We start from the raw sequence: 43,844 nt of genomic DNA, 5'->3' as shown, positions 1-43,844 counted from the left end.
CAACCAAGCCCTCATCGCTCTCGCACGACGACGCTGCGACACCCTCTTCGCCATGCTCCGCGACGGCACCCTCTACCAAGCAAAACACCCACAGCAGCTTGACGAAAAACATAGGGACACTCTCACTCCCCGTCGCTTATTTGGGAACCCTCCCGTACTCCCTGCACGACGTGCGGCCGTCGGTTCGTGAGAAACTGGCCAGTATGCCCAGCACAGCCAGCATGCCAGTTTCGAGGTAGTCCCATCTCCATTGATCTGATCTTCAGCAAACTCTCCCGACTCCGGTCCCGGGTGGTCCCGGCACGGTGGGAAAGGGCATTGAATTCGCGCGCTGGCCTGCTCTGGGGCTACCTGGTCATCCACCTGGCCTTCCTCGCTTTTTCCCTGGCCTTCTCGTTGCGGGGGGCAGCACTCGGCGATACTGCCATTTACCGCGACTGGATGATTTCCGGATTCAGCAGCGAGAATCCCACCGGCGGACCCAGCGCATCGGTGTATCCCATCCTGGCCGTAGTGCCCATGGCGTTGGCCGGGGTCGTCGGATCCCAGTTCTACTTCACCGGGTGGGTCCTGATGGTCACCCTGCTCAACGGACTGGCCCTGGCCAAGCTGACCAGGTGGGGACGCGAGCAGCAAGCGATCCGGGCAGCGTGGTGGTGGCTGCTGTTCGCCTCGGTGCTGGGCTTCGTGGGGTTCTCACGGGTTGACGGCGTAACGGCCCCGATCGTCCTCATTGCCCTCGCGTTTGGTGTGTCGGCACCGTTCGTCGCCGCTGTGCTCCTCAGCGTGGGCACCTGGATCAAGGTCTGGCCGGCCGCGGTACTGCTGTCGTTGTTTGCGGTGAGCAGGCACCGGGTGCGGCTGGTCGCGGCCGGGATCGCGGTCACCGCACTGGCGGTGGGACTCGCCGTCGTGATGGACTGGCTCCCCAAGCTGCTGAATTTCCTGACGCTGCAGGGCGACCGCGGCATGCAGCTTGAAGCCACCTTCAGCACGCCGTGGGTGTGGCTTTCAGTGCTGGGCGTCGAAGGTTCGCGGACCTATCTGAACGTGGGGATCGGCTCCATGCAGGTGGACGGCCCGGGGACCGAAGTCATGTCCGTCCTGATGCAACCGTTGCTTCTCCTGGCAGCTTTCACAGTGGCCGGCCTGATTTTCTGGGCCCTGCACAACGGCAAGCAAAGGGGCGGCGCTGACCGGACGGAGCTGCTGCTCGTGGGTTCGCTGACCCTGGCCACTGCCTTCGTCGTGTTCAACAAGGTGGGCTCACCGCAGTTCGTGCTGTGGCTGGGTCCCGCCGTCGCCGTGGGGCTGGCCTACAGCTGGAAAGAATGGCGCGTTCCGGCCGCCATGGTGATGGTCATCGCCGTCGCCACCTTTTTCGTCTTCCCGGTGCTCTTCAACCCGCTCAGCAACAACCATCCCCTTGCGGTCCTGGTGCTGACCTTCCGCAATCTCCTGCTGGTGGTGCTGCTGTGCTGGTCAGTGCGGCGGCTTTATGCCTTGGGGAAAGGCGTTCCCGCCCACCCGGCGCTCCCCTCCGAGGGGAACCCCGGGAGGGAGCAGCGTGAAGTGATAGAGCGTCCGGGAAAAACCCGCAGGAAGTAACGAGCGTCCCCTGGGGGCGGGGGGACTTACTTCTCCACGAGGGTGAGGACGTCGTAGGTTGCCACGATGTCGTCGTTCTGGTTGGTCAGGACGGCGTCCCAGGCCACCTCGCCGTACTCGTCGGTCTCGCGCGGGGTGATCTTCTTCGCCGTCAGGGTCACCCGGATGGAGTCCCCGGCGGCCACGGGTGTGATGAAGCGCAGGTTTTCCAGGCCGTAGTTGGCCAGGACGGGGCCCGGAGCGGGCTCCACGAACAGGCCTGCACCCCAGGCCAGCAGCAGGTAGCCGTGCGCCACGATGCCGGGGAAGAACGGGTTGGCCGCCGCGGCTTCCTGGTTGGTGTGCGCGTAGAAGGTGTCTCCGGTGGAGTTGGCGAACGCGGTGATGTCCTCCAGGGTGACCTGTCGCAGGTCGGACCGGACGGCGTCACCGATCCGCAACGAAGCCAGCGCCTTCCGGAACGGGTGCGCCCCCTCTGAATCCACAGTGAAGTTCCGGTCGGCGCCCGTGTGCCAGACGCCCGTGACGGCGGTGAGCATGTTCGGCGAGCCCTGGATGGCGGTGCGCTGCATGTGGTGCATCACCGAGCGGATGCCGCCCAGTTCCTCGCCCCCGCCCGCCCGGCCGGGGCCGCCGTGGACCAGGTGCGGCACCGGCGACCCGTGCCCGGTGGACGAACGCGCATCCTCGCGGTTGAGCATCAGGACGCGGCCGTGGTGGGCCGCGATGCCCATGACGAGTTCCTGCGCCACCGCGGGATCGTTGGTGCAGACCGAGGCCACCAGCGAGCCGCCGCCGCGGGCGGCGAGGCGGACCGCGTCGGCCAGGTCCGTGTACCCGATCACCGAGGTGACAGGACCGAAGGCCTCCAGCGAGTGGATCGCCTCCGTTTCCGGGTTGTCCCAGCTCAGCAGGACCGGCGACATAAATGCGCCGCCCTCCACCACGCCGGTGGTTCCGTCGGCGGAGGTGACCGACGGCGAATCGAGCGTTCCGTACGCCAGCTCGCCGCCGGCGTCGAGCATGGACTGCACTGCGGCCCGGACGTCAGCGAGCTGCTCCAGGGACGCCAGGGCGCCCATGGTGACGCCTTCGGCGCGCGGGTCGCCCAGGACCACACGCTCCTCGATGCGCTTGCCGATCGCGGCCGAAACTGCCGGCACCAGCTCCTGCGGGACGATGGTCCGGCGGATCGAGGTGCACTTCTGCCCGGCCTTGACGGTCATTTCGGTGACCACGGACTTGATGAAGGCGTCGAACTCCGGCGTGCCTTCGACGGCGTCGGGGCCGAGGATGGCGGCGTTGAGGGAGTCCGTCTCGGAGGTGAACCGGACGCCGCCCTTCACCACGTTGGGGTGCGATTTCAGCGACAGCGCCGTCGCTGCGGACCCGGTGAAGGCCACGAGGTCGCGGTAGTCCAGCACGTCCATGAGGCCCCGGACGGAGCCGGAGATCAGCTGCAGCGAGCCCTTGGGCAGGATGTTGGATTCGATGATCGCCTTCACCACGGCCGCGGCCACGTACCCGGTGGGGGTGGCGGGCTTGACGATGGTGGGGACCCCGGCGATGAAGGCCGGCGCGAGTTTCTCCAGCATGCCCCAGACGGGGAAGTTGAACGCGTTGATCTGCACGGCCACGCCCGGGATGCGGGTGTAGATGTGCTCGCCAACGAACGAGCCGTCCTTCGACAGCACCTCCATGGGACCGTCCACCACCACCTGCGAATTGGGCAGTTCGCGCCGGCCCTTGGAGCCGAAGGTGAACAGGACGCCGATGCCGCCGTCGATGTCGATCATCGAGTCGATCTTGGTGGCGCCGGTCTGGGCCGAGAACGTGTAGAAGTGTTCGCGGCGCGCGTTCAGGTACTGCGCGAGTTCCTTGAGCTTGAGTGCGCGCTGGTGGAAGGTCAGCTTGCCCAGTTCCACCTGGCCGGTGGTGCGGCCGTAATCCACGACGGCGGCGAGGTCCAGTCCGTCGGTGCTCACCTTGGCCAGGACTTCGCCGGTGCTCGCATCCCGGACGGGGACGGCGGTTGCTGCCGAACCGGCGTCGGGAGTCCACCAGGAGTCCTGCACAAAACTGGGGACGGTCTCGACGGTGTCGACTGTGGGTTCAGCTGTTGCAGTGGTGGTCATCGTTGACGGGTCCTTCCAACACGGGGACAAACATTATCGGCCATGACATTACTGACCGTACGTTCGGTAATATACCTACAGTACATGAATGTTCCGTGCTGCACACTAGAACTTCCAGCATTGCCACGAAGGAGAGCCATGACCGCCCCATCGCAGGACAGCCCCGAGTCAGCCCCGGACGTCACTGACGCCGCACTCTGGAAGATCACCCTCGGTGAACTCGACGAGAAGATGGGCGTCAGGATCGTGGAGGAATCCGTGCAGCGCGTGGTGGCCACGATGCCGGTGGAGGGCAACAGGCAGTCGTTCGGCCTGCTGCACGGCGGCGCGTCCCTGGCGGTCGGCGAGGCTGTGGGGTCATGGGCCGCGGTCATCCATGCGAGCACCATGGGCAAGACCGCCGTGGGCGTGGACGTCTCCGCCACGCACCACCGCTCCGCGCGCGGCGGCCAGATCACCATCACCGCCACGCCCATCCACCTCGGCGGCACGCTGACCACGCACGAAGTCCTGATCACCAACGACGCCGGCCAACGGCTCTGCACCATGCGCATCACCAACCTGCTGCTGGACCGGAAAAGCAGCCGCGCACCCCGCTCAGCCGATCTGCCGTCGCTTGCCCCCGAAAACGTGCGGGGGCGCCGCCAGATCCATGGCGACAAGTAACGAGCGTCGCCCGAATCCTTGAGGTAACGAGCGTCCTAGGGGCGGGGGGTGCGCTTCTTCCGGCGCCGGACCAGCACCATCAGGACACCGCCGACGGCGATGGCCGCCAACGCTGCGCCGGCTGCGGTCAGCAGCCCGTCGGCTCCGGTGTTCGCCAGCCTGGTGCCCGCAGGGTTGATGCTCCCTGGGTTGGCAGCCGGAGGTTCGACGACGGTCGCGGCACCTGCCGGGGCGACCGTGCTGGGTGTCAGGGGTGCTGCAGCCGCTGGAGGGATGGGATCAGGCACGGCTACCGGAGGTTGCGGCGCCGGTTCGGCGACGGGCGGCTGCGGGTCCGGGGTGCCCGCTCCGGCCGGCGCGAACTCGAAGGCGCTGGCCCCTGAGGCGCTGAATCCGTTGACCGTTTCGGCGGTGAAGCTGAGCGCGCCGGAGGCAGCACCGGGGGCGGCTTCAGGCGCGGTGAACTGCCAGTTCCCCGCACTGTCCATGGGCACCGCGAAAGGTGCCTGACCGGTCAAGGTGATCCGGACCGTTGACCCGGCAGCGACGGCGGAGGCGGGGGCAGCGGGCACGGTCCCGCCGATGGTTTGCCCGGGTTCGAAGGTCCCGCCGGGTGTGGGAGACGTCACCGTGGGCTTGTTGAGGAAGAGTTCCAGCTGGTACCCGGGCAGGACCGCCAGGGCATCGTCCAGTGTGGCGGCCACCGCAAAGTTCACCGGGGCGCCGGCGCCCTCCCCCGCGGCGTGGATGCCCACCGCGTAGTTGCCGCTAAGCCAGGGGCCGCCGGAGTCGCCGCCGCTGGACTGGACCGCGAACGACAGGAACCCGCTGAAGGCCCTCAGGTCCGCGGGATTGCCGGAGCGGCCCTGGACCACGTAGATGCCCACTTCGTCGATGGTGCCGCAGGACCATGCGGAGGTCCGTCCGGAGCGGCATACCGGCTGTCCCTCCACAGGGGCAGCGGTGCCGATGATCTTAACGTCCGGGCCAGTCTGGGATGGATCGTTCCAGGTGCTGGCGACGGGCTGCGGTTCGAGTCCTGCCGCTATGGAGCCGATCACGGCCACGTCTGTCCCCACGTTGGCGGGGTTGTCCTCGTCCCCCACGATGCTGGTGTTGCCGGGGCCGCCGAACTGGCTGAACCCGAAGGTGCCCAACGGCCCGGCAGCTGTCCAGGCCGGAAATTCCAGGCTGGCCTGCTCCGCGGCGCCGTCGTCCGAGCAGTGTCCTGCGGTGAGGACCGACGGCAAGCCGGCAGGGTCGAACGCAGAGAACCCGGTGGAGCAGATTTCCCCGGTGTCGGCGAAGTAGCCCTGGCCGCCCACCAGGTCAGCTTCCGGCGCAAGGTCCGTGCCGGCGTCGAGCTTGACGTTGGCAAACCGGGCCACAAAGTCCTCGGCGGACACCTTCTCTGCCGCCGCCGGGGAACCCTTGCCGGGGACCATCCTGCCGGTGGTCGATTCGGCGGCGTTCGTGCCGCCGGCGCGGATGACAAATTTCCCGTCGGAGTAGGCCACGGCCTGCAGGCCCTGGGGTCCCACTTCCCGGACGTAGGCCTGGAAAAGCTGCTGCTCGCTGACGGCCAGCTCGGTCCCGGGCGTCCCGTCAGCGGCCTCCGGAGCTGGCGGCTCAAGGGTCAATGAGGGAGTCGAGGCGGCGAGCTCCGCCACCCGTGCCTCCAGCTCCGGCCCCGAGCCGCTGACCAGGATGCGGCCATCCTGCAGGCGCGTGCCGGTGTAGCCGGGGACGCCGCTGAGCGCCTCGGCGGCCGCCGCAGCCTGCCGGCCAAGCTCACCCGCGGCATTGAACTCCTCGGGCGTCAGGCCAAGGTCGCGGGACACTGCTTCCGCCAGGCCGGCGTCGCTGACGCCCGACGTAGCGGGCGCGTCGGCATCGAGTCCGTCGCCCGCCGTCGGGGCAACCGCCGTTTCCGCCGACGCCGGGCCAGCCGCCAGCGCCGAACCCAGCATCAGGCCTGCCGCCGCACCAATTGTCAGAATCCGCTTCAAACCAGCCCCCAGATATGGTCCAGATTTCATTGAGCCACCGTGACGCCGAGAACGGACCGGACAGCGTGGAGCTCAGTATCGGTGAGGCCGTGCCCCAACAGGAAACCCTCTGTGTCCAGGTCCCGGACGAAGATCACCACGGCCCGGCCACGTTCCTCGAGCAGCGGTGCCAGTTCGGCTTGCCCGACGTAGCGTTCGCGGTCGTGCGGCGGCCCGTGGGTGCGGTAGCGCTCGTTGATGCCGCGGGCGGCCTGCACGTACCCGTTGGCGATCTGCGCGTCCGAATCGCCAGCCAGGTCCTGCAGCATGGCGGCCACCATGCCGCTGCGGTCCCGGCCCGCTGCGCAGTGGACCACCACACCGCCGGCGGGCGCGGCCTCGGCGATGGCGCGGAAAACGCCGACGATGTGATCCGGAAACAGCCTGACGTTGTGGACATAGTGGGCGGGGTCGTTCAGGTACGGCCCGCACAGGGCAGTGAACCGCGGGTTGTCGGGCTCTTCGGTGGGTGCGGACACGATCGCTACGCCGGACCACGCTGCATCCGGCACGGCAGGATCGGTGTCCCGGCGCCGGGCTTCACGGGAGTTGCGGAGGTCCACCACGGTGCGGATGCCGTCGTCGAACGCGTTCCGCCAGCCCGCCGCCGTGAGCCATTCGCGCCGGCCCATCCGGTAGACGCTGCCGGCTACGTGCCAGCCATTTACGGCCCCGTCCCAGTCCAAGGGTCCGCCAGGTTTCTCCATCCGGACAGCTAACCACACGCCGGTGAACGCTGCACGCGCACGAATAGGTAGTGTCGCCCGAAAAATTAGGGTAGTTCCAGGCCGTGACCGCCGCTCGGGGCAGGCGTACCGTGGCACTTACCTCACCCGCGCTCTGATCAACTTAGGGGAACACAATGACACTTCCAACAGGACGACGGCGGCGCCCGGCTTTTGCAGCCGGCCTTGCCACCCTGGCCATGGCACTCGGCTTCACGGCCATGCCGGCGGGCGCAGCGCCGCCGCCGCGCGATGTCGATTACGTCGCGGTGGGGGATTCGTACTCGGCGGGGACTGGGGCGGACACCATTGGCACGACGGCGACTGGCCCCTTCGTGCCAACGCTGCCCTGCACTCAGACTGCCAATGGTTATGTCGACAAAGTGGACTTGGCCGCCCCTGTTGTTCTGGTGAAAAACGCGGCATGTCACGGGGCGCTTCTTGCAGACCCGACATTGGACGGGGTCACCAGCGTCGAGGATCAAATAGCCCAACTGACCTTGGGGGGCAAGCTCTCGAAGGACACCGAACTGGTCAGCATGACGGCGGGCGCCAATGATGCCGGCGTGAGCAATGTTCTGTTCAAATGCATCGCGGGCAGCCCCGATGATTGCAGCGGAGCCGTTGTGGCGTCTCAGCTGGCTCTGCCACAGGTTCGCGCAAACCTTATTGAGGCCTTCGCTGCCATTCACAGGGAAGCTCCCCGTGCCAGGATAGTGGTTCTTGGCTACGCAAAGCTGTTCAATACCGCCGGATTTGCAGTAATTCCGGTGGACAGGCAGGAGCTTATTAACGCGGGAACCGTGGGACTGAATACCACCATTGCATCGGCCGCTGCAGAGGCAAATACCTTGTACGGGGCGCAGGTCCAGTTTGTCGACGTCACGGCAAGGTTTGCAGGCCATGAAGTCAACACACTCAGCCCGTGGCTTTTCCTTTCCCAGGTGGATCCATTCGAACCCCGAAACTTCCACCCGAACCAAGCCGGCCATGCTCAATACGCCGAGGCCCTACTCGCATCAGTGAATCTTAAGCAGTTGGCCCGGCCTTAACAGAGCACCGCGGCAACTTACGATACCCACCTGGCCAAGCGCCGGTCTTACCGGCGCTTGGCCAGCCTGTACTCCAGACCGTTCCGGACCATGGGCCACTCGTGCTCCAGGATGGAGAACACCACGGTATCGCGCAGCACCCCGTCCGCAGTCCGCGAGTGGTTGCGGAGCACGCCGTCCTGTTTCGCACCCAGGCGGGCAATGGCTTCGCGTGACTGGTGGTTGAGCCAGTGCGTCCGGAACTCGACCGCCGGGCAGCCCAGGGTCTCGAACGCGTGCCGCAACAGCAGCAGCTTGGAATCCGCGTTGGTGCCGGTGCCCTGCACTGACGCCGCGTTCCAGGTGGAGCCGATCTCCACGCGGGGTGTGCCGGCGTCGATATTCATGTACGTGGTCATCCCGATAATCCTGCCCGGGCCTCCGGTGGCAGGATCGATCAGCCGCGTGGTGAACGGCTGCATGGCCCCCTGCTCCTGCAGGGCCAGCCGGCGGTCGATCTCCGCCGCCATCCCCTCCGGCGCAGGCACCGACGTGTACCAGAGGTTCCACAGCTCACCGTCCCTGGCGGCCTCCACCAAGCCGTCATGGTGAGACTGACTCAGGGGCTCCAGGATGACGTGCCGGCCAGTCAGGGTGATGGGTTCAAAGAGGGTCACCCGGAAATCCTACTCAGCCCAGTCGAAAAATCCCTTGCCGGTCTTCCGTCCCAGCTCGCCGCGGGCCACCTTGTCCTTGAGGATCTGCGGCGGCGCGAACCGCTCCCCCAGCGTCGAATGCAGGTACTCGGCGATGCCCAGCCGCACGTCCAGGCCCACAATGTCGGTGGTCTTCAGCGGGCCGGTGGGGTGTTTGTAACCCAGCACCATGGCGGCGTCGATGTCCTCCGCGGACGCCACACCCTCCTCCACCATGCGCATGGCCTCCAGCGCGATGGCTACGCCCAGCCGTGATGAGGCAAAGCCTGGCGCGTCATTTACGACGACGGCGGTCTTGCCGAGTGCCTCGACCCACCTTTTCGCGGCGGCAGCCAGGTCCGTGGACGTCTTTTCGCCGAGGACGACCTCGATGAGCGTGGACGCGGGGACGGGGTTGAAGAAATGCAGGCCGAGGAAGTTCTGCGGCCGCTTCAGTTCGCGGGCCAGCCCGTTGACGGACAGGGAGGAGGTGTTGGACGCCAGGAAAGCATCCTCAGCGAGCCGTTCCTCGATGCCGCGGAGTGAGGTGACTTTCAGGTCCCAGTCCTCGGGCACGGCCTCGACCACCAGTTGGCGGTCCTTGAAGTCGTCGTAGTCCACCGTGACCGTGAGCCGCGACGCCATCTCATCGAGGTTGCCGTCGACGGCTCCGCGTTCGATGCTCTTGGCGGCCGCGGATTCCACCCGTTCCCGGGCAGCTTCGGCGGACGCTTCATCGCGTTCCACCACCAGGACGTTGGCGCCGTTGATCAGGAAGGCGTGGGCGATTCCTGCGCCCATGCGGCCGCCGCCGAGGACGCCGACGGTGGAAGGAAGGTTCGAAGTGGCCATGTCTATTTCTTCTCTGTCTTCTTGTCGCCGGTTTTCTTATCGAGGAAAGCCTGCATGCGGTCGAATTTTGCCTGGGATTCAAAGAGGATCCCCTGCGCCAGCTGGTCGATCAGCGGGTGCGCCTCGGCCGGGGCATGGAACACGGACTTGGTGATCCGCACCGCCAGCGGGTCCTGGCGGCCGATCCTGTCCGCCAGGTTGTGGGCGGCGTCCATCAGTTCCGGAGCTTCGTGGATTTCCGTGATGAGGCTGGCGGCAAGGGCGTCTTCGGCCCGGAGCACCAGGCCGGAGAGCAGGATCTGCTTGGCGAGCGGCTCGCCCACGAGTTCCTTCAGGCGCCAGCTGGCCCCGGCAGCGGCGAGGATGCCGAGGCCGGTTTCGGGGTTGCCGATCCGGACGCTGGGTGTTCCGATCCGGAAGTCGGCGGCGTAGGCGAGCTCGGCGCCGCCGCCCAGGCAGTAGCCGTCCAGCGCGGCAATGACCGGCATGGGCAGCTTGGCGATCCGGACGAAGATCGTGGAGTTGATGCCCTGCAGGGCGTCGTCCCGGCGCCGCTCGCGCAGCTGGGCGATGTCCGCCCCGGACGCGAAGACCCCGTCCACGCCGGCGATGATCAGGACTTTGGGATTCTGTTCCAGAGCGGCGCAGACGATGTGCAGTTCGTCCACCATCTGCTGGTCGATGGCGTTGCGGACCTCCGGGCGGTTTAGGAGCACCACCACGCGGTCGTCCCGCTCCTCGACCAGGAGGGTGCTGAAGTGTTCGTTCGCGAGGTCCAGGGCGGCCATTAGACGCGCTCCAGCAGCATCGCGGTGCCCTGGCCCACGCCGATGCACATGGTGGCGAGGCCGATCCTGGCGTCCTCGCGCTCCATCCGTCCCAGCAGCGTGATGGCAATCCGCGACCCGCTGGAACCCAGCGGGTGCCCGAGACTGATGGCGCCGCCGTCGTTATTCACGATCTCCGGGTCCAGCCCTAGCCGGCGCATGCTGGCCAGTGACTGCGTGGCAAAGGCTTCATTAAGCTCGACGGCGGCCAGGTCACCGACGCTGAGGCCGCTCCTCTTGAGGATCTTCTGCGTGGCGGGGACGGGACCGATGCCCATGATTTCGGGTTCGCAGCCGGCGGAGGCGCCGTCAATGATGCGGGCGCGGGGTATCAGGCCCAGCCGTTCGATGGCGGCTTCGGACGCGACAATGATGGCCGAGGCGCCGTCGTTGAGGGTGGAGGAGTTGCCTGCTGTGACCACTGAACCGCCGGCCACTACCGGGCGGAGTCCGGCGAGCACGTCGAGGGTGGTGCCGGCGCGGGGGCCTTCATCGGTGTCCACCACGGTTTCGGACTTGCGGGATTTGACCGTCACGGGGACGATTTCGTCCGTGAAACGGCCTGCGGCGATGGCGGCGAGGGAGCGTTCGTGGGAGCGGACGGCGAAGGCGTCGGCGTCCTCACGGGTGATGCCGTCAACGCGCGCCACTTCTTCGGCGGTCTCCGGCATCGAGTAGGTCATCTTCCCGTCCCGGGCGAGGCCGCCTTTCTGGAAGAGCGGGTTGACGAAGCGCCAGCCGATGGAGGTGTCGAAGATCTGGCCGGGCTTCGCATACGCGGCGGATGGCTTCTCCTGGACCCAGGGCGCGCGGCTCATGGACTCCACGCCGCCGGCGATCACGATGTCCGCGGCGCCGGATTTGATCATCTGGCTGGCCTGGATAATGGCGCTCAGGCCTGATGCGCAGAGCCTGTTCACGGTGATCCCGGGGATGTGGAGGGGAAGTCCGGCCAGCAGGGTGGCCATCCGGGCCACGTTCCGGTTTTCCTCGCCGGCGCCGTTGGCGTTGCCCAGGATGACCTCATCGATGCTGTCCGGATCAAGCCCGGTCCGGGCCACCAACTCCCGGATCACCAGCGCGGCCAGGTCATCGGGGCGGACGGCGGACAGCGCCCCGCCGTAGCGCCCCACCGGGGTGCGGACACCGCCAACAAGGAAAGCCTGCGGTCCTGCGGTAGCTGACGCCATGGAAACACCCTTCACGCGATAAACGGCACTGTCATCGTCGGCGGCCAAGGGAACCAATCCACTTACCGACCGTTCGTTCTGTAAAGACTACACTGCACGCGCAAGGGGCACCAAGACCCACCCTTGGCGCGAACGTACAGTTGAGGCCCCTCGCGAGGGCGCCTCAACTGTAGGTTCGCGCTCCTCTCGAGTGACGCTAGAGAACCACGACGCCGAGATGGGCAGCCAGGAGCGGGGCGAGGAGGCTGAGCTGGTAGTCGTCGATGACCACACCGGCGAGGCTGCCCAGGCCGCTGATGGTCCGGAAATCGGTGCCGCGGAGGTCGAAGTCCTTCAGCCTGGCGCCGGTGAGGTCCAGGGTGCCGATAGTGCAGTTCTTCAGCGTCACCCTTGTAGCGGCCGCGGAGCCGAGGTCCAGCTCGTTGATGATGCAGTCACTGATGAGCACATCGGTCAGCTTGGCGCCGCGGAGGTTGAGGAAGTCCAGTTTTCCGCCGTCGATCCGCACGGACTGCCAGCCGCTTTCATACAGTTCGGCGGAACCGAGCCGGGGATTCTCGAGCTGGACGTCGCGCCAGGTGGAGCGGGCCGCGGTGAACACGGGGGCGTAGAGCTCGGCCAGGATGCAGTCGCGGAACGTAGCGCCACGCAGCTGGGCGTCGTTGAAGGAGACGCCCTGGAACTCGCACTCGGCGAAGTCGGCGCCGCTGAGCTCGAGACCGTCGGCGGCCGCACGGCTGTACCGGACGCCGTCGTACCGTTCTCCCCGCTGGAAATCCGGCGCAGGATCGTCCGTGAGATCCTCCAGTCGGACGGGCGAGAGCCGGGGTCCGGTGACCTTGAGTGCCTTTGCCGCCACTAGAGCGATTCCGCTTTGGCCGCGATTTCCGCCAGGTCCTTGGCCAGCGCCTTGCGCGTCATGCTCATGCCGATCTTTCCGAACAGGGCCATGGTGATCTTGCTGAGTGCCGTGGGCTTGATGACGTCGGCGCCGAAGGTCAGCGTCAGGTCCGTGCCGCCGTCGCGCTCGGCCAGGCTAAAGCGGGAGGTGTAGTCGGCCCCGCCCTGGAGGGCCTTGACCGTGGTGCTGCGCGGCGGGTCAGTCTGGGCCACCCACATTTCGACTGTTTCCGACCTGCCCATCATGGTGCGGGTTTCCTTCCAGCGGGTACCTTCGCCGTACGGGCCCTCGCTGAGCATCTGGATGGAATCAATGCCGGACAGGGTGGCTGCCGAACCTGGAATGTCCGAGATGACGGACCAGACCTTTTCCGGCGAGGCGTGGATGTGCTGGGTGAGGCTGGTGCTGTGATCCATGGTTCGAGCCTAGTCCGGGGCAACGACAATCAACAGATAATGGGGTATCCCGGGGACTTGAAATAGTAAGCATGCTTCGTGTTATGGTGAAAAGGCATTGTTTGATCCACCGGAACGAAAGGCGGCACCATCATGGGCCTCGGAGACAAGATCAGTAACGAAGCAGAAGATTTGGGCGGCAAGGCCAAGGAAGCGGCCGGAAACGCCACGGACAACGACCGCCTCCGGGCTGAAGGCCAGAAGGACCAGGTCAAGGCCAACGCCAAGAAGGTCGGAGAAGACATCAAGGACGAGTTCAAACGCGACTAGTCCCCGCGCTGCTCCCCGGAGCAGCCACAGACGGGCGACGGCGGAATCCCATGGGGGATCCGCCGCCGCTCTTTTTTTGCCCCGCGGCTACCCTTAGCCCATGACGCACGTTGATCTGAGCCCCGAGAGCACGGCGGCCGGCGGCTCCCTTTCCCTGGGCGGCTACCTCGCCACGCCGTCCGGCACCGGCCCGTTCCCCGCCGTCGTGATGATCCACGAGGCGTTCGGGCTGAACGACATGACCCGGCGGCACGCGGACCGGCTGGCCCGCGCCGGCTACCTGACACTGGCGCTGGACCTTTTCAGCGACGGCGCCACCCGCCGCTGCCTGGTCAGCACCATGCGGAGCATGCTCAGGGGAAGCGGGCGCCCCTTCACGGACCTGTCCACGGCCAGGAAATGGCTGGCCAATTCGCCGCTGTCCAACGGCAAAACCGGCGTGATCGGGTTCTGCATGGGCGGCGGATTCGCGCTGCTGGTGGCCCGCGACGGCTTCGACGCGGCCTCCGTGAACTACGGCCGGCTGCCTTCCAACCTTGAGGAATCGCTCCGCGGCGCCTGCCCCATCGTGGCCAATTTCGGCGGCAGGGACACAACGCTCAAGGGTGCGGCAGGCAAGCTCGAGACGGCCCTGACCAACCTGGGTATCCCGCACAGCGTCAAGGAATTCCCCGCCGCCGGCCACGCGTTCCTCAACGACGCCGACCTCGGCCCCGCGGTGCTCCGGCCGCTGATGCGGGTCATGGGCATCGGCCCGGACCCGGAGTCCACGCCAGAGGCGTGGCAGCGGATCGAGGACCACTTCGCCCAGTACCTGAAGGACTAGGCACCTCAAGGACTCGGCGCGAACGTACACTTGAGGCCCTGCGCGGAGAGGCCCAACTGTACGTTCGCGCCTCCCCAAGGGCCGCAACTGTACGTTCGCGCTCCTCCCGGGGAGAACGACGACGGCGGGCCGCCCTTGAGAGGGTGACCCGCCGACGTCGTACTGCTTGAGTTGAAAAGCCTTAGCTGAAGAGCTCGTTCTTGGGCTCGTTGTTCCGGACCTTCTGCCAGCCCAGCCACAGGACCAGCGCGAAGAACGGGATGGTGGCCAGGGTCCAGAGGCCGAGGTGGAAGACCTCGCCGGACTTGCTGGTCATGGTGTCGAAGCCGATCAGCACCGTGATGGCCAGCAACGCAACCAGGCCGGCCCAGCTGCTCCAGGTGCCGCCGGGCGCGGGCAGGGAGGAGACCTTGCCCTTCTTCTTGCGCAGCGCGATCTGGCTGGCGAAGATGGCGCCCCAGGTGAAGATCACGCCGATCGACGCGGAGTTGAGCGCGAGGTCGAAGGCGTGCGAGCCGCCGAGCCAGATGTTCAGCAGGATGCCGACGAGGTAGACGGCACCGATGGCCAGGATGGCGGCGTACGGCACGTGGCTCTTGGACATCCGGGTCAGCCACTCGGGAGCGTGTCCGTTGTTGGCCATGGTCCGGAAGATCCGGCCGATCGAGTAAAGGCCCGAGTTGCAGGACGACAGCGCGGCGGTAATGACGATCATGTTCATGACGTCGCCCATCCAGCCGAGGCCCATCTGGCCGAACACGGTGACGAACGGCGAGGTGCCGGCCACGTACTGGTCCGAGGGCAGCAGCATGGCCAGAAGGGTCACGGAACCGACGTAGAACACCACGATGCGGAAGACGACGGCGCGGATCGCCTTGGGAACTTCCTTGGCGGGATCCTGCATTTCGCCGGCCGTGATGCCCACGAGCTCAATGCCGTTGTAGGCGAAGATCACGGCGTTCAGGACCAGGATCATCACCAGCGCGCCCTTGGGGAACATGCCGCCTTCGGCTGCGAAGAGGTTGTTCACCGAGGCGTGGCCCTCGCCCACCTGGGCGTTGGTGACCACCATGAAGGTGCCCACGGCCAGGAAGATCATGATGGCGCCGACCTTGAGGCAGGAGGCCCAGAACTCGAATTCGCCGAACGCCTTGACGCTCAGGAGGTTGACGCCCACGAGCAGCAACAGCGCTGCGATGGCCGAAAGTTCAACGGGCACGTTGGGGAAGAAGAACTGGAAGTACAGCCCGATCGCGATGAGCTCGGCAATGCCGGTCATGGCCCAGTTGATGAAGTACATCCAGCCGGACAGGTACGCGCCCTTTTTGCCGAACATCTCGCCCGCGTAGCTCACGAAGGAACCCGACGTCTGGCGGTACATGATCAGCTCGCCCAGGGCCCGCATCAGCAGGTAGGCGATGACGCCGGCAATGGCGTAGGAGAAAATCAGGGCCGGGCCCGTGGAGGCCAGCCGCCCGCCGGCACCCATAAAGAGGCCGACTCCGATGGCTCCACCCATGGCAATCATGGTCACCTGGCGGCCGCTCAGAGATTTTTTGTAGCCCTCGGCGCTGAGGGTGGAGTCGACGACGGCGGATTGCGCCGTGGGACTCACGAGTTCTGTGGGGGTACTTTGAGGCACAACAATTCCTTGTGGGTAGGGGATTGGCCGGCACCCTTGGCAGCGGACTTTCATCCCGAAAATTCGGCTTCGTGATGTTTGAAGGAATTTTCTGTATGGAAAGTCTCAGTACGTCGAAGGTTCGCGCGGCCTACCCATCCTACAAGATTCGAACCACAGCAAGTGACGCGGGCTACACCCAGCGCGGGTTAAGCCAAACTATTGGCTCACATTCCGGGACTTTGCAGAACAATGTTCTGTTCGGCATCCTCCTGGACGCGGTATGTGCGCAAAGGTTCGGCCCCGGTGCTGGAGCAGCCGGTTTCCAGGCTGAACGCGTGCTGGTGCAGCGGGCACATCACTACTTCCCGGTCGATGGTTCCGTCCGCGATGGGGCCGCCCTTGTGCGGGCAGACCGCGGACAAGGCGCGGAGGGTCCCGTCCCGCAGCCGGAAGACCGCCACCTGCTCGCCGTCCACCCCGAAGGCCCGCCCCTCACCGAACGGGATCTGTGCCACCGGTCCCAGGATGTGGCTGGTGATCGAATGCGCGTTCATCGGATCGGCGCTCATCGGACCGGCACCTGGGGCAGGACGGTGAGCGGCAGGGACGTCCGGAACTGGCCCGGCGTGAGTGGGTCGTCGCGTTCACTCCACGGGTCCACGTAGCTGTCCACGGACGCCTGCATGGCCGCGTCCAGCGTTGCCGCGAGCCCTTCGGAATCCTCAACGATGACCGCGCGGAGGTGCTCGATCCCCACCCGCGGCACAAAGGAGTAGGTCCGTTCCAGCCAGTTGGCGTTCTCACGGTAGTACTGCATAAAGCGGCCGGTCAGGGCCTTCACCTCCTCGGGGTCGTCCACGGTGGCCAGCAGGTCGCCCTTGCGGATGTGGGCGCCTGCCGCTCCCCCGACGTAGAGTTCCCAGCGGCCGCCCTCCACGGCCACTACGCCCACGTCCTTGACCAGCGATTCGGCGCAGTTCCGCGGGCACCCGGACACGGCCAGCTTCAGCTTGGCCGGCGACTCAATCCCCTGGAACCGGGACTCGATCTCGATGCCCAGCTTGGTGGAGTCACCCGTGCCATAGCGGCAGAAGTCCTTGCCCACGCAGGTCTTCACGGTGCGGAAGCTCTTGCCGTAGGCGTACCCGGAGGGCATGTCCAGGTCGGCCCAGACCTGCGGGAGGTCCTCCTTGGGGATCCCCAGGAGGTCGATCCGCTGCCCGCCGGTCAGCTTAATCAGCGGCACGTTGTGCTTCTCGGCGACGTCGGCGATGCGGCGCAGCTGCTGCACGCTGGTGACGCCGCCCTTCATCTGCGGGACCACGGAGAAAGTGCCGTCGCGCTGGATGTTGGCATGGACGCGGTCATTGATGAAGCGGGCGTCGCGTTCATCGATGTACCGGTCCGCGAGCATCATCTTCAGCAGTGATGCCAGGCCCATCTTGGATTTGGCGTCCTCGGCGGAGCCCGGAGCCAGGGCAGCAAACACCTGGGACACGGAACGCAGGCCCTGTTTCCGGATGGCAGCCATCAGCGCCGGCTTGTCCAGCGGGATCCCGGGCACATAGTAGCTGGCGGCCGGGTCCTCCTCCACCGCGCCGTCGGCAGCCCATTCCACCACCTGTTTGACCAGGAGCTTGCAGGAACCGCAGCCCTTGCCGGCCCGGGTGGCGTCCATGGCTCCGGAAACAGTGGTGCAGCCGCCCTTCACGGCGGCCACGAGCGCCCCCTTCGAAACGCCGTTGCAGTTGCAGACCTGGGCGCCGTCGTCGAGCTCGGCCACGCCCACGTCCTCACCCGGCCCGCCGACGTCGAACATCAGCGCGATCCGCTCCTCCGGCAGCGGCAGCCCGCGGTCGTAGGCCTGGGTCAGGTAGGCCACTTTCCGGCTGTCGCCCAGGAGCGTGGCACCCACCATTTTGTTGTCGCGGACCACGATGGATTTGAAGACGCCGCGGCTGGGTTCGGAGAAGACGATGTGCTCGTCGGTATCGAGTTCGGGGCCGTGCAGCCCCATGGACGCCACCTCGACGCCGGCGACCTTCAGCTTGGTGGCCGTCCGGGAGCCAAGGTAGGCGGACGACGTATCGGCGCCGGTCACGTGGTTGGCCAGCACCACGGCCTGTTCCCACAGCGGCGCCACCAGGCCGTAGACCTCGCCCCGGTGCTGGACGCACTCCCCCACGGCATAGATGTCGTCCTCGTCCTGGACGCGCAGCCGGTCATCCACCACAATGGCGCGTTCCACCGGGAGTCCGCTCACTACGGCCAGGTCCACGTTGGGCCGGATCCCGGCGGCCACCACCACCATGTCGCAGGCGATGTCGTCCCGGTCGCGGAGGCTCACGCCGCTGACCCTGTCCGTGCCGAGGACAGCGGTGGTGCGGCTGGAGGTATGCACGCGGATGCCCAGGGCCTCCACGCTCCTGCGCAGCACCGCGCCGCCGTCGGGCCCCATCTGCGCATTCATGAGGTGCCCGCCCGAGTGGACCACCTCCACCTCGATGCCGTGGCTTTTCAGTCCGTACGCCGCCTCGAGGCCCAGCAGGCCGCCGCCGATCACCACAGCACGCCGGTGGTGTTCCTGCTGGGCGTGCTGGACCATTTTGCGCGTGTCATCGATGGTGCGGAACCCGAACACGCCATGTTTCACGGACCCGCCCGGCGTGTAGAGGCCGTCCATCGGCGGCATGTGGGAGCGGCTTCCCGTGGCGATGATGAGGGTGTCGTACGGCGTCACCCTGCCGTCGTTGGAGAAGACGTGCTTGGTGGCCTTGTCGATCCGGTCGACACGGACGCCGGCGTGCAGCGTGATGCTGTTTTCGCGGTACCAGGACAGGGCGTTCAGGAAGATGTCGGCGTCGCTTTCCTCGCCGGAGAGGACGTGGCTGAGCATGATCCGGTTGTAGTTGCCGTAGGGCTCGTCGCCGAACATGGTGATGGTGAACTGGTCCGCGCCGCCCCGGGCGAGGATCTCCTCCACCGCCCGGGCGCCCGCCATCCCGTTGCCGATCACCACCAGCCGGCGGCGCGGAGCGGCGCCCGCGTGCCTGCCCTGAGGCCGGTCCAGCACGCTGGTCATCAGTGCTCCACCATGCCCAGGTCCACCACCACGGATCCCCCAATACCGTCCGGGGCGGCGAGATAGAGTTCCACCACCGAGCCGCCTTCGATGTCCTCCACCACCCGCAGCGGCACGTGGACATCGCTCTTGGCGCCGATCGGGAAATAGCGCATGGGCACGCCGTTCCGCATCAGGACCACCGTGATCAGTTCAGTGCTGGAGTTGCCGCCGCGGAAATACAGGGCCTGGTTGATCACTCCGTCCGGGACGTAGTGCGAGAGTTCGCTGTGGATCGGGACGGGTTTCTCCAGCCCGGTGCCCTCAAACGGGAAGATGCCCTGCAGGAAAAGGTTCTTGGCGATCACGGACAGATCCTTTCGGCCGGCGGGAAGACTGTATGGGCCTATCTTCCGCCGCCGATGTTTCCGCCTGCCGGTCGCTGCGTAACTTTCCTTTAACGCAAACCTCACCGTTTCCCTGGGGCCGGGCCTCCCCGGACCGGCGGCGCCGTTTCGACGGTTCCCTGCGGATACGACGGCGGCCGACGTCGAGCGGGCAGGGAACCGTCGAAACGGGCATGGCGACCTCAGGCCGGGGCGAGCACGCCCTTGTCCATGGAGTACCGGAACCAGTGCCCGACGGCGGCCTGCCCGGGCTGGGTGCCCTGGTGGGCACCGGGTGCCTCGCGGCTTCGTCGCGCGCACCCGGCGAACCAGTCCCGGAGGGCGCGGTCGTGGCTGACCATCACCAGGGTCCCGGTGAATTCCGCGAGCGCCGCCTCCAGCTGTTCCACCAGGACCGGCGCCAGGTGGTTGGTCGGTTCATCCACGATCAGGGTGCCGTAGCCGCCCAGCAGCAGCCGGGCCAGCGCGAGCCGGCGCTGCTGGCCGGCGGACAGGCTGCCCACCGGGACGTGGAATTCGCTGGTGCGGAACAGCCCCAGGCGAAGGAGCGCCTCGGCATGCTCGTCAATGTTTCCGCCAAGGCCTGCTGCGAAAGCGGGCAGCAGCCGGAGTGCGGGCCGCTGCGGCAGTTCCAGTTCCTGCTGCAGGTAGCCGATCCGTTCGGGCCGTTTAACGGAGCCGCCGGCGGCTTCCAGGGTTCCGGCCAGGACGGACAGCAGCGTGGACTTGCCCGCCCCGTTGGGCCCGGTGATGAGGATCTTCTCGCCGGCGCCGGCCTGGAAGTCGGTGTTTCCCAGCCGGCCGGGCACGCTCACGCCACGCGCGGACAGCACCGGCGCGGCATCCTGCGCCGCGCCAGCCGGGTCCCCGGATGCAGCCCCGGCAGGACCCGAGGCGTCCACCGCCAGGTCCGCGTTCAGCCGCAGCGGCACGGGCGGCCGGTCCACCGGGCTGGCTTCGAGCCGGCGCAGGCGTTCCTGGGCGTTGCGTACTTTGCTGCTCGCGGCCTTCTGCCAGGTGCCTGCTTTAAAGCCGAAGCGCATCTTGTCGCCGTCGCGCTTGCGGCCGTAGCCCATGGTCCCGGCCACGGTGTCTGCCTGGAGTTTTTCGGCCTCCATCGCGTCAATCCAGGAGTGGTACTGCTGGACCCAGCGCTGGCGTTCGGCAGCCTTCTCGCGGAGGTAGCCGTCGTAGCCGTTGCCATAGCGGGTTACGGCACGGCGCTCGGCGTCCACCTCGATCACGGTGGTGGCCACCTTGCGGAGCAGCACGCGGTCGTGGGACACCACCACCACGGTGCCACGGTGGGCTGCCAGCCGGTCCTCCAGCCAGGCGGTGCCGCGGGCGTCCAGGTGGTTGGTGGGTTCGTCCAGGAGCAGGATATCCGCGGGATCGGCCAGGACGCAGGCCAGCGCCACGCGTTCCTGTTCGCCGCCGGAGAGCGACCCCAGAATCCGGTTCCGGTCCAGGCCGCCCAGGCCCAGCCGGTCCAGGGCGGCCTCCACCCGGGACTCGGCGGCGTAGCCTTCGCGCAGCTGGTATTCGGTCTGCAGCCGGCCGTAGGTTTCCAGGTCGTCGTCCTCGGCATCGGCCAGCCCGGCCTCCAGCCGGTCAAGCTCCGCCTCAAGGGCCCGCAGCGATTCCAGGGACGCGTCGATGGCCGCGCCGACGGTGAAGGATTCCGGCAGGCCGTGGGTCTGGGCTAGGTAGCCCACCCGGCCATGGCTGGCGGCAGCACCTTCGTCGGGCGCTTCGAGGCCGGCCAGGATCCGGAGCAGCGTGGATTTGCCGGCTCCGTTTTCGCCCACGATCGCCACGTGCTCGCCGGTATTGATGACCAGGCTGATGCGGTCCAGGAGCTGGCGGTCGCCGTAGCTGTGGGAGACGTCGGAAAGGTTCAGGTGTTCAGTCAAGGGAAGTCCTCGCAGTGTTCCGTGGTGTGGCCGCCGGGGCTGAACCGGACGGTTCATCCAGCGCTCGACGGCGGCCCTGGTTTTTCGGAAACAGTCCGGCGTGGCCGGGCTGCTGGTTAGGACTTCATCGCACCAGCCTGCCCCGCCCGACGCCGCGGCGTCAAGCTGCACGGCCGGTGACGGCGGCACCACGCCGGGTGCCGCCGTCGTACGCCATTTCGACGGTTCCCTGCACGCTCGATGGCGACGAACGTCGAGTGTGCAGGGAACCATCGAAACGGCCCCCGGAACCAGGCGAACCAGGGCCCTCTTATAGGGCCAGGGCCACAGCTTTCCTGCGCCGCGCCTTCGCCAGCCGCGTGCCGATCAGTCCCTGCCGCGGGCTGAAGAGGTAGACGGCAGCGAACACCACGCCCTGGGTCAGCACCACCATGGCACCCGAGGCCGTGTCCAGGTAGTAGCTCAGGTAGATGCCGGCGATGGAGCACACGGCCGAGACCACCGGGGCGATGACCAGCATGCGGTTGAAGCGGTCGGTCAGCAGGTAGGCGGTGGCGCCGGGGATGATAAGCATGGCCACCACCAGCACCACCCCCACGGTCTGCAGCGCCACCACCGACGTCAGCGCCAGCAGCCCCAGGAGCAGCGCGCCAAGCCGTTTCGGGGAGAGCCCGATGGCGTGGGCGTGCGTGGGGTCAAAGGCGTAGAGGGTCAGGTCGCGGCGCTTGAGGATCAGGATGGCGAACGCCACGACGCCCAGCACCAGCACCTGGATGAGGTCCGGGATGCTGACGCCCAGGAGGTTGCCGAAGATGATGTGGTTCAGGTCCGTCTGGCTGGGCGTGACGGAGATGAGCACCAGGCCCAGCGCGAACAGCGAGGTGAACACGATGCCGATCGCGGCGTCCTCCTTCACCCGGCTGGTGTTGCGGACCACCCCGATCAGGGTGACCGCGATCAGCGCGAACACCAGGGCACCGAGGGCGAACGGCGCCCCCACGATGTAGGCCAGCACAACGCCCGGGAGCACGGCGTGGGAGACGGCGTCGCCCATTAGGGACCAGCCGATCAGCACCAGCCAGCAGCTGAGGACAGCACAGACGACGGCGGCGAGCGCGGTGGTGACGATGGCGCGGACCATAAAGTCGTAGCTGAGGGGTTCAAGCAGGAGTTCCAGAAGGTCCACGGGTCAGCCCCTGTTCTCGGCGCGGGCGGCATTGGATTCGGGTTCCGAGCCGGGCTCCGCATCGGGCTCCGCGTCCGGTTCCGGGAGGTCGCGGTTCAGCACATCCAGGCCGAACGCCATGGCCAGGTTCTCCGGCTGCAGCACCAGCTCCGGAGCGCCGTGCATGAGGACCCGGCGCATCAGCAGCACGGCTTCGTCGCACAGCGCCGGCATGGCGTGGAGGTCGTGGGTGGAGATCAGGATGGTGCAGCCGTCGGAGGCGAGTTCGCGCAGCAGCCGGCTGATGGTGGCCTCGGAGCGTTTGTCCACCCCGGCGAAGGGTTCGTCCAGGAGCATCATGGTGGCACCCTGGGCGATGCCGCGCGCCACAAACGCCCGCTTCTTCTGCCCGCCGGACAGCTGGCCGATCTGGCGGCCGGCGAACTCGCCCAGCTCCACCCGGTCCAAGGCTTCGTCGACGGCGGCGCGGTCCGCTTTGGAGGGGCGCCGGGTGAATCCCTGGTGACCGTAGCGGCCCATCATCACCACGTCGCGGACGGACAGCGGGAACTGCCAGTCGACGTCCTCGCTCTGCGGCACGTAGCCGATCCCGCCTTCCTTGCGCGCCTTCGACGGTGACTGTCCGCCGATCAGGACAGTGCCGGCGTCGGGCTTGACCATTCCCATGATCACCTTGAACAGCGTGGATTTCCCGGAGCCATTCATGCCGATCAGGCCGCAGATCCTGGCGGCATCGAGGCTGAGCGACGCGGAATCGAGGGCAAGGACTTCGCCGTAGTGGACGGTGACGTTTTCCACCAGGATGGCGGGGGTGCTCATGGCTTGGCCCCGGCCAGCGCCTTGGTGATGAGGTCGGCGTCGTGCCTGATCAGGTCCAGGTAGGTGGGCACCGGGCCGTCTGCTTCGGACAGTGAGTCCACGTACAGGACGCCGCCGAACTTGGCTCCCGTGGCGCCGACCACCTGCTGCATGGGGGCATCCGATACCGTGGATTCACAGAACACGGCAGGGACCTGGTTGGCTTTGACGTACTCGATGGCCCGGGTGATCTGCTGCGGGGTGGCCTGCTGCTCGGCGTTGACCGCCCAGATGTAGACCTCCTTGAGCCCGGCGTCGCGGGCCAGGTAGGAGAAGGCGCCTTCGCAGGTCACCAGCGCGCGCTGGTTCTCCGGGAGGCCGGCGAGGCTGGTCTTCAACTCGTCCTGCACAGCCTGCAGTTCGGCTTTGTAGGCGTCGCCGTTGGCCTTGAAGGCCGCGGCGTTGTCCGGGTCAAGCTCGCTGAAGGCCTTCACCATGTTGTCCACGTAGATCTGCACGTTCACGGGCGACATCCAGGCGTGCGGGTTCGGCTTGCCCTGGTAGGAGTCCTCGCTGATGGACATCACCTCCACGCCGTCGCTCACCACCGCGTGGGGCACGTCCAGGCCCTCCACGAACTGGGCGAACCAGGCTTCGAGGTTCAGGCCGTTATCCAGGATGAGGTCGGCTTTGGAGGCCTTCCGGATGTCGCCAGGCGTGGGTTCGTAGCCGTGGATCTCGGCGCCTGCCTTGGTGATGGACTCGACGGTGAGCTTGTCCCCGGCAACGTTCCGGGCGACGTCGGCCAGCACGGTGAAGGTGGTCAGGACCACGGGCTTGTCGCCGCCGCCGGCGGCACCACCGCCCGAGCCGCTGCCGCAGGCAGCAAGAGTCAGGGATAGGAGGACGACGGCGGAAGCGCCGGCAGCGCGGAACGCCGCCGATGTCCGGGCGAATGTTCGGGCGGCTACTTTGGCGCGCCGAAACGGAAAGTTAGGCATGCCGAACATTCTACGGGACGCCGAACCGGCCCCGCAATGTGACGCCCGGCGCACGTTTCCGACCCCTCCCCCTCGTTGCGTGACTGTTAGCCGTTGGGCTCGAGCGAGCCTCCACTCCGGTCAGTCCAGCCATGGTCCGGTCGCAAAAGGCCGAAAGGCCCGGCATTGGCCGGGCCTTTCAGGTCCAAAGAAGTCTCACACTACTCAAGCGATCTCGACGGCTTCCCCGCGCACGAGAATCCCGCCGAACGGAGGAACCTCAACAGTGAGTCTGCTCGGGCGGCCAACATGGCTCCCCTGGAGCACCACCACCCGGCTGGGTGGTTCCACAAGCGAAAGCAGGCGGAGGTATCCGCCAAAAGCGGCGGCAGCCGAACCGGTCGCCGGATCTTCAGTGATGGCGCCTACCGGGAAGAGATTGCGCGAGTCAAACTCGCCCGCTCCGATCTCGCAGAGCGTCGTGACGGTACCGGCCCAGCCCTGGGCGTCCATTAGCGTGCGCATGGGATCCGGGTCGAACACGAATGAGTCAAAGGTCCTTCGATCAGCGAAGACCAGTATTGGATGCCAATTTCCGGCAAAGGCGAGCAGCGGTGGATAGGCGGGGTGCAATTCGTCCCGACCCACGCCTAGCAACCCGAGCAGAGTGTCGAGAACGCCTGCTGGAAACTCGGCGACGCGAGGCTCCACACTTGTGAAGGATGCCGTGAGGTCAGCTCCCCGGCCTGCAGATTCGATCGAGACTGGCCCCACCGCCGTATCGAACATGAACGTTCCAGTACCGTGAAGCCTCGACAGGGCGACAGCCAACGCGATTGTGGCATGGCCGCAAAACGGCACCTCGGCAATCGGGGAGAAGTACCGCACACGGTTTCGTCGTGAGTCTCCGTCAACGGCTGCCTCGGTGATAAATACCGTTTCCGCGTATCCGACATCGGCCGCGATGACCTGCATCTGTGCGTCGTCGAGGCGGGTTGCGTCCAACACGACACCCGCCGGATTTCCTCCTTCAGGGGTCGTGGTAAAGGCGGCATAACGCAGGACAACAGAAGTCTGATTCATTGCTGCATCCTCCAGGGGTTGTAGAAGAATGGGGGCGGTGGCGGCCAACAGGGCGAAGGAAAATGCGACTGTAGCACTAGTCCCGTACGGCCCGGCCGGCGATGGCGAGGGAGATGTGTCGCGGGAGGCGCTGGGCCATTCCGGCAAGCACGCGGTTTCCCCAGCCGGAGACGACGCTTACGGGTGTGGTACGGCGGTCGAGAGCGCGCAGGGCGGTGTCGATGACCTCGGTGGCGCTCTGCAGCCGGCCCACCGCGGCGGCCTGGCTCCCCAGTACCTCGAAGAACTCGGTCCGGGTAGCCCCGGGGCAGAGCGCGAGCACACGAAGGCCGGATTCCTTCGTTTCATGTGCCACCGCCTCGGTGAAACTCAGGACGAAGGCCTTGGTCGCTCCGTAGACCGCCATCCCTGGCACCGGCTGAAAGGCCGCAGTGCTGGCCACGTTGACAAGTGCGCCCTTCCCGGCGGCGAGCATCTCGGGGAGGAATGCCCGCGTGGTGTCAACAAGAGAGGCCACGTTAAGGGAGATCTCCGAGGCGATGACCGCCGGGTCTTCCTCGGCCAGGGGTCCGCTCGTGGCGAAGCCCGCGTTGTTGATCAATGTGTCGATGCGGATGCCCCGGCCGGCGAGCTCGTCGCGGACTTCCGCACCGGCTCCCGGACGGCTCAAGTCCTTCGAGAGCGTAGTCACTGAAATGCCGTGGGCGACGCGCAGCTTCCGGGCGAGATCCTCAAGCCTGTCTGTCCGCCGTGCGACCAGCACTAGGTTTGCGCCGCGCGCTGCAAATCGTGTTGCAAACTCGGCGCCGAGCCCGGAGCTCGCTCCAGTGATGAGTGCCGTGGTTCCGGTGTAGGTCATGGTTGTGGTCATTTTCGAATCCGATCCGTGTTGCGGCTACTTTATGTAGCCAATGCCAACATAGTAGGCATTGGCTACATTGTTGTCAATGACTACATTCTGGTTATACTGATGGCATGACCGATCAGTCCTACCATCACGGCAAGCTCCGCGAGGCGCTGCTCGCCCGTGCAACGGAATCCATCGAAGAAGCAGGAGTCGAAGGGCTTTCCCTACGGCAGCTCGCGCGTGACCTGGGCGTCAGCCACGCTGCGCCCGGAAAGCATTTCCGTGACAAGCAGGCCCTTCTGGACGCCCTCGCCCTTGACGGCTTCCGCGCCATGAACGCACGCATCATCGGAGCGTCTGAAGCTGCCGGAGATCAGCGGTCACGCTTTGTCCGGATCGCCGGCGCCTATGTGGACTTTGCCGTCTCCCACCCGGTCCTGTTGGCCGTGATGCACTCCACCAAGCACCACCCCGATGCCAGCGATGAACTGCGCAGCATCGGCGAAGACGGCATGCGCGTTGCCAGGGCACTCATCGCTGAAGCACAGGACGCCGGGGAGTTGGCCTCAGGCGACTGCGAGATGCTCGCGCTCGTCTGCTTCGTGAGCCTTCACGGAGCCGCTGTACTGGCCGCGGGCAACCTCCTGGAAGGAACAGCCATCGACGTCCTGACCATCGCGACAACCGACCTTTTGTGGGCGGGAATGATCGCAGGCATACCGGCATCCCAGGAAGCCCCGGGAGTCGGTGCATGAGCCGCTCCGCGAGTTGAACCCGGCGTCATGAGTCGTGAGACCGGGCCGGCGTCCAGGCAACCAAGAACGTTAGATCAACAGGTGGGAAGTAGGGAGCTAGGCTGAACGTATGACCACGACACACCGGCGACCACCAGCACCGCAGCCTGGGCTGTACCGGTTCACCGGCCTCGATTTTGGCACCGTGGGCCTTTATGTGGCGGTGGCGGCGTTCTTCGCCCTGGCCGGGGAGCTGCTCCTGCCGTTCCTGCGGCAACTGGCCCCCAGCCCTGCCGTGGCGTCGTACGGGATCAACCTGGTTTTCTACGGGAGCGTGGGCACCTTGGCCCTGTTCGCGGCGAGGCGGGTGGTGGCCCGTGACCTCCGCGTCCTGGCCACCCGTCCGTGGTTCACGCTGATGATGGTGCCCGCGGCGGTGGTGGCCATGATGATCCTCACCGCCCTCGTGGTGGCGGCCGGCGGCGACGTCCGGACCTCGGCGAACCAGGCGGGACTGCAGGCGCTGATGCAGCAGGTCCCGGCCTGGCTGATGATTCCGGTGCTTGTGGTGATCGGCCCGTTTGTGGAGGAGTACATCTTCCGGCACCTGCTGATCGGCAAGCTCAGCCGCCGCCTCAACATCTGGGTGTGCTGCGCGTTGTCCGTGATCCTGTTCGCCAGCATCCACATAGCGGGCCAGGAGGCCATTACGCTCACGGCCCTGCTCCCCTATCTGGCCATGGGCGCCACGCTGGTGTTTGTGTACGTGTGGACCGGGAAGAACCTGATGTTCTCCTACTTTGTGCACGCCGCCAAGAACCTCCTGGCGGTGGTGTTTATCTACGCCATCCCGCCGGAGCTGTTCGAGCAGCTCCAGCAGGTCCAGGCCTGAACAACCAACGCGGGGTCAGATAACGCCCATAAATGGGGTGTTTAGGGGCCAAAAGTGACCCCGCGTTGCTTTGGCTAGGACGGCAGGCTCCGCCCGCGCAACGTGAAACGGTGGGTGCCGCGGGTCCGGCCCGTGATGTAGACCCTGACGCCGTCCGTCGCGTTGGTCCCGGCAAGGTAGCGGTAGGCCTCGCCCGGGTTGTACACCGGCGGGTTGTCCGGGTCCGCGGCGATGCCCGGACCGAACTCGATGACGTCGTCCCCCACCCGGTAGCTTCCCGTCCCGGCCGTCAGCTGGAACGCCCCTCCACCGGCAGCACCGGAAGGTACGACGGCGGGACCCGCCACCCCGGTCAGCCCGCCACCGGGACGGAAGGTCAGCTCGAGCGCGAACGAGGTGTCGGCGCCGTCGAAGTCCAGCTCCAGCTCCACGGCATCGCCCCCGGCGCCGGCGGCCGGGTGCACGGTGATGGCCGTGGCCAGCCGGTGCTCCACCGTGGGCCGGTGGCCGAAGTCCATGCTGGCGCTGAAGCGGCCCTCATGGCCCAAAGTGTAGACGCCGTCCTCCCGGTGCTTATCCGCCGGCAGGGGCAGGTAAAAGTTCGCCTGCTGTTCCTCGCTCAGGCGGACGGTACCGGCACCGGCACCGGGATCGGAACCGACGCTGACCGATTGGCTCCGGAACGGGCCCAGGTCAAAGAAGCTGCGCGAGAGCCGAACGTCGGTCAGGACCGCACCGCCGTGGGCAAGGCGAAGGAAGGTGGGGTTGCTCGAAAGCCCTGACACCACGCCCGGCACCAGTTCGTCGCAGCCGCCGTACACGGTCACCACGTTTCCGGCCGAGCGGAACCGGTGGATCCCGGAGCTGGCAAGGGCGGCGCGGGCCGGTGCCATGACGGGCGGCAGGCCGCCGTCGGGCGCAGCAGGCAGCTCGAGCCCCAGCCACGGATCAAGGCGTGTCCTGGCCAGCGCCTTGGCCGGTTCCAGCAGCGGGAACTGCTGCAGCCAGGCAGCCGCGGCGGCAAAATCCGCACGGCCGTCCTGGTTGGCCAGCCGGCGGTACAGCAGCTGGAAGGCCTCGCCGTTGAACGTGAACCACTGGTCCTGGCGGCGCGAGAACAGTGACTCGGTGCTGCCGTCCGCGTTGAACCACGGCAGGAACGCGGCCAGGTTTCCCCGGACATGTTCCAGCAGCTCCGGCCGGCCGGCGTAGTCGGCGATGGCCAGCAGTGACGGGTTGGTGACCGCTGTGGCGTACAGCGGGCTCCGCTCGGAATACATGCCGTCCGGCAGCTGGTCGATCCCCTCGGCCAGCCACTGCCCGATGCGCTCCGAAATCTCCGGCCGGGGCCTGCCCTCGCGCTCCTGGAGCGCACGGATCCGTGCGAGTGCGGCGCACAGCTCCCAGCGGTGGTTGGGGGTGTGCACTCCCCCGGTGACCAGCGCGTCAGTGATGCGTCCGACGACGGCGCGCAGCCGCCGTCGTACGTCTGCCAGGCCGCCGTCCGCCCCGCCGTCGTCAACCCCGCCGTCCCCGGCCGCGCCGATGATCTCCAGCGCCATGCAGGCGTCGTTGATGGTGAAGGCCGAGTCCGGCGGAGAGCTCAGGTTGGTGCCGTCGAACAGGCCGGTGGGCCCCTGCAGGTGCTCCAGCCGCGCCACGCAGGCGGCCATGGCCGCGGGAAGCTCCGGGGCGCCGCGGTGCGCGGACGCCGGTTCCGTGTACACCGTGGCCAGGGCCAGCAGCCTGCTCATGGCGGCGCGGTGCGGAAGGGCCGCCACGCCGCCGTCATCCGCCGTCAGCAGCGCGTCCACGTAGGCGTCCGCGGCCTGCACCAGCCCGCCAAGGAAACCGGCGTCGGTGGCCACTGCCTGCGGCTGGTTCACAATCCCGTCCTTCACAACGATCACTCTTTAGTCCTTCAGGCCGGCCGAAACGTCGGCGTTGAGCACGTACTTCTGGAACACGGCGAACACCAGCACCAGCGGCAGGATGGAGATCACCGAGGCGCCCAGCAGCACCGGCCAGTCGATGTTCTCCGCACCCACGATGCTGCGCAGTGCCACCTGGAGGGTGTACCACTTGGGGTCGTTGAGCACGATCAGCGGCCAGATGTAGTCGTTCCAGCGCCACTGGAAGGAGAAGATGGCCAGCGTGAACAGGATCGGTTTGGACAGCGGCAGCATGATCCGGAAGAAGATGGCCAGCTCGCTGGCACCGTCGATCCGGGCCGAATGCAGCAGGTCATCCGGAACTGTCAGGAAGAACTGGCGGAACATAAACACACCCGTTGCCGTCAGCACCGAGGGCACGATGATGCCAGCAAGCGAGTTGTACAGGCCGAGGTCGCGGATCACCGAGAACGTCGGGTTCAGGATCACCTCGGTGGGCAGCATGGTGGTGGCCAGGATGCAGACAAAGAACAGCCGGGTGCCCTTGTTGTTGTACTTGGCCAGCGCGTAGCCGGTGCAGGCACTGAAGAACACGGTGAGCACGGTGGTCACGAGCGCCACCGTGGCGGTGTTCAGGAAGTACCGGGCAAAGTCCACCCGCTCCCACGCGTCCACGAAGCCCTGGAAAGTCCATTCCCGTGGAATCATGGACAGCGGATAGCTGAACAGCTCGCTGCCCGGCTTGAACGAGCTGAGCACGAACCACAGCAGCGGCAGCGCGTAGATGGCCACGATCAGCCACAGCACACCGGTCAGGGGCGCGGACAGTTTGGTCCGGCCTTCCCTGTTGTTGCGTTTGGCGGTGCCGGCGGCGGCCTTCTCGGCGCCGAGGGCGGACTCTTCCGCGACGGCGGGAGGCAGGTTGGCAGCGGTTGCCATGGGTCAGCCCTTCTTCTTGTTGAAGCGCAGCTGGATGAGCGCGATGGCCAGCAGGACCACCATCAGCACCATCGACGCGGCACTCGCGTAGCCCACCTTGGACTGCTCAAAGCCGGTCTTGTAGATGTACTGGACGATCAGGGTGTTCTCCGTGCCGGGGCCGCCGTTGGTCAGCGCCTGGATCATGGCGAACTCCTTCATGGCATGGATGGTGGACAGCAGGATGACCATGAACGACGTCGGCGCGATGCCCGGCAGCGTGACGTGCCGGAACCGCTGCCACGCGTTGGCGCCGTCCAGCTCGGCCGCCTCCAGCAGCGCCTCAGGGATGTTCTTCAGCGCCGCGATGAACAGCAGCATGTTGAACGCGGTACCGCCCCAGGCCGAGGCGAAGATGACCACCATCAGCGCCAGGTTTCCGTTGCTGGACCACGGCACCGGGCTGCCGCCCAGCGTGGAGATCACGAAGTTCACAAAACCGAAGTCCTGGCCGAACATCCACTTCCAGATGACACCCACCACGATCGGGGAGATCAGCCAGGGAAGGAAGATGATCACCTTCGCGGCGGTCCGCCCCCTGGTGGCCTTGCTGACCAGCAGCGCGGCAATGCCCAGCGAGGAGATGTAGACCAGCGGCACCGAGAACACCGTATAGAGGAAGGTCCGGCTCAGGGCGGCATAAAACGTGCTGTCCGCGAAAAGCTTCTGGAAGTTGGCCAGGCCGATGAAGTTCAGCTTGCCCACACCACGGTAGTCCGTGAAGGAGTAGATCAGTCCGAGCGCTCCGGGCCAGACGAAGAACACCAGGAAGAGCACCACGTTGACGCCGATGAGGACCAGCGGGGCGATGACGTAGCGGTTGTGCCGCTTCATCTGGGATTTGCTCCGCACGGCGCCCGTGCCGGGCGTCCCCGGCGTCACCGTGGAGCTCAGGGTTGGATTGGCCACGGGCTTAAGCGCCGTTGTAGAGCTTCACGATGTTCGCCACCGTGGTCTTGGCGTCCTGGCTGCCGCCGAGCATCTTGACGGTTTCCTCACGCAGCGGGTCCCCGGAGAATGGTGTCTCGGCGTAGGCCTCGGCCACCACACGCTTGATGGCGTTGTCACCCTTGGCCTCGTTGCCGGCAATCTGCTTCTGGTACAGCTCGAAGGAGGACTGCTGGAACGGGTAGTCGACCTTCAGGTCAGCCTTGACAGGCAGGTAGCCGCCGAGCTTGGCGAACTCGGTGTAGTTGGCGTCGTCGTAGAACCATTCGATGAACTTCTTGGCTTCCTCATCAGCGCCGGTGTCCTTGAAGGCGATCATGAATCCGCCGCCAAGGTTGGTGGCGTTGGCTTCCTTCTTGGGCAGGGGCACGGACATCCACTCGAAGTCCTTGATGTTCTTGTTGAAGTCGGCAACCTGCCAGCTGCCGGAGTAGTACGCGGCAACCTGGCCGCTCTTGAACATGGCGTTGCCGTCCTCGCCGCTGAGCCAGACGGACTTGGGCATGGTCTTGTCGTCGTTGAGCTTCTGGAAGTACTCGAGCGTCTCCACGGCCTCGTCGTCCGCTGCGTACTTGTCGCCTTCCTTGGCGAAGGCGCTGCTGCCGAACTCGTACATCATGGCGCGCAGGCGGTGGCCGGAGCGGTCCATGACCACGCCGTACTTGGCGCCGGCCTTTTCGCGGACCTCATTGACGGCCGCGACGAACTCATCCCAGGTCCAGGCGTCCTCGATGGCGGTGGGGAACGCCACGCCGGCCTTGGCGAAGAGGCTCTTGTTCACGAACAGCCCCACGGCGGTGAGGTCGGACGGGATGGCCGGGATGGTGCCGTCCGGGGCTTCCTGCAGGAACTTTTCGTCGATGTTCCGGGACTTGGCGATGTCCGTGAGGTCCTGGAGCTGGTTGACCCACAGCGGGTCGAGGCCGGTGACGCGGGCCAGGGCCGGGAGGTCGTTGGCGGTGGCGGCGTTCTTGAGCTTGGTGGTGATGTCCGCGGTGGGAACGTCCACCACCTCGATGGTGATGCCTGTGGCTTCCTTGTACTTCGCGGCGGCTGCGGCGAACGCCCCGCCCTGGTTGGTGTCGCCTGAAAGGACCAGCTGAAGGGTCTTGGCCCCGCCGTCAGTTGTACCGCCTCCGCCGCCCCCACAGGCTGAAAGACCGACGGCGATTGCTGAGAGGCCAAAGGCCGTCAGTCCGAACTGCCTGCGGCTGATGCTGGAGATTCTTGTCTGCTCTGACAATGCTCTGTCCTGTCTCACGATGCGTGCCGTGCCTGCGGGGCATGGCTGGAAGATGCTGGCGGCGGACCTGAAGGCCGCATTGCCAACGATTCGGAAAAGCCTTTCCTCCCCCAACTGTGATCCATGTCATGACAATATGTCAAGATAACGTGCTCACATTTTCCAACGTTATATATTCCAACGCGGGGTCACTCCTGGCCCAATGGGAGCCTCTTATTGGGCCAGGAGTGACTCCGCGTTGCTTCCTCTCCTCCCCTACCGGCCGGCCCGCCGCCGTCGTAGTTTGGACGCATGGGACTGAACATTCAGATCGTCACGGATTGCAGGAACCCCCACGCCCTCGCGGACTGGTGGGCCGAGACCCTGGAGTGGGCGGTGGAGCCGCAGGACGACGGCTTCATCCGGTCCATGATCGAGCAGGGGTTCGCCACGGAGGACCAGACCCTGGTGCACAACGGCAGGCTCGTGTGGCGTGACGGCTGCGCCATCCGCCCGCCCGAGGAGCTCGACGCGGCCAAGCCGGAACGGCGCCTCCTGTTCCAGACCGCGCCCGAAGGAAAGACCGTCAAGAACCGCGTGCACTGGGACGTGGACCTGGCCGGCCGGGACAAGGACGAGGTCCGCCGCGAGCTCGAAGCCCGGGGAGCGACGTTCCTCTGGAGTGCCAGCCAGGGGCCGCATTCCTGGCACACCATGGCGGACCCCGAGGGGAACGAGTTCTGCATCAGCTGAGCCGATTACTAGACTTGTCCGGTGAGCAACCAATTCCCCGCCAAGGTGTCCGACGTTTTTGATCCGTCCCGCTGGCGCACGGTGTCCGGCTTTGACGACTTCCAGGACATGACGTACCACCGCCAGGTGGAGCGGGTCTCGCTCCCCAGCCACTCCCCATCCTCGCAAGCTCGGCCGGGGTCCCCTGTGGTTGTGGGCCCAGGCTCGACCACCGGGACCGGCTCGGAAACCAGGGACCTGCCCACGGTCCGGATCGCCTTCAACCGGCCCGAGGTCCGCAACGCCTTCCGCCCCGGGACCGTGGACGAGCTCTACCGCGCCCTGGACCACGCCCGGATGACTCCGGACGTGGCCACCGTCCTGCTCACCGGCAACGGCCCCTCTCCCAAGGACGGCGGCCACTCGTTCTGCTCCGGCGGGGACCAGCGGATCAGGGGCAGGGACGGGTACCGGTATGCCGACGGCGAGACCCAGGAAACCATCGACCCCGCCCGCGCCGGCCGGCTCCACATCCTGGAAGTCCAGCGGCTGATCCGCACCATGCCCAAGGTGGTCATCGCGGTCGTCAACGGTTGGGCGGCGGGCGGCGGCCACTCCCTGCACGTCGTCTCGGACCTCACCATCGCCTCCCGCCAGCACGGCAAGTTCAAGCAGACGGACGCCACGGTGGGCAGTTTCGACGCCGGCTACGGCTCGGCGCTGCTGGCCCGCCAGATCGGGCAGAAGTCCGCCCGCGAAATCTTCTTCCTGGCGCGCGAATATTCCGCCGAGGACATGGTCCGGATGGGCGCCGTGAACGAGGCCGTGGACCACGAACGGCTTGAGGACGTTGCACTGGACTACGCCGCCGACATCGCCCGGCAGTCCCCGCAGGCCATCCGGATGCTGAAGTTCGCCTTCAACCTCGCCGACGACGGCCTGGCCGGCCAGCAGGTCTTTGCCGGCGAAGCCACCCGCCTGGCGTACATGACGGACGAAGCCGTGGAGGGCAAAGAGGCGTTCCTGGAAAAACGCGACCCCGACTGGTCCCGTTTCCCGCACTACTTCTAAGGCAGGACTCCCATGAACATCGGACCCATGAATATTGGCCCCGTAGACATCGACCCCGCCCTCAAGGCGCTGGCGGCCGCCCTCCACGGTGAGGGACCCGCCGTCGAGCTTTCCGTCAGCGACGACGGCGGCCTGGTGGTGGGCCACGTGGAGACCCCCGGCTGCGACGACGCCGTGGCCGTGGTCCGCACCTCCGGCTCCACCGGGACCCCCAAGGCCACCATCCTCACGGTGGAAGCCCTGGCGGCCTCCTCGATGGCCACCGCCTTCGCGCTCAAGGGTGAGGGGCAGTGGCTCCTGGCCCTTCCGGTGCAGTACGTCGCCGGCGTGCAGGTGCTGGTGCGTTCGCTGTTCGCCGGTACCCGCCCATGGGTTATGGACATGTCACACGGCTTCACGCCGGAGGCCTTCACCGCGGCGGCCCTGGAGCTGACGGACAAGCACCGCTACACCTCCCTGGTCCCCACCCAGCTGCAGCGGCTCCTGGAGGACCCGTCCCCGGAAACCCTGGCGGCGCTGCGGCGCTTCAACGGCGTCCTGCTCGGCGGCGCCCCGGCGTCAGCGCAGCTCCTGGACGCGGCACGCGAAGCCGGCGTCCGCGTGTTCACCACGTACGGTTCCGCCGAAACCTGCGGCGGCTGCATCTACGACGGCTACCCGCTTGAAGGCTCAGCCGTCCGGATCGCCGAGGACGGCCACATCCTCCTGGGCGGCGACACCATCGCCGCCGGATACCTGGGCGCCCCGGACCAGACCGCGGATGTTTTCTTCGAGGAGGACGGCGTCCGCTGGTACCGCACCAGCGACCTCGGCAGCCTCGACGCGGACGGCCGGCTCACGGTCCTGGGCCGCGCAGACGACGTGATCATCACCGGCGGCGTCAAGGTCTCCGCCGCGCATGTGCAGGCTGAGCTGGAAAAGTCCGACGGCGTGAGGGCAGCTTTTGTGGCGGGTGTCCCGTCCACTGAATGGGGCCAGGCCGTGGCCGCCTACGTGGCCGTCCTGCCGGGGCTCGGCGGACCTGTCCTGCCCGGCTCCGAAGAGGACGCCGCGTCCGGCGGGGATCCCGCCGTCGTCCTTGAAGAGGAATGGCACCGGACGCTGGGGCTCCTCGCACCCAAAACCGTGCTTACCGCCCCGGAGCTGCTGATGCTGCCCAACGGCAAGCCCGACCGCCTGGCCATGACCGGCCGGCTCAACTCCCTGCACCAGGGAAAGTAAAGTAGTCCTGCACCGGCCGCGGCTTCGCGGCAGGTGCGTCACCGATTCGCCGAACCCCGACCCAACACGAGGTACTTACCGTGGCCACAGCCGCACAATGGATCCAAGGCGCCCGACTCCGCACGTTGCCCGCGGCGATCGCCCCGGTGCTGATCGGCACCGCGGCAGCCTTCGAAATGGATTCGTTCCTGCTCTTCAACGCTATCCTTGCCGGGCTCGTGGCGCTGCTCCTGCAGATCGGTGTCAACTACGCCAACGACTACTCGGACGGCATCCGCGGCACGGATGAGGACCGGGTGGGACCGCTGCGCCTCGTCGGGTCCGGCGCCGCACAGCCCGAGCACGTCAAGTACGCGGCCTTCGGCGCTTTCGCCGCCGCCATGGTGGTGGGCCTGGTGCTGGTGGTGATCACCCAGAGCTGGTGGCTGATCCTGGTGGGACTGGGCTGCGTGATGGCCGCCTGGGGCTACACCGGCGGCAAGAACCCCTACGGCTACATGGGCCTGGGCGACGTTTTTGTGTTCGTCTTCTTTGGCCTGGTGGCCACGCTGGGCACCACGTACACACAGGCCGGACAGATCAACCTCGCGTCCATCATCGGCGCGATCGGGACGGGACTCATCGCCTGCGCCCTGCTGATGGCCAACAACGTCAGGGACATCCCCACCGACATCCAGGCCGGGAAGAAAACCCTGGCGGTGCGCCTCGGCGACAAGCATGCCCGGGAAAGCTACGTGCTGATGCTGGCCGTGGCCATCCTGCTGGTGATCATCCTGGCGCCGGGGCGTCCGTGGATGCTGATCGTCCTGCTCCTCATCCCCGCCTGCCTGATGCCGGCCTGGCTGATGATCAACGGACGCAAGCGCAAGAGCCTCATCCCGGTGCTGAAGCAGACCGGCCTGATCAACCTCGGCTACAGCCTGCTGTTCTCACTGGGACTGGTGCTCAGCCACGGCTTCTAGCTGTTGGTGCCCTTGGGTTCCTGGGGCTTGGATTCCACGGGATTGGGGCCTGCCGGCTTGGCATCCGTGCTGATGGTGACGTCCGGGTTGCTGTCCACCAGGGCGTCCTCGGCCTGCGCGTCGTCCACCTCGCCGGCGGTGCGCAGCGGCTTGGCCTTCCCGGTGAACCGGCGGCGCATGGCCGCGGTGGCGTCGTCGCGCTGTTCCTGGAAGAACAGGTAGCTGACCGCGAACGCGATGCCGGCGGCGCAGATGACGGACATCACTGCCCCCAGGCCCAGGTAGAGGAACAGCACAAAGAGCGGCGCGAACAGCGCCAGCCGGATCAGGGAGTATTTCAGGAAAGCCACCATCCAAGTTTAGCCGTCCTGCCTGAACGCCCGCCCCGTCCGGACGATAGACTTAACGACATGCTCTTCCGTGTGGTTCTTGCCGTCGCAGTACTCGCCATCTATGTGTATGGCCTGGTGGACGTGATCCGCACTGACGGACGCCTGACCCGGGGCATTTCCAAACCGGCGTGGATTGTCGTAGTGATTGTCCTGCCGCTGATAGGCACCCTCCTGTGGCTCCTGATCGGACGCCCCCGCGGCAACGCCCCGGCACGGCAGAACTACAGCCACCCCACGTCTCCTGACGACGACCCCGACTTCCTCCGCAACCTCGATGCCAGGCGGCGCAACCAGGCCGAGGCGGCGCGCCTCAAGAAGCTCAAAGATGATCTTGAGGCGAAGGGAAAGGCCGACGGCGATGCCAGCAGCGGGGATGCTGACACGCACGATACCGACGAACGGAAGTAGCACCCGTGGCTTCCGAACCGGACGGAGAACAGCAGCTGCGGACCACCCGGCCCGCACCCCCGTCAGGTGAGCCAGCCGCGTCACCAGGTCCCGCCCAGCATGCCCCTTCCCGGCCTTCCGGCCCGCCCGCGCCGCCGCGTCCGGGCCTGAGCCATTACTCGCCGGCGCCCATTGTGGTGGCGCCTCCCACGCCGCGCTCAATCCGCGCGGCCGGAACGCTCTGGGTGTTCAGCTTCGTCGCCGGTTTCGCCGTGCTCGCAGGTTCCTTCCTGACCCGTGATTCACACCTGGAACGGCTGCGGGCAGTAGTGGATGGGATGGCGCCCGGTGGCGACGCCGATGCCCTGACGGCCGCTTCGGCGATTGTCTTCTGGGGCAGCATGGGCGCCATGCTGCTGGTGATCCTCCTCGAAGCGGCCGCCCTGGCGATTCTCAACGGCCGGCAGGGCTGGGTCCGCTGGCTGATGATCCCGCTGCTGCTCGTCCATGTGGGCACGGTGCTGGTGGCGGAGGCCTTCCTTGTTCCCGAGGGCGACGGCGGCAGTTATGTCTGGCTGCTGTGGGGGGCCCAGATGCTGATGGCATTCGTGGGGCTGGTGCTGCTGTTCATGCCTGCCAGCAATGCCTGGCTGCGGTCGCGGAAGCAGGGCTAGTGATTCAGCTGCAGGGCGGCGAACCCGGCGAGGACGCCTTCGCAGCTGCGCATGACCACGCGGCATACGTCCTGCCCTGAACGGTCCGTCAAAGGACTTTCCGACACCAGCCGCCAGCGGCGCAGGCATTCGCGGGCCGCGGCGGTAACCGCCTCCGGCGTGGCCTCCGGTTCGAGGCCCAGCCGGAGGTGCGCCGCGGTGCCCGCCCCGCCGATCAGCCTCTCGGCTTCGAAAGCCAGATCGTCGTTGAGGGACGTTCCGGTGGTGCGCAGGGCAGCGAGCAGGCGCAACTCCCGGAATTCGTGGGCGTTGACCTGGAGCCGTTCCAGTGCCGCCGCCAGGTGTCCTGCGCCCTCTGGCGGCGGCGAGGTCCGGAGCAGGGTTTCCACGCCGACCAACGCAGTACGTGCCTTCAGTGCGTCGGCGCGGGCATGGAACTGCCGGTCCACCATCGCCAACAGCGGGTCAAGGCCGCTGCGCCTGGCAAGTTCGTGCGCCAACGGCGTGGGATCCGTGAACCCCGCCCGGATCAGGACCACACCCAGCCTGATCCCGAACAGCCCGAACCGCGACAGGAGCGAGGCCCTCGCTTCGGCGCCGAGGCCCTCCGGCACGCCGGCCCGCAGGAACCTGTCCGCGGAGAGCAACAGCTTCTCGCGGGCCGCCCGGTCCATGCCGGCAAGGACGGCCAGCGATTCGAAGTCGGACTGTCGCATGCTCCGGGCACTCTGCGCCAGGAGGACAGCCACCGGGACCACCCCCAATGCCAGCTTTCGCAGGCTGTGGTCCCGGCGATACCGCTCGGCGATATCCCCGGCAGAAAGCAGGGAATCGATCCGACCCGCACCGATCTCGTCCGCCCTGGACAGCACGGCCAGGGCATTGACCGTGCCGGACCGGCCAGCTTCGGTGTCCCGGAACGACTCCAGGAACCGGAGGTCGGAGGCATGCATATGCCGCATCAGGTATATGATCGCGTCGGCCTCGGAGGGCGAGTCCCCTGGCGTGAGGAAGCTGACGGCCCGGGCAGAAACATCCTCGGACAGGGACGCGATTCCCGGGGTGTCGATCAGGGTGACGGCCCGCAGGCTCTCCGAGGGCCACTCCACTACCAGCCGCTCCACGTCCTGGGCACGTTCAGTCCCCAGGACGAATACCAGCCGCCCCTCAACGCGCTTCAGGGGCAGCGTACGCGGCTCACCGACCACAGGGTAGAGGGTGATCCGGGGTGAGTGCCCGTACCGGTACCAGGTGACGATGCGGGTGCATTCGCCGGTGTCGGTGGGCGCAATCTCCTCGCCGATGATGGCGTTGAGCAGGGTTGATTTGCCGGCTTTCACCATTCCCGCCACTGCCACCCGCAGCGGCTCGGCAAGCCTTGTGGCGTAGCCTTCCAGGGCTGCCGTGGCCGCAAGGTCATCGCGGTACACGGCGCGGGCCTCCTGGATCAGGTCAGCCACTCCGGCGCTGGTAGCCTCCCTCATCCGGCCGCCACCACTGCAGGGGCGGCCTGGCTGCCCGCTGGCTTCGCTGTTGCTTTGGCCGTCGCCGTTTTGGCCACTGCCGGCTCGGCCGCCACCGACTCTGCTATGCGGTGCAGGGCATCCACACGCTTGAGCTCAGCCTTGATGTCCCGGATCCGCATCTCCTTTTCCAGCTTGTACGTTGTGGCCGCCTTCTGCGCGGCGGCCACAGAGTCGGAAAGCGAACGGTGATGCTCTTCAGCGATTTCGGTGAAGTGGTCGCGGGCGGAGCGTTGAACCAGCCGGAGCCGGTCCTTGAGCTGCTTTCCCACCTGGAACACCACGTCGTCCAGCTGGCGGCGGACCAGTGCCTTGGCTTCGGCCTGCCGGCGCTTGAGCCTGGCTTCCTTGTCTTCCCGGTACGCCTTGCGGCCCAGCAGCAGTCCAGCGCCGACAGACAGCGGATTGATCAGGGCCATCCCGAAAACCCCGGTGAGAAGGCCAAACATCAGTACACCGCCATAGGACCCGCGCATACCGATCAGGACCTTCTGCATTGGATGGATCTTCCCGTCGTCCAGCCGGGGCATGTCGTCCACGGGATCCAAAGCGTCCCCGGTGTCCGATACGCGCAGCACAGGGAGAGCCACTTCCTCCTCGGAAAAGTGCTCAGCCACCTGTGCTGCCAGCCATTGGGACCGTTCGCTGGTCCAGACGAACGTGTCCGAAATGGCGGCTGCGGCGCATTCCTCCAGCCATTTCGAGAACTGTGGCCAGGTGGGACCCGGGTCGCCCAGGTCAATGGCGGTCTCGGCCTCGCGCTGGATCCGCCGCAGTCGATCCCGGAGGTCGTATTCCATGTCGGCAATCAGGTCACCGATGCCGTCATTCAGGGTGATCTGCCAGCGCGCTGATCGCTTGCGGAGGTCGTCGGCCTCAAGTTTGGCAGCTTCCAGCCCGGCGATCATCGCGGGTGTTCCTTCCGGGTCCTCCAGTGCCGCCAGCTCCGACTGAAGGGACAGGCGGAGGTTGTCAGTGACGGAGAGGAGGTCCTGGCTCACCGAGCGGCGTTGGATCCGTTCGGCTTTCCCCACGATTTCGTTCCGGAGGTGGCCGATCAGGCCCGGGAAGCCGGACTCCGTGTTGAGTTCGCCGTCCTGCAGCCGGGCGGCTTCCAGGCGGAGATCCGAGGAAACCGGGAAAAGCGGGATGTCGGGCGATACCAGGGAGAGGTGGCCCCGGTCCAGGTCGGCAACCCTGCGCCATTCCGGGTAGAGGTCGGTCTTCGACAGCACACCCACCACGCTCGGAGTGATCCGCATGGCCTGCTTCAGGAACCTGATCTCCGGTTCGGTGTATTCCTGGGAAGCATCCGAAACGAGCAGCATGGCATCTGCCGTGGGCAACGCCGTAAGGGTGGTCAGGGTGTGGCTGGACCCCAGGCCTCCAACTCCCGGCGAGTCAACGACGGTCAGGCCGCCTGCCAGCACCTTGCGTGGCAGGAAGACTTCGGCGGCCACGAGTTTCCTGGCGTTGCCGGGGTTTCCGCGTTCGGAAACGTAGGTGGCAAGTTCGGAGATGTTGACCGGCTGGCGTTCGAGGGCCGCCTCGTCGCCGGGTTCGGCGTCAGCCCGCGGCAGGAGGACGGATGCCGACGCCGGATCACCGTGCCGGACCAGCGTTGGCACCGATGTGGCAATGTCGTCGTCGACAGGGCACACCGGGGCGTTGACCAGAGCGTTAATGAGCTTGCTTTTGCCTTGCTTGAATTCACCCACCACTATGACGCGGATGCTTGGATCCCGGAGCCTGCGCAGCGTCTGGTCCAGGCGCTTGCGCAGGTCGGCACGGTCTCCGGCGCTGACCAGTTCGATGCCCTGTTCCACAAGCGTTGCCAGTTGTGCCGCCGTGGGGGGCGTCGAGGGCCTTGCCGGTCCTGCCGGGTCTGGCGTCTTTGCCAGGCCCCCGGGGATTGGTGTTTCAGCCACAGCCAGTCCTTTGCTTCAAGTCTCGAAAATGGACGATGGTTCCCGTGTGAAGTGCCCGGCAGGTGTACTGGGCCACCTGCCGGGCACTCCCGGTACCCCCGGGACTGGCCGCTACAGAGTTACGTCATCACCAGCAACGAGCGAATCATCGACATCGACGTCGACATCCAAATCGGTGTTGGTCGAGTTGTCCTGGAAGGAGTCCTCGATCTCCACCTCGGTGCTCTCATCATTGAATGAGTCGGCGACAGCCACCTCAGTCGAGTTGTCCTGGAAGGAATCCTCGATCTCCACCTCCGTGTTGGTGGAGTTGTCGGAGTTGTCAGTGAACGTGTCCTCGATTTCGATGGAGTTGTCGGAATTGTCCGTCGTGGTCGAGTTGTCCGAGTTGTCGTTGAAGGAGTCCTCAACGTCGACGTCAACATCGGTCTCAGTCGAGTTGTCGGAATTGTCCGAGTTGTCCGAGTTGTCGTTGTACGAATCGTTGATGGAGTTGTCCGAGTTGTCGGAGTTGTCCGAGTTGTCCGAGTTGTCCGTGTTGAACGAATCGTCCACGTCGACGTCCACATCGGTGTTGAAGGAGTCGTCGATGTCCGTCTTCTCGTTGCCGATGTTGACGTCCCCGCCGGCGTAGATGGAGTGGTCCTCGGAGTTGTCCGTCGAGTTGTCCGTGTTGTAGGAATCCTCGATGTTGTTGGAATCCTCAACGTACGCGTCGTCGCCGGCAGCAATTGCTCGGTCGCCGGAAGCAACCACGGAGTCGTTGTCGAACCACTGCTTGACGTCTCCGTCGGCCCAGATGTTCTGGTTGACGGACTGGTCGGTGATGGTGTCGCGGTCATCAACCGTTGATGTTGACGTGTACGAATAGTTGTTCACTACGTGGTGCAGCTGCTGGACAGCGTGTGCGTGGTCCTCATGGTGTCCACCGCCACCGCCGCCGCCGTGGGGAGCCGGCGGAGGAGTGTGGCCGCCACCGCCCGTTGCTGCGCCGTTGCCGCCGGTGTTGTACTCCCGGTCGAAGGACGAGTGGTTGAGGGTAATGGGTGCGTAGTCCAAAACAACCGGCATGGCCGCATCAACATCTGCAGAGCAGACGTCGCCGAGGCCGGCTTTACTCAGAGCCTGCTCCGGGTCGTCCAGGAACTCCTCTGCTGCTTGCTGGTTTCCAAAAAGGCTCATCAGGAACTGGACGAGCTCGTTGGCGAGTGTAGGCATTGGGTGTCCTCAAATCTTCTCTGAGTTGTGGATGGCCTGGCGTTCGATACCGGGCTTGAATCAAACGTACGGTCCCACCCAAAGACCGTGCATCGGGTCACTTCCCCCTACCGTCCCGTCCCCTGCTAGGGGATCGCGGGCAGTCCCGTTAGGGGTACTAGGGGCTTACTCCCGTTGGGGGTTTTCGGCCCCCAGGGCAAGCCGCAGCCGGACCAGCAGGTCGGAGCGGTTTTCGGCGCCGAGGCGGCGGCGCATTCGGGCAATGTGGTGTTCAGCGGTCCGCGGGGAGATGTAGATGGCCTCCCCGATCTCGCGATAGGTCTTGCCCTCCAGCACCAGTCTTGCCACTTCCTTTTCGCGCTCACTCAATCCGCCGCCGTCCGGCGGCTGGCTGCCGTTGCTGTCCGCAGTGGGAACGCTGCGCGCCTCCGACGGTCCGGACGCGCCCGTGCCGGCCGAGCTTCCCTGCGGGTGCAGGTCCCTGGCGCAGGACAACAGGCGCACCATGTCCTTGCGCTCGTCCGCGCGGGCCGCGGCGTGCCCGGCGAGGCGCGCACCCTCCCACGGCATTCCGACGGCGTTCAGGCCCCGCGCGGCAGCTTCCACATCGGAGGCCAGGAAATTTGCTGCGAGGACCGAAACCCATGCCTTGCCCGCGGCAGCGAGCACCCACGCGAGATGGCTGTGGTCTGACGCCCGGGCCAATGCAGTGGCATGCGGTGCCAGGTCTGCCGGGCTCTCGTTCAGCAACGCCGCCTGGACGCCTGCCCAGTGCAGCGGCACCGCCCACAGCGGGGGGTCGCCCAGACGGTGCAACAGCTTCCACCCGTCATCCAGGTAATGCGACACTCGCCTGGTCTCCCGGAGCCGTGCGGCTGTAATCATCAGCTCGCCCCACGGCAGCAGGCTGTACAGGTCTACGGACGTGTGCAGCATGGCTTC

General features: G+C 66.4%; 41 protein-coding genes (1 of these 41 only partly in view). 13 read left to right on the top strand and 28 right to left on the bottom strand.

The window, feature by feature from the left end; all coding sequences use genetic code 11:
- Positions 1 to 249: 249 nt before the first annotated feature.
- Positions 250 to 1,608 (top strand): glycosyltransferase family 87 protein, encoded by a 1,359-nt coding sequence (locus tag EYS21_RS19770; RefSeq protein WP_131134956.1) that lies wholly within the window; start codon positions 250 to 252, stop codon positions 1,606 to 1,608.
- A 26-nt stretch (positions 1,609 to 1,634) separates the two neighbouring features.
- Here EYS21_RS19770 and paaZ read toward each other — a convergent pair whose 3' ends face one another.
- On the bottom strand, positions 1,635 to 3,743 hold the full coding sequence (gene paaZ, locus EYS21_RS19765; RefSeq protein WP_131134939.1) for a phenylacetic acid degradation bifunctional protein PaaZ: 2,109 nt from the start codon (positions 3,741 to 3,743) through the stop codon (positions 1,635 to 1,637).
- Positions 3,744 to 3,881: 138 nt separating this feature from the next.
- Here paaZ and EYS21_RS19760 point away from each other — a divergent pair, with 138 nt between their 5' ends.
- The gene (locus EYS21_RS19760; protein ID WP_242633524.1) at positions 3,882 to 4,409 is read left to right on the top strand and encodes a PaaI family thioesterase; all 528 of its coding nucleotides are present in this window, start codon (positions 3,882 to 3,884) and stop codon (positions 4,407 to 4,409) included.
- A 35-nt stretch (positions 4,410 to 4,444) separates the two neighbouring features.
- Here EYS21_RS19760 and EYS21_RS19755 read toward each other — a convergent pair whose 3' ends face one another.
- Both EYS21_RS19755 and EYS21_RS19750 read right to left on the bottom strand, forming a co-directional pair.
- Complete coding sequence (locus tag EYS21_RS19755) at positions 4,445 to 6,448, bottom strand: S1 family peptidase (RefSeq protein WP_131134938.1); 2,004 nt, start codon at positions 6,446 to 6,448, stop codon at positions 4,445 to 4,447.
- Positions 6,445 to 7,164, bottom strand: coding sequence for a tyrosine-protein phosphatase (locus EYS21_RS19750; protein WP_131134937.1), 720 nt, complete (start codon positions 7,162 to 7,164; stop codon positions 6,445 to 6,447). The genes EYS21_RS19755 and EYS21_RS19750 overlap by 4 nt, the downstream gene beginning before the upstream one ends.
- Before the next feature lie 155 nt (positions 7,165 to 7,319).
- Here EYS21_RS19750 and EYS21_RS19745 point away from each other — a divergent pair, with 155 nt between their 5' ends.
- On the top strand, positions 7,320 to 8,234 hold the full coding sequence (locus tag EYS21_RS19745) for an SGNH/GDSL hydrolase family protein (RefSeq protein ID WP_131134936.1): 915 nt from the start codon (positions 7,320 to 7,322) through the stop codon (positions 8,232 to 8,234).
- A 47-nt stretch (positions 8,235 to 8,281) separates the two neighbouring features.
- On the opposite strand, the gene EYS21_RS19740 is transcribed toward EYS21_RS19745, so the two are convergent.
- The 6 genes from EYS21_RS19740 to EYS21_RS19715 form a co-directional block, all read right to left on the bottom strand.
- On the bottom strand, positions 8,282 to 8,890 hold the full coding sequence (locus EYS21_RS19740) for a GNAT family protein (RefSeq protein ID WP_131134935.1): 609 nt from the start codon (positions 8,888 to 8,890) through the stop codon (positions 8,282 to 8,284).
- A gap of 9 nt (positions 8,891 to 8,899) precedes the next feature.
- Positions 8,900 to 9,760: a 3-hydroxyacyl-CoA dehydrogenase family protein gene (locus tag EYS21_RS19735; RefSeq protein WP_131134934.1), complete on the bottom strand. Its 861-nt coding sequence runs from the start codon at positions 9,758 to 9,760 to the stop codon at positions 8,900 to 8,902.
- A gap of 2 nt (positions 9,761 to 9,762) precedes the next feature.
- Complete coding sequence (locus tag EYS21_RS19730; protein WP_131134933.1) at positions 9,763 to 10,548, bottom strand: enoyl-CoA hydratase/isomerase family protein; 786 nt, start codon at positions 10,546 to 10,548, stop codon at positions 9,763 to 9,765.
- Complete coding sequence (locus EYS21_RS19725) at positions 10,548 to 11,777, bottom strand: thiolase family protein (protein ID WP_131134932.1); 1,230 nt, start codon at positions 11,775 to 11,777, stop codon at positions 10,548 to 10,550. The genes EYS21_RS19730 and EYS21_RS19725 overlap by 1 nt, the downstream gene beginning before the upstream one ends.
- Before the next feature lie 196 nt (positions 11,778 to 11,973).
- The gene (locus EYS21_RS19720; RefSeq protein ID WP_131134931.1) at positions 11,974 to 12,636 is read right to left on the bottom strand and encodes a pentapeptide repeat-containing protein; all 663 of its coding nucleotides are present in this window, start codon (positions 12,634 to 12,636) and stop codon (positions 11,974 to 11,976) included.
- On the bottom strand, positions 12,636 to 13,094 hold the full coding sequence (locus EYS21_RS19715) for an SRPBCC family protein (RefSeq protein ID WP_131134930.1): 459 nt from the start codon (positions 13,092 to 13,094) through the stop codon (positions 12,636 to 12,638). The genes EYS21_RS19720 and EYS21_RS19715 overlap by 1 nt, the downstream gene beginning before the upstream one ends.
- A 132-nt stretch (positions 13,095 to 13,226) precedes the next feature.
- On the opposite strand from EYS21_RS19715, the gene EYS21_RS19710 reads away from it, so the two are divergent.
- Together EYS21_RS19710 and EYS21_RS19705 are read left to right on the top strand one after the other, a co-directional pair.
- Positions 13,227 to 13,403 (top strand): CsbD family protein, encoded by a 177-nt coding sequence (locus EYS21_RS19710; RefSeq protein WP_131134929.1) that lies wholly within the window; start codon positions 13,227 to 13,229, stop codon positions 13,401 to 13,403.
- A gap of 100 nt (positions 13,404 to 13,503) precedes the next feature.
- On the top strand, positions 13,504 to 14,229 hold the full coding sequence (locus EYS21_RS19705) for a dienelactone hydrolase family protein (RefSeq protein ID WP_131134928.1): 726 nt from the start codon (positions 13,504 to 13,506) through the stop codon (positions 14,227 to 14,229).
- A gap of 181 nt (positions 14,230 to 14,410) precedes the next feature.
- On the opposite strand, the gene EYS21_RS19700 is transcribed toward EYS21_RS19705, so the two are convergent.
- The 10 genes from EYS21_RS19700 to EYS21_RS19655 form a co-directional block, all read right to left on the bottom strand.
- Positions 14,411 to 15,871 (bottom strand): amino acid permease, encoded by a 1,461-nt coding sequence (locus tag EYS21_RS19700; protein ID WP_131134927.1) that lies wholly within the window; start codon positions 15,869 to 15,871, stop codon positions 14,411 to 14,413.
- Between the two features lie 206 nt (positions 15,872 to 16,077).
- A complete protein-coding gene (locus tag EYS21_RS19695; protein WP_242633523.1) occupies positions 16,078 to 16,422 on the bottom strand; it encodes a Rieske (2Fe-2S) protein in 345 nt (114 codons plus the stop codon).
- Complete coding sequence (nirB, locus tag EYS21_RS19690) at positions 16,419 to 18,935, bottom strand: nitrite reductase large subunit NirB (RefSeq protein WP_131134926.1); 2,517 nt, start codon at positions 18,933 to 18,935, stop codon at positions 16,419 to 16,421. Before nirB ends, EYS21_RS19695 begins: the two co-directional genes overlap by 4 nt.
- Positions 18,935 to 19,282 (bottom strand): molybdopterin oxidoreductase, encoded by a 348-nt coding sequence (locus EYS21_RS19685; protein WP_131134925.1) that lies wholly within the window; start codon positions 19,280 to 19,282, stop codon positions 18,935 to 18,937. The genes nirB and EYS21_RS19685 overlap by 1 nt, the downstream gene beginning before the upstream one ends.
- 221 nt (positions 19,283 to 19,503) lie before the next feature.
- A complete protein-coding gene (locus tag EYS21_RS19680) occupies positions 19,504 to 21,234 on the bottom strand; it encodes an ABC-F family ATP-binding cassette domain-containing protein (RefSeq protein ID WP_131134924.1) in 1,731 nt (576 codons plus the stop codon).
- A 310-nt stretch (positions 21,235 to 21,544) separates the two neighbouring features.
- Positions 21,545 to 22,420 (bottom strand): metal ABC transporter permease, encoded by an 876-nt coding sequence (locus EYS21_RS19675; protein WP_207307833.1) that lies wholly within the window; start codon positions 22,418 to 22,420, stop codon positions 21,545 to 21,547.
- 3 nt (positions 22,421 to 22,423) lie between these two features.
- On the bottom strand, positions 22,424 to 23,239 hold the full coding sequence (locus EYS21_RS19670) for a metal ABC transporter ATP-binding protein (protein ID WP_242633522.1): 816 nt from the start codon (positions 23,237 to 23,239) through the stop codon (positions 22,424 to 22,426).
- Positions 23,236 to 24,219 carry a metal ABC transporter substrate-binding protein gene (locus tag EYS21_RS19665; protein WP_131134923.1) on the bottom strand — a complete coding sequence of 328 codons (984 nt, stop codon included), beginning with the start codon at positions 24,217 to 24,219 and terminating at the stop codon, positions 23,236 to 23,238. Before EYS21_RS19665 ends, EYS21_RS19670 begins: the two co-directional genes overlap by 4 nt.
- A gap of 204 nt (positions 24,220 to 24,423) precedes the next feature.
- Positions 24,424 to 25,281 carry a PhzF family phenazine biosynthesis isomerase gene (locus tag EYS21_RS19660; RefSeq protein WP_131134922.1) on the bottom strand — a complete coding sequence of 286 codons (858 nt, stop codon included), beginning with the start codon at positions 25,279 to 25,281 and terminating at the stop codon, positions 24,424 to 24,426.
- 76 nt (positions 25,282 to 25,357) lie between these two features.
- Positions 25,358 to 26,152 (bottom strand): SDR family oxidoreductase, encoded by a 795-nt coding sequence (locus tag EYS21_RS19655; RefSeq protein ID WP_131134921.1) that lies wholly within the window; start codon positions 26,150 to 26,152, stop codon positions 25,358 to 25,360.
- 104 nt (positions 26,153 to 26,256) lie between these two features.
- Between EYS21_RS19655 and EYS21_RS19650 the strand changes: the two genes are divergently transcribed.
- Together EYS21_RS19650 and EYS21_RS19645 are read left to right on the top strand one after the other, a co-directional pair.
- Positions 26,257 to 26,883 (top strand): TetR-like C-terminal domain-containing protein, encoded by a 627-nt coding sequence (locus EYS21_RS19650; protein ID WP_131134920.1) that lies wholly within the window; start codon positions 26,257 to 26,259, stop codon positions 26,881 to 26,883.
- Between the two features lie 109 nt (positions 26,884 to 26,992).
- Entirely contained in the window at positions 26,993 to 27,754 is a 762-nt protein-coding gene (locus tag EYS21_RS19645; RefSeq protein WP_131134919.1) for a CPBP family intramembrane glutamic endopeptidase, read from the top strand.
- 74 nt (positions 27,755 to 27,828) lie between these two features.
- Here EYS21_RS19645 and EYS21_RS19640 read toward each other — a convergent pair whose 3' ends face one another.
- The 4 genes from EYS21_RS19640 to EYS21_RS19625 are packed head-to-tail and all read right to left on the bottom strand — an operon-like array spanning position 27,829 to position 32,815.
- On the bottom strand, positions 27,829 to 29,664 hold the full coding sequence (locus tag EYS21_RS19640) for a hypothetical protein (protein ID WP_207307832.1): 1,836 nt from the start codon (positions 29,662 to 29,664) through the stop codon (positions 27,829 to 27,831).
- A gap of 3 nt (positions 29,665 to 29,667) precedes the next feature.
- Complete coding sequence (locus EYS21_RS19635; RefSeq protein ID WP_207307831.1) at positions 29,668 to 30,585, bottom strand: carbohydrate ABC transporter permease; 918 nt, start codon at positions 30,583 to 30,585, stop codon at positions 29,668 to 29,670.
- Between the two features lie 3 nt (positions 30,586 to 30,588).
- The gene (locus tag EYS21_RS19630; RefSeq protein WP_207307830.1) at positions 30,589 to 31,533 is read right to left on the bottom strand and encodes a sugar ABC transporter permease; all 945 of its coding nucleotides are present in this window, start codon (positions 31,531 to 31,533) and stop codon (positions 30,589 to 30,591) included.
- Between the two features lie 4 nt (positions 31,534 to 31,537).
- Positions 31,538 to 32,815 (bottom strand): extracellular solute-binding protein, encoded by a 1,278-nt coding sequence (locus EYS21_RS19625; protein WP_131134918.1) that lies wholly within the window; start codon positions 32,813 to 32,815, stop codon positions 31,538 to 31,540.
- A 291-nt stretch (positions 32,816 to 33,106) separates the two neighbouring features.
- Here EYS21_RS19625 and EYS21_RS19620 point away from each other — a divergent pair, with 291 nt between their 5' ends.
- The 4 genes from EYS21_RS19620 to EYS21_RS19605 all read left to right on the top strand — a co-directional run bounded on the left by EYS21_RS19620 (position 33,107) and on the right by EYS21_RS19605 (position 36,780).
- The gene (locus tag EYS21_RS19620) at positions 33,107 to 33,547 is read left to right on the top strand and encodes a VOC family protein (RefSeq protein WP_131134917.1); all 441 of its coding nucleotides are present in this window, start codon (positions 33,107 to 33,109) and stop codon (positions 33,545 to 33,547) included.
- Between the two features lie 21 nt (positions 33,548 to 33,568).
- A complete protein-coding gene (locus EYS21_RS19615) occupies positions 33,569 to 34,597 on the top strand; it encodes a 1,4-dihydroxy-2-naphthoyl-CoA synthase (protein ID WP_131134916.1) in 1,029 nt (342 codons plus the stop codon).
- A gap of 12 nt (positions 34,598 to 34,609) precedes the next feature.
- Entirely contained in the window at positions 34,610 to 35,818 is a 1,209-nt protein-coding gene (locus EYS21_RS19610; RefSeq protein WP_242633521.1) for an AMP-binding protein, read from the top strand.
- An 80-nt stretch (positions 35,819 to 35,898) separates the two neighbouring features.
- Positions 35,899 to 36,780 (top strand): 1,4-dihydroxy-2-naphthoate polyprenyltransferase, encoded by an 882-nt coding sequence (locus EYS21_RS19605; protein ID WP_131134915.1) that lies wholly within the window; start codon positions 35,899 to 35,901, stop codon positions 36,778 to 36,780.
- Here EYS21_RS19605 and EYS21_RS19600 read toward each other — a convergent pair.
- The gene (locus EYS21_RS19600; protein ID WP_131134914.1) at positions 36,777 to 37,133 is read right to left on the bottom strand and encodes a DUF4229 domain-containing protein; all 357 of its coding nucleotides are present in this window, start codon (positions 37,131 to 37,133) and stop codon (positions 36,777 to 36,779) included. The two genes, EYS21_RS19605 and EYS21_RS19600, sit on opposite strands and share 4 nt — an antisense overlap.
- Positions 37,134 to 37,190: 57 nt before the next feature.
- Between EYS21_RS19600 and EYS21_RS19595 the strand changes: the two genes are divergently transcribed.
- Both EYS21_RS19595 and EYS21_RS19590 read left to right on the top strand, forming a co-directional pair.
- Positions 37,191 to 37,580 (top strand): PLD nuclease N-terminal domain-containing protein, encoded by a 390-nt coding sequence (locus EYS21_RS19595; protein WP_131134913.1) that lies wholly within the window; start codon positions 37,191 to 37,193, stop codon positions 37,578 to 37,580.
- A 5-nt stretch (positions 37,581 to 37,585) separates the two neighbouring features.
- Positions 37,586 to 38,233, top strand: a complete 648-nt coding sequence (locus EYS21_RS19590; RefSeq protein WP_242633520.1) for a hypothetical protein — start codon at positions 37,586 to 37,588, stop codon at positions 38,231 to 38,233.
- Here EYS21_RS19590 and EYS21_RS19585 read toward each other — a convergent pair.
- The 4 genes from EYS21_RS19585 to EYS21_RS19570 form a co-directional block, all read right to left on the bottom strand.
- Positions 38,230 to 39,717, bottom strand: a complete 1,488-nt coding sequence (locus tag EYS21_RS19585) for a dynamin family protein (protein WP_131134912.1) — start codon at positions 39,715 to 39,717, stop codon at positions 38,230 to 38,232. The genes EYS21_RS19590 and EYS21_RS19585 overlap by 4 nt on opposite strands.
- Complete coding sequence (locus EYS21_RS19580; RefSeq protein ID WP_242633525.1) at positions 39,714 to 41,582, bottom strand: dynamin family protein; 1,869 nt, start codon at positions 41,580 to 41,582, stop codon at positions 39,714 to 39,716. The genes EYS21_RS19585 and EYS21_RS19580 overlap by 4 nt, the downstream gene beginning before the upstream one ends.
- A 213-nt stretch (positions 41,583 to 41,795) precedes the next feature.
- The gene (locus EYS21_RS19575; RefSeq protein WP_131134911.1) at positions 41,796 to 42,902 is read right to left on the bottom strand and encodes an IniB N-terminal domain-containing protein; all 1,107 of its coding nucleotides are present in this window, start codon (positions 42,900 to 42,902) and stop codon (positions 41,796 to 41,798) included.
- A gap of 165 nt (positions 42,903 to 43,067) precedes the next feature.
- Positions 43,068 to 43,844: the final stretch of a LuxR C-terminal-related transcriptional regulator gene (locus EYS21_RS19570; RefSeq protein WP_242633519.1), read on the bottom strand. The gene runs 1,359 nt beyond the window's last position; 777 of the gene's 2,136 nt are visible here — the last part of the coding sequence; its start codon lies off the right edge, out of view; the stop codon is at positions 43,068 to 43,070.

This window comes from Arthrobacter sp. S39, from assembly GCF_004320525.1.
Lineage (GTDB): Bacteria > Actinomycetota > Actinomycetes > Actinomycetales > Micrococcaceae > Arthrobacter.
This window is presented reverse-complemented; position numbering and strand designations above follow the sequence as displayed.

Excerpts from the sequence above, each read along its gene's own strand:
- paaZ (WP_131134939.1), bottom strand. The coding sequence starts at position 3,743 with ATGACCACCACTGCAACAGCTGAACCCACAGTCGACACCGTCGAGACC.
- EYS21_RS19760 (WP_242633524.1), top strand. The coding sequence starts at position 3,882 with ATGACCGCCCCATCGCAGGACAGCCCCGAGTCAGCCCCGGACGTCACT.
- EYS21_RS19755 (WP_131134938.1), bottom strand. The coding sequence starts at position 6,448 with ATGAAATCTGGACCATATCTGGGGGCTGGTTTGAAGCGGATTCTGACA.
- EYS21_RS19750 (WP_131134937.1), bottom strand. The coding sequence starts at position 7,164 with ATGGAGAAACCTGGCGGACCCTTGGACTGGGACGGGGCCGTAAATGGC.
- EYS21_RS19745 (WP_131134936.1), top strand. The coding sequence starts at position 7,320 with ATGACACTTCCAACAGGACGACGGCGGCGCCCGGCTTTTGCAGCCGGC.
- EYS21_RS19735 (WP_131134934.1), bottom strand. The coding sequence starts at position 9,760 with ATGGCCACTTCGAACCTTCCTTCCACCGTCGGCGTCCTCGGCGGCGGC.
- EYS21_RS19730 (WP_131134933.1), bottom strand. The coding sequence starts at position 10,548 with ATGGCCGCCCTGGACCTCGCGAACGAACACTTCAGCACCCTCCTGGTC.
- EYS21_RS19725 (WP_131134932.1), bottom strand. The coding sequence starts at position 11,777 with ATGGCGTCAGCTACCGCAGGACCGCAGGCTTTCCTTGTTGGCGGTGTC.
- EYS21_RS19715 (WP_131134930.1), bottom strand. The coding sequence starts at position 13,094 with ATGGATCACAGCACCAGCCTCACCCAGCACATCCACGCCTCGCCGGAA.
- EYS21_RS19710 (WP_131134929.1), top strand. The coding sequence starts at position 13,227 with ATGGGCCTCGGAGACAAGATCAGTAACGAAGCAGAAGATTTGGGCGGC.
- EYS21_RS19705 (WP_131134928.1), top strand. The coding sequence starts at position 13,504 with ATGACGCACGTTGATCTGAGCCCCGAGAGCACGGCGGCCGGCGGCTCC.
- EYS21_RS19695 (WP_242633523.1), bottom strand. The coding sequence starts at position 16,422 with ATGAGCGCCGATCCGATGAACGCGCATTCGATCACCAGCCACATCCTG.
- nirB (WP_131134926.1), bottom strand. The coding sequence starts at position 18,935 with ATGACCAGCGTGCTGGACCGGCCTCAGGGCAGGCACGCGGGCGCCGCT.
- EYS21_RS19670 (WP_242633522.1), bottom strand. The coding sequence starts at position 23,239 with ATGAGCACCCCCGCCATCCTGGTGGAAAACGTCACCGTCCACTACGGC.
- EYS21_RS19665 (WP_131134923.1), bottom strand. The coding sequence starts at position 24,219 with ATGCCTAACTTTCCGTTTCGGCGCGCCAAAGTAGCCGCCCGAACATTC.
- EYS21_RS19660 (WP_131134922.1), bottom strand. The coding sequence starts at position 25,281 with ATGAATCAGACTTCTGTTGTCCTGCGTTATGCCGCCTTTACCACGACC.
- EYS21_RS19655 (WP_131134921.1), bottom strand. The coding sequence starts at position 26,152 with ATGACCACAACCATGACCTACACCGGAACCACGGCACTCATCACTGGA.
- EYS21_RS19650 (WP_131134920.1), top strand. The coding sequence starts at position 26,257 with ATGACCGATCAGTCCTACCATCACGGCAAGCTCCGCGAGGCGCTGCTC.
- EYS21_RS19645 (WP_131134919.1), top strand. The coding sequence starts at position 26,993 with ATGACCACGACACACCGGCGACCACCAGCACCGCAGCCTGGGCTGTAC.
- EYS21_RS19635 (WP_207307831.1), bottom strand. The coding sequence starts at position 30,585 with ATGGCAACCGCTGCCAACCTGCCTCCCGCCGTCGCGGAAGAGTCCGCC.
- EYS21_RS19620 (WP_131134917.1), top strand. The coding sequence starts at position 33,107 with ATGGGACTGAACATTCAGATCGTCACGGATTGCAGGAACCCCCACGCC.
- EYS21_RS19610 (WP_242633521.1), top strand. The coding sequence starts at position 34,610 with ATGAACATCGGACCCATGAATATTGGCCCCGTAGACATCGACCCCGCC.
- EYS21_RS19600 (WP_131134914.1), bottom strand. The coding sequence starts at position 37,133 with ATGGTGGCTTTCCTGAAATACTCCCTGATCCGGCTGGCGCTGTTCGCG.
- EYS21_RS19595 (WP_131134913.1), top strand. The coding sequence starts at position 37,191 with ATGCTCTTCCGTGTGGTTCTTGCCGTCGCAGTACTCGCCATCTATGTG.
- EYS21_RS19585 (WP_131134912.1), bottom strand. The coding sequence starts at position 39,717 with ATGAGGGAGGCTACCAGCGCCGGAGTGGCTGACCTGATCCAGGAGGCC.
- EYS21_RS19575 (WP_131134911.1), bottom strand. The coding sequence starts at position 42,902 with ATGCCTACACTCGCCAACGAGCTCGTCCAGTTCCTGATGAGCCTTTTT.